Source organism: Ruegeria sp. CL7 (genome assembly GCF_056536445.1).
In genome coordinates, this window is sequence record NZ_JBQFPQ010000005.1 from 1 (window position 1) to 57,671 (window position 57,671).

The window sequence follows — 57,671 nt, forward strand, 5'->3', positions numbered from 1 at the left end:
TGTAGTGGATACATGCGCCTGCCGAGTGACCGGTCGCTTTGCCGCTAGAGCAGACATTGAACCCAATACACCGAATGACCGCACCGAGCCCAGAGCAGACCCAACGCGCCATCCTTTCTTTGCAAGTGCAGCATCTCAGTTTGCCCAACGAACAGCGCATTCCGTCATCAGACCTAGATCTTGCTACCCGGCCCCGAGCTTGTCGGCGAAACGTTTCAATTCTACGGTGTCCTTGACCACGATCTTGCCGTAGTAGGTTTCCAGAATTCCCCGGCGTTTCATGTCGCGAAAAGCGCGCTGGACAGTTGGAACCGAAACACCGACAGCCAATGCAAAGTCCATTTGTGAGATCGCAACCGAATTACCCGCATCCAGCCGGTCGTTTGCTGCCATCCATGACAATCGCCTCGCAACCAGGTCGACACCTTCACCCGTGACAATTTCTGCAACAACCTCTTGCATTTGACGCCTTAGCGCGTTGTCGTGAGCGATGATGTCGACGTAACGCCGTGGGTTTGAGTCCAAAAAGTGCATCAGTTCCCGTCTGGAAATGCGCAGCAGTACTGACGGTTGGCGCGCGATGGCCAACCCCACTGCGGGCTCGTTGGTGATCACATCCGAGAAACTGTACCACTTGCTTTGCCGACCGGATGGGTATGCCAGTTCTTCATTGTTCGGAGCAAGAAGTTGAACGTCAATCTGCCCTCGGATCAGACCATGAACATGGGTTGGAACCCGGCCACGAGGATAGAGAATCTGTCCGATTTCCAGCGTCTTTACTGCGCCTAGTTTCAGGAAATCGTCCTGAAACGCCGGGCGTCTAGTGGAAAGCCATCCGGACCCTCGAAGAATGTCACTCTGCTCTGCCGTCAGTTGTCCAGAATTCCCCATGCCGGCCCTTCAAGCACATTCTTCGCTTCATTCCCGTGCTCATGATGAAGCAATAAACATCGTAAGTTGCTCTGGTGATCAAGTCTAGTGAATCAACGCCCCCTATCATTGTTTACGGAGAGTTGTTCGATGCAAGCATCGCCTCAGATCGGCCTGTCAGACCCAAATGCGCCGAGGTGGAAACAACCGCTCGTCACGTCAACAAGAACGGAGAAAGATGATGACCACCCGCAGAGATGTTTTGAAAGCCATACCCACTGTCGGAACAGCATTTGCTGTTTCTGCAAACGTTCTCTTGGATGATGCCGTCGCTCATGCGCAGGAGGTCGCGCCGCCGTTGGATGGCCATTTCCACCCCAAAGGCAAAGCGCCATCTTCACACACCAAGGCAATTCTGGACAAAGCGCGATCCGACCTGCCGTTTTCTGACACGCAGGATTTTGACGAACAAAAGCGCGGATTGATCGCAGAAATGCCCGAGAAGCAGATCATGGCGGATGCTGGTCATGTCGCCTGGGACAAAGAGCGGTTCGACTTTCTGAACTCGGACGAAAATTTTGACAGCATCCATCCTTCGATGCAGAGAATCTCGCGCCTGAACCAGAACTATGGGCTCTACGAGGTCATCCCCGGCATCTACCAGGTGCGCGGTTTCGACCTTTCGGACATCTCATTCGTGCGCGGCAAGACCGGCTGGATCGTGATCGACCCTCTGGTTTCGGCAGAAGTGGCGCGGGCGGCATGGGAGTTGTTCCAAGAACATGTGGGTGAAGGGCTGCCTGTGACGACGGTGATCTACTCGCACAGCCACGGCGACCACTGGGGCGGTGTTCGTGGTGTCGTCGACGAAGCCGATGTTCGGTCTGGCAAGGTCGAGATCATCGCTCCGCGCGACTTCATGGAACACACGATTTCAGAGAACGTGTATGCCGGTAACGCTATGAACCGGCGACTGTTTTACCAATATGGCCTGCTGCTGCCTGCGAGCCCACACGGATACGCTGGCCAAGGGCTTGGTCAAGGCGTCTCCGCCGGTCAGGTTGGCCTGATCGCACCGACACGCATCGTCGAAGACGATATCGAGGAGTTCGAGGTCGACGGGGTGCGGATGATCTTTCAGAACACCCCGGGCACCGAAGCGCCATCTAACATGAACACCTATTTGCCGGACATGAAAGCGCTCTGGATGGCAGAGAACGTCACCGCGACGGTTCACAACATCTACACGTTGCGCGGTGCGCCGGTGCGGGACCCGTTACGTTGGTCGAAATACATTTCACGGGCGCTGCACCTTTATGGGGAAGAGGCCGAGGTGATGTTCTATTCGCACCATTGGCCGCGCTGGGGAAATGATCGCATTCAGACCATTCTGCGCGACCAACGTGATGTTTACGCCAACATGAACAATCAAGTCCTGCATTTCGTAAACAAGGGCGTGACGATCAATCAAATCCACAACGTTTATGAGTTTCCGAAAGGACTACAGGATAAATGGCATTGCCGCGGCTATCATGGGTCAGCAGCCCACAACAGCCGGGGCGTGGTGCAGCGCTATATTGGGTTCTGGGATTGCAACCCGGCCACGCTGATCCCGCCGTCGCCGGAGGACAGTGCCCCGCTCTATGTCGAGATGATGGGCGGTTCGGACGCGATCATCGCGCGTGGGGCCGACTTGCATGACAAGGGCGACTACATGCTGGCGACCGAAATCCTGAACAAGCTGGTTCAGGCCGAACCGCGCAACATGGCGGCGCGGAACCTGCTGGCGGATGTCTACGAACAGCTTGGCTACCAGCAGGAAAACCCGGGGCTGCGCAATTCGTTCCTGTCCGGCGCGTTCGAATTGCGCTCGGGCATTCCCGGCGGGGACATTCCGGATACCTCCAGCCCAGACGTGATCCGCGCCATGTCGACCGAGTTGTTCCTAAACTTCCTCGCCATTAAGATGGACGGTCGCAAAGTTGAAGGGCATGAATTCACCATGAACCTCGTCACTCCGGACAATGGCGAGAAGTTCCTTGTCGAACTGCGCAACAGCACGCTGACCAATGTCGAAGGGTTCATCTCTGATGCTCCGGATGTGACACTCACGATCAATCGATCAGATTTGGAGCCGGTCATGGCCGGGGAAAAATCGCTGGATGCCCAGATCGCTGATGGTACCGCAACGCTCGACGGCGATCCGACCATTTTGGGTGTTCTGGCGCAGGCGATGGTCGATTTCGATCCCTTCTTCGAAGTTCTTCCAGGCACACGTGATCCACATCATGTCGAAGCTCATTCTGACGCATTCGAAGCCGTAACGGGGCTACCCGTTATCGAGTGAGTGTCTGAAGGATCAGGTGGGAACAAGGCATGGGCGGCAAAATCGCCCGTGCAAGGCATAGATAACAAGGCCATGTTCATCCGGCAGGGTCGACTGGGTTGAACAGAACTGACGGGGGTCCGATCATGATCAAACGTTACGAATACGCTTTTTCGAGACGCCAGTATATTGCACTTCTGTCCGCGGCCTCGCTTGTCTGTGTCGCGGGTTGCGCGTCCTTGACGGCTTCGTCCGAAATCAATGAGCTCAACTCCGATCTCAGGGCCAGACTTGCGACCATCCCGGCAAGTGACAATTCGGAACTGGTGAACATCGCGCGTCAGATCGAGGCATTGTCGTCATCAATGATTGAGGCACATCTGACCTTCGTCGATGAGTTCAATCGTCTTTCGATTGATCAGAGCACAAGCAGCAGGCAACTGACCGAAGCTTCGTCCAGTTATGACGCTGATCGGCTGTCGCGACGTTCCCAGCTGCTTGGATTGCAGCAACAACTGCAAGGTTCAGTTCCAGATGAGTATTGGCCCGAGGTCGCCGAGATCCTGTACAAGAAATCGGACGTCCTGAGTGGTGGAACACGTCTGGAGATCTGAAATGCCCGTACTCATAACAATCACAGCAGTCAATTTCTTGTTTGGAGGGCCATCCGACGGCCCAGCGTCATTTCTGAACCCGGAATCCCTCAGGTCCAAGTTGAATGATGCCATCGAGCCAGAGGACAGCACCACACGCGTCGCGGCAATGCAGATTGTGGACGAGCTGGTCGCAGCTGTTGAAAGCTACCAGCTGGCCGTGGATGCCGCTGCGGACAAGGCGATCCTCCAATCAAAAACCAGACAGACGTCGGCCAGATCTACTGCTGTCATTTTTTCCAAGATTGACCGTAACCGAAGCCAAGCGATGCAAGACATCATACGCTTGCGGGGTCGGCTCGCTGAACTTCTGGGCCAAGGAGTCTGGTCGCGGGTATTCGAAAGCTGAATCGTCTGCGAGAAACGGGCGCGCAATCTGCTGGTATTGGCGCCGCCAATCTTTCCAAATGAGAAAACTGGAAAGGCGCAACACCCCTCTTCCGCCTTGAGGCGACGGTGGTAAGTGTCGGTGACGCAGTTCTTTAAAGCCGCTGTGCGAACCGCCAATGTCTGCTTTGTCGAGCCGTTTTTCGGTAACCAGGCCGACCGACGATTGTCGATCTTGAACCGTTCTCGCCGACTTTGCAATATCCGCTTCCTGCGCATAGCTGTCACGCCAAGATAATCAGGCTGCAACTGCGGCGAACGGCAGCAAGGTCCCGCAACTCTGCCGTTCAGAAGATTTCAGCGAACGTCCGCTGCCGTTCAATGCAGACCTTAAGGCGAAATTTCTCGGAATGACCACCAACAATGACCGCTATCCGTTCCTAAGCCGTCATCTGACTGAAAGACTCAGATGACTGCCTCGAGCCCAAAGCGGACGTAACCGACGGATAAGTTAGTCCGCGCTTTTGTCACAGTTATTGTCGACTAAGAGAACGCTCTGTGTATTCGCATTTCTACAAACGTAAGAAGCTTGAAACCGACCAAGTTCAGAGCTGACTATAAGAATCAGTCTTTTTAAATCGTGTTTGTTCTCTGGAAAACGGTACCGATATGATTGTTTGCAATCATTTGTTCAAATGCACGGACCTCGCTTCGGCGACAAGATTCTCTGGACAGCATGGTTTTCTGGACAGTACGTTCGAACATACTCAAAAAAATGAATACATGGGGGGGGACCCGAATGTGCTTTTGTTCAACGACTTTGGAAGGCCTTCAAAGACCTGCCAAGCTGATAGGCTTTACGATAGCTGCACTCGCAACGGGAGCGACTACTGTAGCCGCCGGTGAATGCAGTTTAAGCGGAGTTCCCAGCGTCCCCGATATGACTGTCTTAACTGTAGAAGCGCTGTCTGAACCTGCACCGCATTGTCGTGTTATCGGTGAAATTGGGACCGAGACCGGATTTGAACTGCTGCTTCCGGACGACTGGAACGGTAAGTTCGTCATGGGCGGTGGCGGAGGGTTCTCCGGCGATTTCAACAATGCCGCTATGGCTTTGGGTAATGTGCTTGCCGACGGATGGGCGACCGTCACGACGGACACAGGACACAAGGGCAACGCTATCGTCGCAAGCTGGGCCCTAAACAATCTTGAACGCCAGGTCAGTTTTGGGTTCCAGGCAGTGCACAGAACGGCTGTGTCGTCCCAAGCGATCATAGCTGAGTATTATGGGTCGGAAATACAGCGCAACCTTTTCTATGGATGCTCCCGTGGCGGTGGTCAGGCTTTGATGGTCGCGCAGAGATCACCGGGCGTTTTCGATGGCATCTATGCCGGGGCACCAGCCTACTCCTGGACAAAGGAGATGGCTGGCCGGTGGACTTACGACGCCATGAACATGTTCCCTGATCCAAACCAGATTTCGACACCAGTCATCGATACCGAGGCGCAAGCCCTTCTCGGGAATGCCATCATGGCACAATGCGACGCGATTGACGGGCTTGAGGACGGCATTCTGAATGATCCGCGCCAGTGCGACTTTGTGGTGTCGAGCCTGCTGTGTGGAGAAGGTGAAACCAATCAGTGCCTGAGCGCAGAACAGGTCCGGGTCGCAGAAGATCTCTATCGCGAGGTGGAATTCGGGGGCATGTCGTGGCCCGGCATGCCGATGGGCGTGGAGTTGCCGGACAATCCGCTGGGTTGGTCGATGTGGAATACTGGAGGCTATGTCGAGGGCGCCGAAATCGACTTCCACCCCGGTGACGGCGATGAGGATGCGGTGGTGTATGAAGCGCCTCCGATTCCTAATGCAACCTGGGGTTTCTCTACACAATTGATGAAGAACTTCTTCTACGGCGATCCTGACTGGACTTATGAAGACTATGACTTTTCTGACTTCGCCCATCACGCTGCGCGCTTGAGCCCGACGCTTGATGCGGAAAATCCCGACCTATCGGAATTCCGGGCCAATGGCGGCAAGCTTATAATTGACAACGGCTGGATGGATGGGTCGCTGTCTGCACACGGAACTATTGCCTATTACGAACGGGTGCTTGAACACGACCCTTCTGCTCGCGAAGATGTACGCTTGTTTATTCGCCCCGGCATCACCCACTGCCGGTTTGGGCCTGGACCGGACGGCACAAACTATATCGAGGCGCTGGAAGAATGGTTGGACACAGGGGTGGCACCTGACCAACTCGACGCGCCTTATGTCCATCCGCTGACCCGCGAGCCCACCGGACAAGGCGGGCGGATTATCTGCGCGCATCCGGCCATTGTAACTTACGATGGGAGTGGCGATCCGAGTAAACCAGAGAGTTTCAGTTGCGTCGTTCCAAACTAGCGAGCCAGAAGAGTGTTGGGCGTGCTCGTTGAACGTTTCGACATGTTCCGCTTCGAATGTCACGATCTTTGTATGTGATACGCTTTTGTAATAAGGATCAAAAAGAAAATGGAATTCTTTCGCAGCAAGTGCTCCATAAATCGCTGTGAATTCTTCGGCACATTCGTCGTAGCCGTCTCCATGGCATTGCTTAGCTTTTCTCAGGTGATGGCGAGCGAACTTGATGAGGTTGTCGAATTCTTGGAACGACAGGTCTTCGAAGGTGTCGTTGAAGCTGGGGAACGCACACAGGTCTCGAACAGCATTAACGGAACGTTGGTTAGTGTGAACTTCATCAACGGGCAACGCGTCGAGAAAGGCGAGGTGCTTTTTGAACTTGCAAAGCAGACCTTTGAACTGGACGTCGAACTGGCTGAGAATGAGGTGCGGCGACGAGAAGTGGAACTGGAAATCGCACGCGAAGCGGCAGAGCGTGCGTCCTCCCTAGCGGGCACAGGTGCTGCCACAGCGTTGAGGAAGCTGGAAACCAAACAGGCGCTTGCGCTTGCTGAAGTTGCGTTGAGGGAAGCGCAGGCAAAGTTAAAGAAGGCGCAGGTTGTTCTGTCCGCAACTAAAATCAAAGCGCAGGCTTCCGGCTGGATTGTCGCCCCGAAGCATGATCTCGGAGCTTATTTGAAAACGCAGACACGCCGTCCAATTGCAGAGATTTTGGACCTGAACACGGTTCTGGTTTCGTATCTTCAGCCTTATGACACACTCATTGCACTTCAGAACGTCTCACCAGTGCCTATACCTCAGCTACTTAAGAAGCTGGATGTTTACGTGATCCTGCCCAATGGCACAGTATTCGAGGAGTCCGGAGAAATAATCTCAACCGACAATGAGTTGGATGGGCAAGGCAATCTGCGCGTCTGGGCAAGGTTCAATAATCCGCAGACACTTCTGATCCCAGGCCTGAAAGTCCAGGCAAAGGTCGAACTCAAGAACTAATACCTCTTTATCTGGATGCCGGTTTTACGCAAAGTGCAATTCACCTCCGCTTTGTCCTGTAGAGAACGCCTTAATCCAAGCAGAAAGAGTGACAGCGTTTATCTTTTTGCTTCGGGTGTTAATCCGCGAACGACCGGTTTGTCCGCAAGTCGGACATAGCCGAATTTTTAACCAGCGTCTGCTATTCGCAGAAAGCGGTCATTAAGAGCAGAAAGTTCGGTTTTTCGTAACCGAACGGCCGTTTAGCGGCGCGTAGTCGTCTTCTGAGAAAAACAGTCGGATGACCGTGTCGAGCCCATAGTGCCTGATACTGCATGGTGCACGAACGTCGGCTTTGTTTCCAGCCACGACTAAGAAACCAATCAACATTGTACCGTGTTGTCCGAGAGGTTGGCACCACAGGCTCACTGGTGGCGGTGTTTCTTGCACACTACGCTTCACCATGAATTTAATGAACATGGCACGTGATGACAAGTTCCCCGCTTTGTCGCTCCCGTTTTCAAGCGTAAACAAACGGCACTCACGATATTTGGTTGGCCTTAACTGCCCGGGCCAAGAGAACAGGTCAGGTTGCCACCATACCACCCGGCAAACACGCCGCGCGAACGTTGGCCTTTGAGTTTTCTTTTCAAAAGCAATCCAGCTTGGGTGTTGGGATAGTTGCGAAGATAGGCCTCCGCCCAAGCAAGGTTGTGGTACCTATCGCTTCGCGTAGTCCAGAAAAATGTATCTTGGGGACCGCTTAAGCCAACTGGGTTATTCGGCGCAGCTGATGACTGAACAAGCCATACCAATGCTCCATGGATATCTGTCTGACGGCTCTTATGTCGAAAGCCTTTTCCACCGCCACGCCGCGATGCATCCATCGCAAGCACGAGGTACCCGTATGTGATAAACGTGTAGTGTAGTTGCCGCTTGGCCGGACGTTTGTTGCGAGCTTGGTCAAATGTACCGGCCAAAGGGGCATTCGGGCGCATTTGCCGCGCTAGATATGCTAGATCTCTTTCACCTTTTTTGAACGCTTTTCGATTACCTGTTTCTGCACCCCATGCCAAAAGCCCAGCCGCACGGGCGGCATGGCCTTCTTTGCCGTACATCTGCTCGAAACCGCCTACTGAGCCTGCCCTTGCTGCAAGCCGATCTCCCCACTCCGCAATTGCGACAACTCTTGGGTCATTTTTTCCCAGAATTGCGCTTAGTGAACTGTGCACCATCGACAAGTTAAGTAGGATGTTCGCTTGCCACCAGGCTGCGTCTACCTTAACGCCATCGTACAAACCTTGTTTTTCGAATGATCTGGCCTGAGCGGCGGCTGCAAGTTGATCGGCGATCCGGCTGGCGTCCGCCTTGGATCCGGTACGAAGTAGATGGGAATTTGCTGCGCCGAGCTCATTCATGAAAACAGCGGGAGGTCGGTCTTTGCCTGATGCTGTTTTGAAGGGTTGAGTGATTGGTGCGGTTGTGAATTTGGAAGGCTTACGTTCCGGGCACCAGGCATTTCGGTAGGAACTATTCGCAGAGAAGAATTCCAGTCTTTTTTGGGCGTTTGCGAAATCGGCCGCCACGGGTTTTGCCCCTAAAACCCCAACACAACATATTAAAATTAAAACGAAAAATGACCGCATATCACCAAAATCCCACTAGAATACTTATCACTGATGCTAGTGAGGTGTTCGGGAATCAGTCAAGCACCACTCTTGAATTACGAACCTTCCGCAAAACTGTAACTGGTACATTTCGGAATTAGGGTTTGGGAACCTCAACTATGAACGAACGCTTCCATATTGTTGTGTCGTTCCAAAGAGGGCTGGATTTGGGAACATTAGGGCCTTGAAAGTTTCCGAAATCCTGATTGCCGCTGCTGTTGTCGGGACTACCCCGCTTCCAATTGGAGAAATTCATCAGCTCATTATTTGCCCATCCCCAGCCACCATCAGGCTCCGCGCCTTCGGGGTCCTGCACCAAGCCAATTAATGGTCCCAGAGCGAGGTTTCCCTCAAACGCCCAGTGCCCATCATCTTCCAGCGTCAGTTGATACACAAAGTCGTTTTCTTCTCGGTCAGTGATGGTAACGAGGTGTCCACCCAAGGCTTCGGAAACCTTTTCAAGAATCTCAAATTCTGCGCCCCACGTTCTAATTACGTAGTAAGTCGAATCCTTGTATTCGCCGACGGTTACTAAATCAAAAATTTCGAGCAATTCTTCGGGAGATGGATCTAAGGTCAGAAAGTCCTCGAGGTATTCAGGGTCAAAACTTTTGGCTTCGTCGGATTTGTTTGACAGAAGGACAAAGGCTGAGAAGCCAATAGATATTAATACAACTGCGAACAAGAGGGGCAAAAAGTACTGCCCACGAACCCAAGCCTGAAGTCGTCGCGCGGCTTTCTCGTAGGTTGGCAGGGTGGCCTCACCTACTTTGTACACCTTCAATGGTTGATCAAGGTTTTTGACAAAATGCTCGCCGATTTTTGTGAAGCGGTAATCCAAGCTTCCTTTGACTTGCTCAATAACGTTTTCGGCTAAACAGATTCCACCGGGTTCCGAAATCATCTCAAGCCTTGATGCTACATTCACTCCGTGACCCAACAAATCACCATTGGGTTGCTGAACGACCTCACCAATATTGATACCGATCCGGTACCTCATGCGGTCACTTGTTCTAAGCTGAGCATTGTTAGCATTGTGTTGTTCTTGAATGGAAATAGCGGCTTCCACCGCGCCGGTGGGATTGTCAAAACACGCCAGCACGCTATCGCCTGCCGTGTTTGCGATCCTGCCTCCGTAAGACTTGATAATCGGATCCATAATCGAACGAAGCTCTGCGAGACGATATAGGGTAGCCTCTTCATCCTCAGAAACGAACTTCGTAAACCCAGCAACATCTGCCGCCAATATCGTCAATAGTCGCTTTGAGTTTTTGTACACATCAAACTCGCAAAAATACTTACATGATGTTCGAAGTAGGACATTTCAAAGTATGCTGGCAGATTTTGGATGCTGTATCAACAAGTGGTGATGGCGCTGCCCGCTTAGCTTATTTTCAAGCGAAATGATTTCATTTGTCAGAGAATGTAGCCAAGCCTACTGGAAAACGTCTCTAAAACTCAGAGAATGCTATTTCTTGACTAATACAACACCATCCAAAGTTATTGTTTGTTGATTGTCCGGAACAATAGCAGACTTTGGTAGCCATACCGCGAACGTCAGCTTTGTCCGCAACTGAGACATTCGTGCAAAGTGCAGCGAACGTCTGGCGTTGGCGAAAGCGGTCATTGACTGCCAAAACTTTGAATTTCCAATCGCTAACGCGATTTGAGATGACGGACGGCTTATGCCGTCCGTCAAGCTGTCAAATGTCGATCTTCTCGGCGATGCTCAACGCGTCGTCGAGTTCGACGCCAAGGTACCTAACCGTGCTATCAACCTTGGTGTGTCCAAGCAGGAGTTGGACGGCCCGAAGATTGCCAGTCTTCCGATAGATCAACGCAGCTTTTGTCCGCCGAAGGGAACGCGTTCCGTACCCACAAGGATCCAGTCCGATGACTGACACCCAACTGCGCACGAGACGTGCGTATTGCCGAGTCGAAATGTGCGACGAACTGTAGAACCTGCTTGGAAAGAGGAACTGGCGCCCAAGCATGGCGGGCGAACTGACCCACTGAAGAACTGATCTTCGCGTGTTCTCGGACACTTCGAACTGAACTGGCCTGCCTGTCTTGCTCTGGACGATCGATACGCGGTCTCGAACTGCTCCGGCAACGACGAGATCTGCCACTTTCAGACGAACAAGATCACAACCGCGAAGTTTGCTGTCGATAGCGAGATTGAACAGCACGAGGTTGCGCGGGTTCCCGGCGAGTTCGAGTCGCGCACGAATTGCCCAAACTTGTCTTGGAAGGAGTGGACGTTTCTGGCCAATTAGTCGGTTCTTATTCCACGGCGGCCGAGACGGTCTGACTATTGGAAGCTGAATACTGGACATGGTGAAGTCTCCATCCAGCCCTCCCACACCAGGCATCGGCACCCTGCCAACGTGGGCACTTTACTGTCTTTGCCATCATAGAAACCGATCGCACCCATCAAAAACTGCAGTTCAACAAACTCGATGGCCGCTTCTGATCAAGTCGGACGTCCGATGAAAATGAGCATATGACCGAGATGCGGACAAATCTGCCGTTCGTATTGGTCGGCATGTATACCAAAACCAATACCAGCCGGTGTTTGGCGGTTCTGTCGTTAAAGCGCCTATACCTTCGTAAATTCCATCCGATAGACGACTTCTTCGCCCGTCATGGGATCGATTCCGGGAGCACCACTAATCACCAATCTATCACCTTCGAGTACAAATGGACGCGAAAGGTCGCCGTGCCAATTTGGATTCCAAGACCCATCAACATGATGAACGACGCGGTTTTCTTCCAGTGAATAAGACGCGACGTAGGCAAGCATGTCGTCGAAAAGCTGTGCTTTTTCGCTTTCGGTCCAACCATTTCGGCCTGAGTTCGGGCGATCGCGTCTGAAAACAGTGGCCATCATCCGACCGTCTGCGTGGTATGCAATATAGCCGATTGGGTCGGGCCCCAGTGCATCGGTAATTTCTCCCGTTGCCACCGACTGCCGCGTCCACGCATGCATTTTCCATGACCCAATCAAAGCGCTTTTATCCAAAATAGGCCCCCCGATATCCATCTGTGTTTAGACAGTTTCGAACTATCTAGCTGAACTACCGTTGGTGTTAAGAAGGAAGTTCCCGGGGCAGCCAACCTTGGTAGGTTTGGGCTCGACCCGGTCATCTGAGTGTTTTTATCAGATGACTCGTTAGGTTCGAGTAGCCGACATTTACGGCAAAATTTTCGCAATTCACCAGTGAGCGGCGGCTTCCGTCAAGAGCAGACGCTCGTGGAAAATGGCGCTATGACCGAGTTGCGTATTAAAGCGGACTTTGCGAAGACTGAGCAAACGTCCGTTATCTCACTTTCTGATATCGAACTCGACTCCGCGCTGGTGATTTGAGTGTCGACCTGAGTACCGGCGCCAGCAGAGACTATTTTGACTTTGGCATCACTACCAGCTGTTGTGCATCATCCTATTGTGCAGGGTTTACCCATCCTTGTTTTCGCAACTCGCGTAGCACGGCTTCTGCGTTCTCGACATCTTGGTGGATGCTTTTGAGCATTGCACCTAATGGCGCATCCGGCCACGCACGCTCAAGTTCAGCCAGTTTGGCTTTAGCCGCATAATCTTGCCCCATGGCTGATAGCGCTGCCGTAACGTAGGCAAGCGAAAGAGCGCTGAGTGGATCGCCAAGTTGCTTAGCCTCCTCAAAGCGCTCTACGGTCTTTTCATATTCGCCAAGATGAAAGTAAGTCGCGCCCGAGATATTTCTGTTAGCAAATCGTTGGTTACTGGAACCTAGCAGAGAAAGTCTGTCAGCCGTTGCAATTGCTTCCTCTAATTCGCCCGAGAACATCGCCACAGCACCAAGAAAGTCGAGTACAGCACCATCATTCGGGTCAAGTTTTGATGCGCGTCTACTGAGTTGTAGCGCGGCGTCATAGTCGCGATTGGCGAAAAAGGCCCAGCTTTTAGCAGACTGGCTCCAGGCTTGGTCTGGGGCTAGGCTAACCGCTTGGTTCGCCAGCTTCATGGCGGCATCAGCATATTCGGTCTTGGCGTCAGACGGCGGAGTTATCACCGCAAGGGACGCGAGTGCCTGCGCAGCACCAGCATAACCACCGAAATATTCTGGATCGATCTCAATCACGCCTTCGAATACGGACAGAACCAGTAGCTGGCGTTGTCGGTCGAAGATCGGAAATATCATTGTCCGCGCTTGTTCCGCCAAATTGAATGCTTGTAATGTAGCTGGGGATTTTTCGTAAATTGCCACGCGCTGCATGTACGCGTTCGAGTCATTTACAGCTATGCCACCCACTTCGGCAGAAGCAGTTTCCTGTCCATCTTGGGCAAGGCCAACTGCGACCAACGCACCAACGATGGCCCCAATGGTAAACGCCCCTATGGGCAGCCCAAAGCGTTTGGCTTTTGTTGAGATTGATACCGCATTGGTTTCTGAGACAGTTTCGAACCGCGGCCTATATCCACCGCTATCGATACACAGTCGTACCGGATCATCTTTTCCGATACCCTCGTAATGCAGTTCCAAGAACTGACGAAGCCGCCGTGCATCGACGCGAACGATGTTTTCCGGATCGGTCCCCTCTGAAGTATCGCGGTCATATACATCCTGAGCGATAGTCTTGCTTCGAATTTGATCTCCCCGACCAGCGAGCTCTTCCTCGACGATGTACGTCAGGAACGCCTGAAGCCTATCGGATCCATCCAGATGAGCGTCGGCAAGCAACCTGCCGAGGGCAGCGCGCTTCTGACCGCCCGAGATGTTTTCAAATTGTCGTACCACATTCGTATTTTTGCATTTAATGGCCCGTGAGTCACCCTGTATTCACCGTGAGTCACTTACGTGAATGTCTCTTAAACCATAACCTTGTGACCAAAACAGCGAGCCGGAGCGCGAAACTCCGCAGTGCCAGCTTGCCAATCTGTTAAGCGACTGGAGGATTACACATGGCCCAACCTATGAACTACAGAAGACTTAGCAAGCACTTCGTAATTGGTGCGATATTTGGCGCTTGGGCTGTTTCTCCTCAAGCGATTACTGATGCGTTAATAGATGTAGTCGCTCCTTCGGCAGCATACGCGCAGGAAACGGAGGAAGTTTCTCCGACAATGGTGCGTGATCGTCCACGCGATGTGTACTACCCCAATACTGAAGATCTCGCCGAAGACGAGATGCGGGTCATCGCGTGTGGAACTGGAATGCCTACAACGCGAGCTGCTCAGGCTGCTGCGTGTTTCCTTGTGGAACTGGGCAATGGAGACAAGTTCTTGTTCGACATTGGTTCGGGATCGGCCGAGCGAATTTCCTCCCTTCAAATCCCGTACAATTATTTGGACAAGGTCTTCATCGGCCATCTTCATACCGACCATTTCGGCGCATTGCATGACTTGTTTATCGGTGGCGCATTGATGGGGCGGAATATTCCGTTGCGGGTTTGGGGCCCAAGTGGACCATCAGAAGAACTTGGTACTGCATATGCACTAGATCATATGCAAAAAATGCTCACATGGGATCTGGCAGGTCGTGCAGGCGTCACTGATTTCCGCGGTTATTCAATGGAGGTTAATGAGTTCGATTACAGGTTAGAGAACGAGGTAATTTACGAAGAAAATGGCGTCCAAATTCGTACGTTTCCAGCCATCCATTCAATTGATGGTGCAATCAGCTACGCACTGGAATGGAATGGGTTAAAATTTGTTTTTAGCTCAGACACTTATCCGAACAAGTGGTTCAAGGAATACGCTAAGAACGCTGACCTCGCCATCCATGAATGCTTTGTAGCGGTTCCAGATCTTGTGGCAAAAATGGGATTTACGCCCGAATCCGCGCTACTGGTTGGAACTCAGGTACATACAGCGCCCGAAGCGTTCGGAAAAGTCATGAGCGATATTGAGCCAAGAATGGCGGTCGCCTATCATTTCTTTAATGACTTCGACACAACTAACAATGTTTTCGAACGCATACGCAGCACTTATGATGGTCCGCTAAGCCTGGCAGATGACTTCATGGTTTGGAATGTCACGAAAGACGCGATTACGGTTCGGATGGCGGCAACAGAAGAGCACACTTGGGCGCCGCCGCTCGCTGCACCAGCTGAGCCGCCGAACCCTGCTGACAAGACCTCATATGCTGAGAAGGTAGGACTTTCTCCGGAGGTGATGGAGTTTTCCGATTTCACAAAGGGTGGCTTTGACGATGTCGATGACGTCTTGAGACCCATCTACGAAGAAGCTTCGGAAGCTTTGGGGCAGGAGTTCCCGTATCCGGGTGACAACTAATATCAAATTTGACCGGCGCGACTTCAACATGCGCCGGTTCTTTCAATTCTGATCGGAACTCTCTATGCGATATACCTCATTGATTTCTCGCTATTTGGTCTGTGTTGGTTGGTTGCTTGTCGCGATATCTCATGCCGCCAACGCCCAGTCTCTTGCACGTTCTGAAGATGATGAAGGTGGTTGGCGGCACTCGATCACCCCTTATCTGTTCCTTCCGCTCAGCACTACGGGCACATCAACTATAGATGGAACAAGCGTCGATCTGGACCTGAGTCTGAGCGAAGTACTGGACGTGCTACAGGGCGCAGCTTCGGTACGTTACGAAGGCTGGAACGGCGACTTCGGGATCATCTCGGAAGTGTACTATGTAAGGCTTGGCGAAGACGGAACCCTGCCAGGCGGACGAGTAGACGTCGATGTTGATGTCCGGCAGACCTTTGTAAATGTTCAGGGAGCCTACCGATTTGCGAACGGGGTCAATGCTTCGGGTCGACGCTATGCAGCAGACGCTGCAATTGGCGTACAGTGGAACCGCCTTAAACAAGAGATCGACCTTTCGGGCCCCGGCCCAGGTATGACGCTGGGCGGAACAGAGGATTGGTTCGAGCCGATGATCGCGCTCCGCTATGCGATGGAAATCAACGACAAATGGAGCTTCGCCAGCCGTGCCGAACTGAGTGGGTTCGGCGTGAATGGCGATGACCTGCAATACCTGCTTCTGGCTGGCCTTGACTGGAAAGGCTGGGAGAACACGTCCCTGCGGTTTGGCTATCAGTTCTATGGAATTGATTACTCCACTGACCGCTCGAGCGGGGAGTTTGCCTATGATGTTGACCAGAATGGTATCTATGCTGCCGTCGCGTTTCATTTCTAAGGTCGGCGATTGCAGCAAGACATGGGTTTGGGTGGGCGCGGCGCTCGCAAGTTGGGCGATTGGCGCTAACCAATCGATTGCTGACCTCGTGTCCCCCTACGGAGGAGAAACCGCCCCAAACTTTGTTGAGCTTTCGGTACAGCCTGATCATGTGCGGGTTCTCCTTGAGGTCGATTTGAACGACTATCCCATTTTCGTCATTCCAGATGATGGTTCAGGTACGTCGCTGGCTGAGCGTACGGGTCAAAACCTTCAACTCTGGGCAGATGAAGAGGAACTGACCAGCACAACGAATACGATTGATGTGCGCCCTAGAATTACCCGGCAAACAGCAGCGAGCGCTCAGTATCGACCGCGACCACGCAGCGAAAATGTCGTTTACGTGGATATGGAGTTTCCGTTCAATGGCAAGCCTGAACGGATCACGTTCATTCCCCCGCTAAATTCAGACGGGATTCCCTTGGCTTCACTTGGCGTTGTGGCCGAGCACATGGGTGTTCCGGTGACAGACTATCGTTACCTTTCTCAGGCTGAGACCATGCGTCCAGATTGGAACGATCCGTGGTTTACAAAATTTGAAAACCCAAATCTCACCCGCCACCACAAGTCCCCTATGATGTCGTTCCTGGCCATGGAGCCGCGTGTCGTCCGGCACGAGATCATATTGCGTTTGAAAGATTTCGAAACTTGGGCCGATCTGGGCTTGGGAGGCGCAGAGCGATTAACTCCAGATGATGTCGCCAGGATCAAGTCTGGCGTATCGGACTTTCTTGCGACTAGAAACCCGCTCGCCGTAGACGGCAAGCCGATGAAACCGGAAACGATACAGGTCTCACGTATCGAAGTTGGGGCCGAAGGCTTGCGTGTTCTTCCGGATGAGGCGGAGGCAAACCGAAAGACGCTGTTACTGGGCGTTGTCCTTTCTTATCCGGTTGAGACCTTGCCGAACCGAGTTGATCTGGCATGGGAACTTTTTCCAGATGGTCTGGATATTATTCCGATCACCATCTCCGATCCGGCAGGGGCAGTCCCCTCGCAGATTTATGAATCCGATCCAGTTGTAAGTTGGAACAATCACTTGAAAACTTGGACAAACCCAAAGACGAGCCCGGTTGTCGTCAAAGTCGCGGGTGTAACACAGGTGCCCTCGTTTGCGTTCGGCTTAGGTTTCCTGTGTTTGATATGCGCCTATTACTCGTTGCAGCGTGCAAATAGTCAGCGTCTGATCTTGCTTGGCCTGACCGGGGCATTCGGTGCCGCTGCGATTGTCACGTATTGGCTGAACAACCCGTCGACAGCGCCCGAGCCGGATGACATCGCGACGCGTCAAATCATAGAAGGGCTAGTGACCAACATCGGAACTACGATGCTTGAGACGCTAGATGATAATGCCTTAGGTGCGATGGAGCCATATGTCGAAGCAATTAATCGCGACAAGGTTCAAGCAGAAATGCGTCGTGGCTTGTCAGTTACCTTGCCCTCTGGTGCTATGGCTCGCGTCGAAGCTATTTCAGACCTGAATGTCGAGAGTTTCACGCCTGGCGAAGACAGAAATCAGCATCAGGCCCTCGCCAATTGGACTGCCCGTGTAAGCGGAGGTCATTGGGGGCATCTACATAGGCAAGCGGTTTCTTATCGTGGCTTGCTAGAAGTTTCGCGGCATGGCGACCATTGGATGCTCGATGACCTGACGATTATTAGCGCCAAAACAGGAGGGTAATTCAGTGGCTATTGCGAGGTTGTTTTATACAACGTTCCTGTTTGCCATGATCTTTTTGTGTTCAGGCAGAGCAGAGGCGCATTTCAATCTAAACCAGAATGTCCGTATCCATCATGTTGCCCATTCGGAAGATGGCCTAGATGTCTATTTGCGCCTCCCGATGCCTTACTTGGTTGCAGAACTCGTCGGTCCCGAAGGTACGGACGGTTTGCCTGCACCGGCTCCGTACACATACAATGTGATCGAAGATGGCGTGCTCATGCACTACTTAGATCAGGCCGCATTTCACAAAGACCCAACCGGCTTGGCTCGTATTGCTGAAAACAGCTTTGAGCTATCTATCGACGGTGACCGGCAAACATCAGAAATCGTCTCGATAAGACTACATCCGTTGGGGCAAGAGCCAGGGTTTGCTACGCTCAATGAGGCACGCTCGGCACTTGCGCCAAGAGATGTTTTTCCAACAACCGAGGAGATTTATGTTGGCGAGGTGATGGTTGACGTACATCTGCGCTTTCTGACGGGAGAGGTTGGAGCATACAGTTTATCCTACACTTCTGATCCGGGACTTCCTGAACAAGAAGAAACGGCGAACCTGATCCTCGACTATAACGGGCAGGATGTTCGGACATTTCGTGCACGGGGCTTGATGCATACCCCGGTCGAAGTTTCCGGATCAGCAACCGCAGCCGCTTCGACCTTCTTTGTCGAAGGTATTCGGCATATTTTGGAAGGTCCCGATCACGTTCTGTTTGTGCTTTGCATGATCATCGGCGCATTGAACTTACACAGCCTATTAGCCCGCGTCACAGGGTTTACATTGGGCCACACGATAACACTGATTTTAGGTTTTTTTGGCTTCGCGCCGAGCGGAGCGTGGTTCATCCCAACTGTCGAACTGGCAATAGCACTTTCAATTATCTACGCTGCTGCGATAGCGGTTTGGCCACCAGAGAAAGGACATGGCGACCTGAAGGCTTTTGCCATCACGTCCGGGATTGGGTTGCTGCACGGGTTTGGTTTCTCCTTCATGTTGCATCAAATTCTACGAGTTGATGCACCAAACGTTTGGCACAGCTTGCTGGCCTTCAATGTTGGAGTAGAGGCTGGACAAGTCATAATCGTTCTATTGGTCTGGCCCCTGGTGTTGTTGCTGCGTAAACAACCAGGCTGTATCTGGGTTAGCTCTCGCGCTGCCGTTGCCGCGTGCGCAAGTCTGGTCGCGATGGTTTGGGTAGTTGAACGGGCAGAGTTTTTTCTCTGACACTTGCGTTGTTGACATAGAGCACGCAGCCGTTGGCAATCTGACACGCGGCTTTTGCCGATGTGCGGTCAGTTCTTTGCGTGTCACTCAAATTGCAAAATCTTGGATTAAATGTCCGGTTTCGGCTGACTGCGGCCCTCCGGCGCAAGCGGGCCAATGGCGGAAAAATCCGCTAGGCATCTTTAGCGCACTTCAATGCTGGGTCTGCCCTCCGACCCAATGCGGTCATTAATTCAAACAGCCAGGGCATGCGTAAAGTTGGCCTGTTAGATTAATAGTTCCGCTGACGTTCGGCAAAGGCCAAATCCTGCTCCCGCAACCAATATTACCTACATAAAACAGTATGTTACGCACCGCCTCAAGGCGGTGTTGCAATTTGTGCCAACCCCGCTGGAAGCACTGTGGAAGCAAGCGGGCGTACTTAAGGTTGTGCTTTCGGGGTACGCTGTAACCGTCGCGTCATAGGGACCATCGGAGCTGTGCCAGAGCTCCTTCACCGGACGGTCACGTTCTTATTGATGGATTGCGCCAAACATAATCGAGACCCCGATCACATAACGAGGCGTTCTGAGGAGCCCGCTCCGACCGGTTTTGAGATCAAAAAGCAGCTCATAGCAGAGGCGGAAGAGGTCAGGTCAGCCGGTCTAGTATGCCAGCTGACTTTGAGAACAAATCAATCAACTTCCGGCAGCCAGAACCCACCACGTTCCCAACGGTAGACGCGGTCAACCAATTTCGACGGGCAACAATTTGGATCACCGTCAGCGAAGTCTTTTCCGACGATATGCATTCGGTTAGACGCGAGCGCTTCTATTGATATCAATCCGCGCGCAGGTATACCTACAAATTCAATTTCCGCCGTTGCCCACATGTCGACATGGGCCGCCGAAGGCCGGTATTCCGGAACACGTACTACGACCGGCGTGAATGCGCTTGTTCCAGCCCCACCTGCGCATCCGACATCTTCAACCGGAAACGCAATATATGTAGTGACGTCAAAATCGTCAGTGCCAAGTTCCGCAAGCAAAGATTGTGCGGCTTCTGGATCCGCGCAGCCTACAGCGTCAACAAAACTACCTACTTTCTCGTTAATAATAGCCTCTCTGTCAGCATCCATTGCCATCGCATTCGACATGACAAATGCCATCGCTCCAGCGGATGCGAGAAATTTCTTCATTCTGTGCCCTTCTTGGATTTATTAACCACACCGCTCTTAATAAAGGCGAGGGTGGTCGTAAAGTGAGCCATTATTCGTTTGCATTGCCCTGCGCTGCCGCCGCTGCCCGGAGGAAATGTAATCTAATCGAAACAAGAGAGCTTCTTCGCTTTGAGAATGCGATCTCTCAATCGACGCAGCAATGCAGAATGGGGATTCGATGTGCCCTGTCGTTTCGAACCAGGCGGTTCGGTGGTTTCACGTTGGAGAACGCCCCGGAAAAATTCTCCAATTCTGGCCGATGATTCATTTAAGTTGGCGCCTTTTACCGTGATTTCAACGGGTTCAGCAATTTTGTCAGAGAGAGGCACAAATCATATTTTTCGCCTTGTATTCCCGTCGCTTGCAAGGATATACCCGTCGGCGGAGACGTGGCCGAGTGGTCGAAGGCGCTCCCCTGCTAAGGGAGTAGGCGGGAAACCGTCTCGAGGGTTCGAATCCCTTCGTCTCCGCCATCAACCTATTTTAGACAATTGACGTGGTGCGTATAACGTTCCATTTAGTTTTTATTAATAGGCGTTTACCGACTCACAGCGTCATCGTGAATTTTACTGGTTACCCCTAGTGTTATTCAATAAGTGGCATTTAAATGTCTGCGCTAAGCGCAAAGCTGACAAAGAAGCTGGTAGAGAATCTGGGTCCGGGTCGGCATAGCGACGGCTCTGGTTTGCACCTTGTTGTTGATCCATCGCGTGCGCGGCGTTGGATAGTACGCGTACCAGTCACCCGACCGAACTGATGGTTCGGGTGCGGGAAAGCGTCAAACCAGAAGTGGCATCATTGCGGTTGCAAGGCTCAGGACGAGGAAGAACCCCGCCATGTCAGTTATAGTCGTCAGTAAAGGGCCGCTGGCGACAGCTGGGTCCTGACCGATGCGCTTCAACAGCAATGGCAGAACACCGCCAATGGACACGGCGACGACGGTGTTGAGCGCAAGCGCTCCACCAATCACCAGCCCCAAAAACGGGTTGCCTTTCCACACCCAGGCAACGAGGCCGATCAGAAGCCCCAGAACGAACCCGTTGATCACCCCGACCGACACTTCTTTGAACCAGACACGCATGGCGTCGATGGGCCGGACAAGGCCGAGGGACAACTCGCGCATGCTGACGGCGACGGCCTGATTGCCCGAGCAGCCGCTCATGTCGGACACCATCGGCAAGAACACTGCAAGCGCGATCACCGCGGCAAGGGTTTGTTCATACGCGGCGATTACGCTGGCCGCGATCACATTGAGAACAATGTTGGCCGAAAGCCATTGAAGCCGTCGCCTCGCACGAAGCGGCAGTGGCATCGACCGAAGCTCATCGCCGAAGACACCCTGGCGTTTCAGGCTGGCCGATTCCGCACGTTCCAAAAGGGCTTCATCAACGGCAGACCGCGAGACAACGCCCACCAGGTGCCCGTCTGCTTCCACGACCGGTAATCCAAGAAACGGGTGTTCATCGAACAAGTCTTCCAGTTTCTCCAGCGGCATGTTGGCTGGGACGGTAATTGGGGGCACCATGATATCGGTCAAACGCGCGCTTCGGCGTGTGGACACGAGGCTGCGCAATGAGACCACGCCAATTGGGGCACCATTCGAATCCAGCACATAGGGATGCTGACCCCGATAGCGTTCAAGGTCGTATTCTTCGTTGGCGAACCGCCGTAGAACTTTCCCAACTGTATCGGTTTCGGAGAACGTGAAGGCTTCGGCAACCATGAGGCCGCCCGCGACATCGTCCTCGTATTCCACCAGCCGACGAACATCTGCGGCGTCCTCAGGATCCATCCGGGTAAGGATTGCTTCCGCATCTGCGTCTTCAAGCTCTCCGATGACATCGGCCTGAACATCAGAATCCAGCTCTTCGATGACTTCGGCGGCCTGCTCCGACTCCATGCGCTCGACAAGATCGACCGCCATCGCGTTCGGCGCCTCTTCGACAAGTTCGGCAGCCAGTTCCGGTGGCAGCAAAGACAGCACGGCACTCCGCTGCTCTACTGGCAGATTGAGCAGTTCACGCAGGGCATCGCTCAACGGAAGCGGATCAAGCAGCCGTGCGAGTTCAGCGCCGTCACGCTCTGCCAGGGCTTGCTGCAACTGCGTTTCCAGTTCCCTCGGGATAGTATCTGTGTCGCTCATATTCGATTCTTTGATGTGAATTCTGGAGAATGTAGGACTTTTAGCAGATTTTTTTTACCTATAGACAAATTTTAGTTGCCAATATAGAAAAAGTCATGCTTGAAAATGACTGGATATCCATGACCGCCGTACGCCTCGCCGAGCTTTACGATCAGGACTTTGGCGGCAAGCCGAATGGACGTTATCGAATACCGGACAAGCTCGTGCGCCGGATTGCAGGGCGCAGGCGATTGTACGAAACAGACATCCGTGCACTTTCGGTTGCACTTTTTGAACTTGGGTACGTGTTAATCGACATGGATACGTTCTATGTCGTGATGGGCGCCAATTCGTTTGTGAACTACAGACGTGCCAACGATGACTGCATAGAGTAGATGCTATGGTGAAGCGTGTCTCATACCCAGAAATCATAGGTTGGCGTGAACGCATCAGCCTGCCCGACTTCGGAATAGAGAATATCCCGGCCAAGATAGACACCGGCGCAAGAACCGCTGCGCTCCATGCAGTGGACCAGACCGTATTTGAGATTGACGGCGAGCGATGGGTCGAGTTCATGATACCAGTCCAAAACCGCCGTTCACCAAACCGGGTTCGAACCAGGGTTGTCGACGAACGCGAGATCAAGAACACAGGTGGTGTCCCCGAACGTCGACTGATCGTGAGAACGCAGCTTTTGCTTGGGCGGCATCGCTGGCAGATCGACGTTTCGCTGGCCAACCGTGCGAAGATGGAATTTGATCTGATCCTTGGCCGCACCGCCATTCGCAGGCGGGGAATTCTTGTCGATCCGGGTCACTCCTATCTGCTGGGTTCCGGAAAAGCTCCAACTGGGATCAAAAGAAAAGCCACACGCAACGACCCGGAAGGACAACGCCAATGAAATTTGTCATGCTGGCCCGCAATCCAGAACTTTACTCCCATCGTCGTCTGAAAGAAGCCGCCGAGCAGCGCGGCCACGAGCTTGATATCGTGAACACGCTGCGCTGCTACATGAACATCGCTTCACGCCGACCCGAGGTCTACTATGACGGTAAGAAGCTTGGGCGTTATGACGCGGTAATCCCCCGGATCGGAGCATCGGTCACATTCTATGGGCTGGCCGTGCTGCGACAGTTCGAGATCATGGGGGTCTTTCCGCTCAACGAGTCAGTGGCGATTGGCAGATCTCGCGACAAGTTGCGTTCCATGCAACTCATGGCGCGGGACGGCATTGGCCTGCCTGTCACCACGTTCGCTCATGATCCTAAGCAAACCGACGAAGTTCTCAAACTCGCGGGGGACGCTCCTCTGGTGGTCAAGCTTCTGGAGGGTACGCAGGGCATCGGGGTGGTTCTTGCCGACTCGAACCGCTCGGCAAAATCCGTGGTCGAGGCATTTCGCGGCGCGAAAGTTAACATCATGGTACAGGAGTTCATCAAGGAAGCGGGCGGTACAGATATTCGTGCGCTTGTGGTTGGTGGCCGCGTTATCGCGGCGATGCAGCGGAAGGGAGCCGAAGGAGAATTTCGGTCCAACCTGCACCGGGGCGGAAGCGCCCAGCCCATCAAGATCTCACCCGAGGAACGCTCTACCGCTGTGCGTGCAGCCAAGACGATGGGGCTGAATGTCTGCGGCGTAGATATGCTGCGCGCCAATCATGGGGCGGTTGTCATGGAGGTGAATTCCTCACCCGGACTTGAAGGGGTGGAAAAGGCAACTGGCATTGATGTTGCAGGCAAGATCATCGAGTTTCTTGAAAAGAACGCCACCAAGGGAAATACCAAGACCAGAGGGCGCGGATAACAGCCATGCGCGAGCCATTTGAAATCGGCGGTTTCACCGTCCCGGCCGGCACGCGGACTACGCTGGACCTGCCGGTGAGCGTGATGTCCGATCATACGCCGGTCAGCATGTCAGTGCATGTGGTTCATGGCCGCCGCCCAGGGCCGGTCCTGTTTGTCAGCGCGGCGATTCATGGCGATGAAGTGATTGGCGTCGAAATCGCACGGCGATTGCTACGGGCCCCTCAACTCGACAAGATCGCGGGCACGTTGCTGGTTGTGCCAATCGTGAACGCGTTCGGCTTCATGACACAATCGAGATACCTTCCGGACAGGCGCGACCTGAACCGGTCGTTTCCTGGCAGCGAGGGCGGATCATTGGCGGGCCGCCTCGCACATATCTTTATGACCGAAATTGTTGAGCGTTCCGACCTCGGTATCGATCTTCATTCTGCCGCGATCCACCGCACCAACCTGCCTCAAATTCGAGTTTCTCCGGCCTCTGATGCGACGATTAGATACGCCGATGCGTTCGGTGCACCGGTCGTCATGATTTCCAAGCTGCGCGACGGGTCCCTGCGAAAAGCGGCACAAGAGCGAGGTGTCGATGTGCTGCTGTTCGAAGGGGGAGAAGGGCTGCGTTTCGACGAACTTTCGGCCCGGGCGGGTCTTGCAGGTATTCTTCGGGTTATAAACGCGATGGGCATGGTCGCCAGGCGTGGCATCGCTACCGTGCGTGAGGCGCCGGTTCACGCACGGACGAGTTCCTGGGTGCGCGCTCCGGTCGGCGGTTTGCTTAGAACGTTCAAGGCAGCGGGCGAATATGTGGAGGTCGGCGACTTGCTTGGCCGGATCTCGGACCCGTTTGGCGAAGTAAGAAAGGACGTTCTTGGAGAAACGGACGGCATCATTGTGGGCCGTACCAATTTGCCATTTGTGCACGAGGGCGACGCGTTGTTTCATATCGCCAAAACGACGAGCGCAGATGTTGAAATGCGGATCGACATGATCGCCAATCAGCTCGACGGTGATCCAATGTTCGATGAGGACGAGATCATTTAGGTGGCCTGAATGTGGGGGCGCGGGGCAGTTTCCCACCCCGCGCCGGTTTACGAGATTGTACGCAATCCGCGGCTTGCCATTACCTCCCATGCGGCGAGCGCGATCAGCGCCGATCCCGTTAGCCATGCATTGGCCGTTGCCACAATATGGCCGGTGAAATTCAGCGCTGTTGGTGCGACGATCAGCGAAATCCCCAGTGCCGATACCGGAGTCACCCGTGCGAGAAGGTGGCTCCGACCGTCAGCGCCGGACATGACCAGAACACCAATGCCAATTGCCATGAAGGCGAGAGCTTCAAGTTCAGCCATGCCCTGCAAAAGAGTTTCCTCACGAAACAGGACAAAGGGGGACAAAACCAACCAGATACCCATCGCGGCAAGCAGCCATTTTTGAGGCAGGATTGGCTTCCTCATAACCGTGACAACCTTTGCTTACTGATCCCCTGTGGGACCAGGGAGAAGCTCTGCATCAACGGCGGCAACCAATTCGTCGTCATTGATGAAACCATCGGCATTTGCGTCGATCTCCAGGAAGAGATCATCCGAGACTTCAGGATACTTGGTCTGAAGCTCTGCCAGCGACGCCAGGCCATCCCCGTCCATGTCAAGATCAGCGGGCATGGCGAATGCCGGAACAGCAAACAGTGAAGAGAGCAGAGCAACAACAGAAACTCGACTCATTTTGTTATCTCCATGAGAAAATGGGCTTCTTGCCCATTGTGGGGTTGGCGCAGCGCTCCGGTGTCGGTGGCGTTTCTACAGGTTTCAGATTGCGACGGTTCCTCAGATCGAGATCTCCACTACAAACGAGAATTTTGATTGGCGTTCCGATCTGGCGGGGCACCTTCGCGCTACTTAGAGAATATGGCACACACGTATCTTATTGAATAACGAATTTTTTGCGCAGATAATATCGGATATTCGAATAGGTGACCGATGGATATTGAACTTGCTCGAACTTTCCTCGCCGTGGTGGAAACTGGAACCTTTCTCGACGCAGCCAACAAGGTTCACGTCACACAATCGACAGTGAGCATGAGAATCAGAACTCTCGAGCAACAGCTTGGTCAGCCGGTGTTCCAACGTGGTAAGTCGGGTGCAACCTTGACCATTGCCGGGCGACATTTCCTCAAACACGCTCAGGTTCTGGTGCGCACCTGGACACAGGCAAAGCTGGACGCTGGTCTTCCCGCTTCCATGGCCGCAGCGCTGGAAATCGGCGCGGCGCCGAGCCTTTGGGACGGGTATCTCATAAACGCCTTACCAGAGTTGATGGCAGCGTTGCCGAACGTTGCCGTCAGAGCCTCGGCGGCCTCCTCCGAAGCGATGGCTCGAGAGATCGAGGAGGGCAGCCTCGACCTCGCCGTCATGTACCGTCCGCGGAACGCCTCGGGCTTGTCCGCACTTCAACTTTTTGAGGATGAGTTTGTACTTGTCAGCAGCGGCCCTGACGCCGAACCCGCCGCACTGGGCAGCTCTTACATCCTGATAGATTGGGGCCCGGAGTTCCGCGCCGACCATTTGCTGAACTTTCCAGAGCTTGACGCACCGCGCCTTCAGCTGGGCATCGGAACCTTGGGCCTGCAGTATCTGAAATCTGTTCCCGCAGCTGGCTACTTCCCCAGGCGCGTGATCGAAACGGAACTTCAGGACGGGTGGCTCACGCTGATCGAGGCAGCACCAAGGTTTGCTTACGCGGCCTATGCGGTGTTTGATGAGAGCGAGGTGGATGGGTTCCCGGGTCAGGCCGCGCGACGGCTTCGCAGCTTCGCGGACTCCATGGGTTGAATTGCCAACTGGTCAGAAACGACGTTTCACGAACTCGATTCCGGGAGAGATTTACTCAACAAACCAGTCCAGACTGAGATCACACATTGCAGGAGAGTTAGCAAGGAAGGGGCGGCAACTCGTCTCTAATGGAAACCCTGTGGAGGAAATCGTCGGCTTCAGCCGGGCGGTTCGGGTTGGATCGTTCATCGCTGTCGGGGGCACCGCGCCAGTAGATGTGAACGGCAAGACGCTAGGCATCGGTGACGTCTATGCCCAGCCCAAGCAGTGTTTCGAGATCATCAAGGCCGCTCTCGAACATGTCGGGTCCGGCCTGCAGGACATCGAGCTAACCCGTGTTATCCTGACGGACATCAACAACTGGAAGGACGCGATCGAGGCCCGCAAACTGTACTGCCGCGACGCTCGACGCGATCTCGCTGCCAGCGCCCGCGCCCCGGGCATGCACTGCTAGGAGTGGATCGAAGCGTCGGCGCAATCCATGCCCCTCGACGACGGCGAGTTCGATCTGGCTTTCTGCCATCACGGCCTGCAGTTCTTTCCGGACAAGACAGCGGCCCTCAGCGAAATCCGCAGAGCGCTGAAGCCCGGTGCATTGTTGGTTGTGACGTGCTGGAAAGCCATCCCACCCCTTTTCGCGCCAAACCAGTTAGATCATGCTCATGCTGCGAAGGGAAAAGCAGATGAGAAACACCATTACAGGGTCGGTCGAAGAGAAAGATCCAGATTTGCGACCGAATGTCCGCTTCTGTAACGCTTGAGTGGTGACCCTGCGGTCGCATCGAACTTCCGCTTCCCGCCAAAAACGACAATTGTTGCGCTCGTTACCTAAGTCGTCTTTGGGGCTTGGAGCGGTCGTTTGCTGAACTCTGCTTGAGTGTCTGCTTTAGTGTTTTACCGACATCCTGTGATATGACACTGTGCGCGATGCTTGGCTAGAAATCGAACTTAGTGTGGTATGTATGGCGGTATTATTTCTTTTTACCTAAATTTAACAGTATCTTGCAGGCTTAGTTATACTGACTTCGTCCCCGCCATCCAACTTTCTTTATCTTTCTGTCCGGTGGAATGCGGCTCGAAGCTGGCTGGGCCCGAGATATCCTGTCTTGCATTGGATTCCGAAATTTCTCGAAAGATCGGAATGCAGCGGCGGGGCCTGGTGTCCAGCGCGATCGAAGCCTTTTCTACCCTGGACATTCTCAAAGTGTTGCAGAACAGGGCAAAAAGCCTGTCGGAATGACCGGTCACGATCCGGTAACGGCGCTGTGCGAATCGTTGTCCCCGTCGATCGGGAGAGCAACATGCCGCAACATATCATTCCGTCTGAACCCTGGCAGGACCTGGAAAAGCCCAATCGTGGATTGAACCGGGATCAGTGTCTTTCGAACGCGCCGATTGGTGCCAGAGACGGGGCAGCCGCCGAACATAACGGCGAAGCAGACCTGTTTGCCGGGACTTGGCCCACGAGCTTTTCGAAGGGCTTGCGGCATGACGAAAATGGTATTGTCGACGCGCAGGTTTATACCGAGTTTCTGGAAGAAGTGGCTGACCCAACCGGCACCGACAATCATGGAAACAGGCTGACGCTGTTTGACACGCCAGCCTATTCCGGGCCCTTCCGCACCGCGCCATCAGAGGGTGGTGAATTTAGATGGCGTGCGTGGGAAGGGCCGATCCTGGGTCATCGGTTGGGGTTCAATGGATTGGATGCCGGCGGTTTGGGTATCGCTCCGGCGCCCAGGCTTGGGTCAGATGAACTGGCGGCAGAGATGGCCGAACTCTATGCGATGGCCTGTCTGCGGGATGTGTCCTTCGAAACCATTCGGGATGGTGCCGAGGGAACCGACAAGGTGCTTGGCGCCCTGGGCCGGTTGGAGTGGTTCCGCAAAGACGGTTGCCCAAAGGATGCCAGCGGTGCCGAGATCGGGAAAGTACCGGCGGCGCGCCAGGTTCGAGATGGCGAAGGTCTGTCTTCGCGAACTTTGTTCCGCGGCTCGAGCCGAGGCTGTTCGGAAGGGCCTTACATGTCGCAGTTCCTTTTGCAGGGGTACGGCCCGCTGACGTCAGACGCGGCGCATGTGCAAGGGCGGTGGTTGGAAAAAACAACAACACCAGGGACAATGCCGTTTGGTTCATTTCGGCTTGACCAAAGGGTTGTACCTCAGGCTGTTGGCGTGGACTATTTGCGGGACTGGGCCGAGTGGCTGGACGTTCAGAACGGGGCGGACGCGACCGGCGAACAAGCCTTTGAGGCCTGTGGCCCGAAGTTTATTGAAACACCTCGCGACCTTGCTACCTATGTGCATTTCGACTCGATCTATCAGGCTTTTTTCAATGCCTGCCTGTTGATGTTGGGCAGAGGGTTTCAAGCAGATGACGGTCTGCCCGATGTCTGGAATTCCCGTGCGGAGGATAGTGGGGCCCATTGGGGCGGATCACACGCGCTGTCAATGCTGGCAGAAACCGCGACCAGGGCAATGCGGGCCGTGCGACGCCAGACCTTTCAGGTGCACAACCGCGCCCGCCCTGAAAAGCTGGGCAGCGTTGCAACCTTGGTGGCGAATGGTCATGGCGCGGTGCTTGGGGCAGCGGAACCGTTTGCCGCAGCCCATCTTGAGAAATTGGAAAGCGCCGCCTGCGAAGATTTCAGTCTTGTGGAAGCCATTGCCGCCGCGCCGGCCACCAAGCGGTTCGCCCACAACGCGGTTTCTCATAAAGGGCTGCCGCGAATCGATCGCAACCTGCTGTTGCCTGTTGCTTATCCCGAGGGCTCGCCAATGCAGCCGTCCTACGGGGCGGCGCATGGCGCAGTTGCCGGGGCGTGCGCGACGCTGCTCAAGGCGTTCTTCAGAACACATGCGCTGGACGGGTCCAGGGTAACTTTGGCAGAGGCGGGTATGCCGCGCGTCTTTGTTCCGGCTCCGGGTGGCAGGACACTGGTTGAGTCCGTGCAGCCAGAGGACAACGCAGCGAAGCTTACGCTGAATGGCGAGCTGAACAAGTTGGCTGCGAATATCGCGATCGGGCGCAATTTTGCAGGGGTACATTTCTACAGCGACTATTTCGACAGTATCCGAATGGGTGAACGCGTTGCGGTGGGCATTCTGGCCGAACAGATGGCGAATTTCCGGGGGGCCGCGAAAATGTCGCTTGAAACATTTGATGGAGATCGCCTCAACATCGTTGGCGGTCGTTCTTGCGGTAGCGAAATCCACATTGTGAACAGTACGCCCGAATTGTGGTGGACCCGTCATTTGCCTGAACAGGCGGGGTGGGCATGATGAAGCTATCAGGCCCCATGACAGGTCGATTTCCATGATGCTTCCTTGTTCGTCACCGGTGGCGATCGCCCTGTCGGAATTGAAACCCCGCGGGCATCGACCTCTGACTTTCCATTCTAGTGTCTCTGAAGCCCAACGGTGTTCTTTGATGTCTGTATTCCAATCGCCGGGACTTGCTGATCAAGGCGTGAACGAAGCCACCCGGTCAGCGTGGAATTCAAGCATTCAGAACATATTCGACGTGCAAGGTGTCAGCCCGTTTCTGGTCATGGATCCGCGTGACATAGAGGCGGGCCAGCCTTCGAATGGGTTCAGATGGCGCGCCGATCCCCGGGAACCGCGGGACTGTCTGGGCGATGAGCTGGCGGCGCGCGTGTGTGACCAAGGCTGGCCCGGCAGGGTTGAGCTGCACAATGAATATCTTGAATACACGTTGGTAATGCGACCCGATGCCGGTGGCAGACTGCGCCCGAAGCGTTTTGTGGCCACTACCGAGTTTGTGGAGTGGTGGCAGTTCATGGCGGTGTTCGATCTAGATCACTTCCTGTCGGTGGTCGCATCGGTGACCGGGCGCTTCTACTCCTGCACGGACCTGCTTGAAGTCTCACGGTCGGTATGGACATCGATGGATGTGTCCGAGCGTGCGGCCCGCTTTCACAAAAGGCTGGTGGGCAATGATGACGCGCATCCGCCGGAACATCCGTTGAATATCCAGCATGCCCTGTTTCTGGCCAAGGGCACGAACCGTTTGACCGATCTGATCCAGACCATGCATTTTTCTTCCTTCCCGTATCTCGTGAAGGACGGCGAGAGCAGGCGGCGCGCCCGGCTTGAAGAAGTTCTTGATTTCGCGAACCGGCAGGATCTGTACTGCGGGCATGCAGGGATCCGCCTGGTGAGCGATACGCTTGAACTGGCCGCGGGGAACTGTGGCAAGTCACCTGCGGGCCGGGCGATGGCATTCTCAGATCCGCTTGGGCTGTATATTCAGGCATTCCATACATCAGAACTGTTTGTGGGTGCGGGCGGGGTGCCTCGGGGCTGGGTCCGGTTCAGGCGCGGTGCGCCGGGAATGCACATGCGGCTTGAATTCGGACCTGCCGATGACGATCCCCGGTTTCTGGATGATATCACGCTGGGAACAGGCCCTTCGGCGCGCCCTGTCTCGGGCTATGCGCTGGCCAGCCTGATCGAGGTCGGACCGATGATCACAGTTGCCGCCAGGCCGCGCGTGATCACCCGTGTCGAATTTGTTGAAATTCCGCATGTTGATCCGGGGCGGGTTGTCCGCAGCCTGCCCGAGACCGAACGTTGCAGGCAGCTTTTGGAATTCGCGGACCGTTGCAAGGCAAAGACCAACGGCGACACGACACGCTTTCGCAGAGACGGATCCTGACAGGTGCTCAAACTGCTACGGCTTTGACCACCGGAAGGGGAATTTCAGGTGCCGTCATGTCAAAAACCGCAACCGGACGACCGAGGGCGCGGCTTGCCGCTGTCAATACCGTCGTCAGCGACGGGTTCGGGCTGTCCCACGCCTGCACGTCGTACAACCGCGTCGGAGCAACAGGCCGGTCATTCTGCGCGCCACGATAAAGCCGGAGCAGACGGGCCTGTTCGGCATCCATGCCGTGATCCGTTACACCGTTGTGTTCAAGCATCACCATGTTGCGCCAGGACACCACCGCCTCGGATGCTGCGTCCCAGACGCCCTGCGCCAGATTTGCGGAAAGCGCCGATCCGTAGGTCGGCCTGCCGCCATCCGTATCTGCGCAGACCGCGCGCAGCAGAAGGCCGATGCCCGGAACTTCGAGGATGTGAAGGCTCAGTTGCCGCAGCTGGACGTGCAGCCACTGCGTCAAATCACGGGGCAGGACCGTGTCCGGCGCCAGGTGGTCAAACCCCTGCGATCCAAGAGCGTGTTCCAAACACTCCAGCGCCGCCCACAGCGCAGCGGCTTCATGTGTCGGGCCAGCCGCGGCACCTTTCGAAGTGACCTTTCCGTCACTGCCCGGAACACCCAGTGCAAGCGCGTCGTTTGGCATCACATGGGATGCGCCATCCGACGCAATCAGGCTTTTGCGGGTTTGTGGTGCTTCGGCACTGTATTGCAAGGCATAGCGCTCAATCGCTTCGAACCCGGCCAGCCGCGCCGCCTCTTCCGGTGTGCGGCCGGTGCCGAAAGACACGCGATGGCCCATCCCGCCCTTGGGCGGCAGAGCTCCGTCGCGCAGCTCGATCAAGCGAAAAGCCGCGTGGATCGGCGCAGCTTTGGGGAATTCGGCAAACGAGGGTTTGGAAATTAGCCGAGCAGTTTCAGCGCGTTCAATCAACGTGTCGGTCATTTTCATTTCCGGATAAGCATATAACGGGGTATACAAGCGGGCATTGTTGTTTGAGAAGGAGATTTTACATGGCTCGTTTGGCAATCAACCCGAATTACTCGTTGAAAGACTTGGGGTGCGAAGTTCTGAATGCCGCGCGCGGCCGTGCGCTGGGGTCGCAAGATGATCAGGACGCGGCGGAACGCAAAATTCAAGAAATCCTCGCGGACAGTGGTAACCCTGAGGTCAGGTTTGTCTATGATACCAAGGATCTGGTTCATATCGTTGTTCCGGACCTGAGTGACAAAAAGCCGGATCCGAACCCCGATCACGAGTCATGGTGCTGCAAACTGGCCTATGAAGCGATGGGTGGTATCGTCATATTTGGATGCAGCGGTTAACGACAACCCCCGAACGTTTCTTGAGGGCTGTAAGTGACTGAGGCAATAACCAAGGTTTTTTTGACCGGACCGTTTCAGATTATCCGTGACGACGGTCAGGATGTGACGCCTCGGGGCACCAAAGCGAAAGCTCTTCTTGCTTTGGTGCTTCTGTCAAAAAACGCGATACGCAGCAGGGCTTGGTTGCAGGACAAGCTCTGGAGCGAGAGTTCGCCCGCACAAGGCGCGGCGTCGCTGCGCAAAGAGCTGAGTGTTCTCAGCAAGCACTTTTCCAAGCACAAACTTGATTTTCTTGAAGTCACACGTGAAACGGTGTCGATCAATCTGACAGCTGTCGAGGTTGATCTGTTTGACGAGCAGCTTAGTTCCGATCGGGCTGAATTGCTTGAAGGGTTGGACGTTGCCGACCCCGAGTTCGAGGCGTGGCTGACGGTTGAACGGCAGGCCTATTGGGACATCGATACAGACTCAGACGGACCGGTTCTGGTTGGCCGCGGTTTGCCGGTGCATTGGGGGCGCTTGCGTCCAGCGGTTGTGGTTGAGCCTTTTGAGGTTGTCGGGGAAACGCCGGATATCAGCATTGCTGCCTCCTCCATACGAGACGAACTCATGTTTCTTCTGGGCACAATGTCCGACGTGATCGAACTGCGTGACGCGCGCAGGCAGGAAGGCGCGGTTGAAGGTTATGTTCTCAGCGGCAGCGTGGTTGGCGCGGAAGGTCTGCGGGTGGCCGCTCAATTGACGTCAACCGCGGATCAGGTGTGCCTTTGGACACAGCGGTTCCGCTTTCGTGCGAAGGAAACATTCGACGCGGTCGAAGAAATCGCCATGAAGGTTGTCGAGGCGCTCCAACTGCGATTGCGTGACGGGTATTGGTCAGAAATCTGGTCTGGTCGTGCCACTTCGACCGAGGCCTGGTCTGCGTTCCAGAAAGCGCGCATATTGGAAAGTCAGGCAACGGAAGACGGGTTGCAGGATGCCATCCGTCAATACCGCGCCTGTCTCGAGTTTGACCCCGGATACCTGCCGGCCCGTGTGGCGATCGGTTTCTGTCATTTGGACATGATCCGCCTGGGCATGGATGCAAACCCGGCCGAGACGCTGGCAATGGTCGAGGCCGAATGCAAACAGTTGCGCACTCTGAACCCGACTGACCCGTATTGCTCGGCCCTCCATGCTTTTACCCACAGTGTTGCCGGCAACACGTCAGAGTCTTGCAGCTTGATGCTTGCCGTCGTGGAACGTTTCAGCGGAAGCCCGGAACTGTTGGGATATTACGGCATCCTGTTGGTGTATGATGACCGGGCCGAAGAAGGCGTTTTGGTCTGCAAGAAAGCGTTGGCGTTGACGCCGCATCCGCCCATTTGGATCGAAGCAAATCTGGCAATCGCAATGATGATAACCGGGGACAAGGCCGCGTGGCAGCATGCCCATAACGTGTTGCGGGTTGACCCCGGACGCGTTCGCCCCAGGGTCGTACTGTGCATGCTGTCCGCCGCCGCCGGGAACCATTCCCTGGCGCGTCGACATGCCCGGCAGATTCTGGAATTGCAGCCGGGCTTTACGGCCGAACGCTGGGCCTGGCCCGGCTGTTTCAAGAACCGGCAACACTACGAGAAAGGCGTGCGGCTGTTGTCGGCGGCTGGTCTGTGACGGGTCGTCAGGTTTCTTCCAGCACCTTGCGGGCCACGCGAAAACACTCCAGCGCCTGAGGAACACCGCAATATATCCCGACCACGTGGATGATGGCGCGGATTTCTTCCTTTGAAACCCCGTTGTTGATAGCGCCCCGGCAGTGGATTTCCCATTCATGCATCTTGCCCAGCGCACCGATCATCGACAGGTTCATCATCGACCGGGTCTTGGCGTCGATCACGTCGTCGCCCCAGCCAAACCCCCAGCACCAGGCCGTCATGGCTTCTTGAAACGGGCGGGTGAAGTCGTCGGCGGCAGCAAGGTTTTTTTCCACATACTCTGCGCCCAGCGTGTTCTTCCTTTGCTCCAGTCCTTTCAGAAACAGGTCTTCGTCGAAAATGTCGGCCATTGCGGGTCTCCGGTGTGTCAGTGTGTCAGGCGGTGTTTGTAAAGGTGATCGTAATGCGGTTTCATCCTGCGGTGCACCTGTTTCACACGGTCTGGCGCGTCCGCGATGTCGATATGCGTGCGTGTCTGTGGCGCAAGCCCGGTCGATTTCGCCAGGTTGCCATGGAACGACCCGCCGTCCCACCAGCTGAGGGCGGACGGATCACCGCCCGGTTCCCATGTCAGCGCCTCCTGAATGAATGGGATTCCCACCGCGTCACAGAAGGCCCGGGTCATGCCATGTGGGTCTTCCAGCAGGTCATCGCTGTCAATGACTGGCGGCGGAGTTCCGTTCAACGCCGTCAACAGATCGAACAGCGCGCGCTGTTCGGGAAAGCCAACCTCGCCTTCGGCAAAGTCCGGCCATTGTTTGTACATCGAAGTAATGGTCTTGGCCGGGTCCCGGATCAGGAAGGCGTGGGTGAAATGCGACAGAAACTCGGCATCCCACATGTGGTTGATGTAATGCGGAAAATCCTTGAGAAAGACCGGCCCCCGTTTCGCCCGCTGCTGAATGTCCAGCCACACGCTGTCCAGTGTCAGGCCCGGCGTTGTCACATCACCCGGTTGGAACCGATGCCAAAGCGGGTCTTCACCCTGATACCACGCCTCGCCAAAGGGCTCGTGCAGGCAGTCGAGATCACCGCGTTGCCGCATCATCCACTCGAATGCGGTTGACGTGGATCTGGGCACGGCCCAGAGCGCGAGGATTTTGCGCATGGTCATGGCCTCTCGAACAACTCAAGACGTTTCAGCAATTGCCCGTGCGGTTTGTCGGGTGCGATGCCGAGGGATTTGAAGATGCGCCAGTAAAGCGCGATGTCGTGGCCGATCACCGGTTTGCCCAGCGCGTCTTCTAGCGTATTGGCCAGATGCAGCGGGCGCTGGGGCAAGCCTCCGGGACCTGTGCGGAAATTGCACATGCCATTGATCAGGATCGCTTCGGCCCGAGGTGCCTTGTCGGCCACATATTCAAAGCTTTTCAGTGCCAGATCGCCGTCAAAGACCCAGCGACAGGAATTGACGTCTTCCTGACTGTCGAACCAGCCCTGATCGTGGAAATTCCCGGCCCAGACCACATCAAACCCGGCTTCTTTCAAGAAGCCGACCGTGCCCTGCCACCATTCCGGCCAATGATAGGCGGCGTTCAGGGCAACCTTTTCGACATTCAGGTCACGCAATGCCTCGACCATGGCATATCCCGCCATGTGAAAGCGGGTGCCATATTTGTCTGACAGGCCTTCGCAGTGTTGCCGAACGCCTTCCACGCCCAGCCCGCAGGCATGGACCCAATTCGAACCGACCTGACCGCAGACATCCACACCGTTGCGAGACATACAGTGCACGAAGTCTTCGAGCATGCCAAAGTTCTGTCTCCGCTGATCCAACCCGTGCACGTAGTCTGGCACATGCAGCATCCACCCGTGAACGCCCACCGTTTCGGGGCACATGCGCAGGAAATCCGAGGGCGCGGCGTCAAAATCGAACGGCGGGCAGGTGAACCCGACCTGATGGGGGAACAGTTTGTGTTCCGGGCGCCAGACTTCAGGCATCAGCATCAGCGTGCTACCTCGGCCACTAATCCACAGCCTCGCGCATCCATTGCTGAAGCCGCGCGATGGAATGTTCCGACATCACCCCGCAGCCCGGATCCAGAACAAGCGGTCCGGGACGATAGCCCCGCGACTTGAGCCCGCGATGAACGGATTCCACAAGGCGGATGTCTTCCTCGACCGTCGTTTCGCGGTCTTGGACCGCCAGTTGCCGGATAACCGCAATGTCCGAGCCTCCCTCGGTGTACCAGCCGCGCCAGACGGTGCAGTGATCGGCATCAACCGCGCGCCAGTGATAGGTGTTCAGCACGTTGCCGGGATAACACTGAAACGAGAACATCGGCCACAGGAACCACGATTGGTAATCGCCCGCGTGCGGTACCGACAGGTCGATGGGATAGGTCATCTTGTCGAGGCTCTGGCATTCCGTTGTGTGACGCAGGACGTAGCCGCCGCCCGCGTCCGGCTGAATGTCATAGGTTTCGGGCTTGACCACACCTTCGGCAAAGGTCGGGTGGTTGGTCGGGCAATGGTAGCATTCCGAGTAGTTCTCGACACTGACCTTCCAGTTGCAGTTTTCGGGGATCTCGACCCATTCCAGCGGTTCCAGATCGTCGATATGCGGGACGAATGCGCGGATTTCCTCGCGCACACCGGGGTACCATTCATCCATTGGCGCGGCGTTGTCGTCGAGGTTGACGAAAATGAAACCGTTGAACACTTCGGTGCGCACCGAGGTCAGGCAAATAGCGCTGCGGTCGAACCCGGGGACGGATTTGATATTGGGTCCGGCACGCAGTTGGCCGGTCAGCTCGTAAGTCCATGCGTGGTAGGGGCAGACGACGACACGCGTGTTGCCCGCGCCGGTGACCATTTCATGCGCGCGATGCTGGCAGACGTTATAGAAGGTGCGGATTTCGCCGTCGCGGCCGCGAATGCAGAACAGGTTCTGGCCGGCGATCTCAAACGCAAAGTAATCCCCCGTTTCCCGGACCTGCGCGACATGGCCCGCAAACTGCCACGTTCGGGCCAGAAGCCCCTGCATTTCCTGCTCGAAAATCGCAGGGTCGGTATAGTATCGCGCGTCCAGTGAGTGGGTCAGGGGTGCGTTCATTCGGGCTCCTCCGCATAGAGGCCAAGTTGGTGTCTGCGTTGGTGAAACCGTTCCACCCGCTCGACGATCTCATCGCTGGACACTGCGATCACGAAGGACAGCAGCGTTTCCAGCAAGGCAATCGTCGAAACGGATGACGGAAAGAACTGCGGCGTGTCGGCGGCGACGACAAAGCCGTGGTGGGCGTTCAGGATCACCGGGCTGGCCGGGCTGTCGGAAATACCGATGACGGTCAGACCCTGTTGCCGAGCCAGCTTGATCGCCTCGATGACTTCGGTGCGATAGGGGTGGCAGGTGATCGCGATCAGTACGTCCTGCTCATCGGCCCAGGCCAGATCATCGACCGGGTTCGAGCCGGGGCGGGGAATGGCGTGAAACTGCTTCATCCCGGTCGACGCAAGATAGGTGAAATTGCGCGCGTTCGCGTTGTTGACGCCAACGCCCAGCGTGAAGATCTGGCGGCAGTTCCAGATAACCTCGGCGGCGGCCTTCAGGGTCGCAGCGTCGATTCCGGCAAAGGTTTCTTCGATATTGCGGATCGCCGCGCCCACCATATCGGCATAAAGCCCACCCAGTTCCCCTGACTTGCCAATGTCCTGCAACCAACGCGCGCGGTCTGGAAACGACACGTTGCCCCGTCGAATCGATTCGCGGAAGGGGGCCCGGAAATCTTCGTACCCTTCGAAGCCCACCTGTCGGGCCATGCGCACGAAAGTATTGGGTTTCACCTTGGCCGCCTCGGCAATCTCGCGCACGGTTGAAACCCCAACATCCGTTGGGTTTTCCAGAACGTAACGCGCGGCTTTCTGCGCCTCGGGGGTAAGGGCGTCCCACTCCTGGCTCAGGCGGTCCAGAACGGTTGATGATACATTTGTGTCATTCATGATTGACGATGGTACATTTGTGGAATTAGCCTGTCGAGCAGAAACGCGACTCGGGAAGAGGAAAAATCATGTCCGGGAACGAACTGCCGTCACACGCCCGTGTGGTCATTGTCGGAGGCGGCGTGATGGGGGTCGGTCTGGCCTATCATCTGGCGCATGAAGGCTGGGGCGCTGATACCGTCCTGCTGGAGAAGGCCGAGCTGACCAGCGGCAGCACTTGGCATGCAGCGGGGCAGATCACGCATTCGACGTCCAGCTTTGGACTGGGCAAATGCGTGGATTACAATATTGGCCTGTACTCTGGTCAGTTGGAGGCCGAAACCGGCCAGCCCGTCACATGGCATGGCTGCGGTTCGTTCCGTCTGGCCTATACCGAGGATGAGATGGACTGGCTGCGCCACACCCTGTCGGTTGGTCGGTCGCTGGGTTTCAATATCGAGCTTGTTGGTCCCGAAAAGGTGGCCGAACTGCACCCGTTCTACAACCTCGAAGGTGTTTTAGGCGCGTTGCACACACCGGATGACGGACATGTCGATCCAACCAACGTGACCATGGCGATGGCGACCGGTGCGCGTCAGAAAGGCCTACGTATCTTCCGCAACTGCCGCGCGACCAACATCACGCAGGCCGAGAATGGCGAGTGGGCGGTTGAGACCGAGCAGGGCACCATCACCTGCGAGCATGTGGTGAACGCAGGCGGCACTTATGCCCGTCAGATGGGCGAATGGTCGGGGCTGCAATTGCCGATGACCTCGATGACGCACCATTACTTCGTGACCGAGCCGGTGCCTGAATTCCAGAACCTGGACACCGAACTGCCGGTGATCCGTGATGACCGCAAGGTCTCGGGCTATATCCGGATGGAGCAGCAGCGCGGTCTGATCGGGATTTACGAAAAAGAGAACCCGAACTCGGTCTGGCATGATCACTGCCCGTGGGAATACGAAAACTGGTTGTTCGACGCGGATTACGACCGGGTGATGCCGTGGCTTGAGGAAAGCCTGAACCGGATGCCGATCTTTGCCGAACTCGGTGTTCAGCGCGACGTGCACGGGGCGATCTCGCACCCGCCGGATGGCAATCCGCTGATCGGACCAGCGCCGGGGGTTCGGAACTATTGGTGCTGTTGCGGGACCCAGATCGGCATCGGCTGGGGGCCGGGTCTGACCCGCGAACTGGCGCGGTGGATGGTGCATGGTGCCGCCGATATCTCGATGCGCGAATTCGATCCGCGCCGGTTCGGCAGCTATGCGACCAAGGATTGGCAGGTGATCAAGGCCGAAGAAGACTACTGCCTGCGCCATGAAATCCCCTTTCCACATTTCAACCGTCTGGCCGGGCGACCGATCAAGCCGTCGCCGCTGCATGAGCTGCTGAAATCCAAGGGCGCGGTGCATGAAGAAGTGTATGGTTTCGAACGCCCCCGCTGGTTTGCCCGCGATGGGGTGGAACAGCGCGACCATTATTCCTTCCGCCGCACACCTGCCGACGACATGGTCGCGGCCGAGGTCAAAGCCGTTCGTGAAAGCGTCGGCATCATGGACGTCACCGCTTTCACCAAGGTCGAGGTTTCGGGGCCGGGGGCTTATACCTTGCTTGACCGGCTGACCGCAAACCGGATGCCGCAGAAGGTCGGCTCGATCACGCTGACCCATATGCTGAACCGTCGCGGCCGTATCGAATTGGAGACCACGATTGTCCGCATGGCCGACGACCGCTTCTATCTGGTTTGTGCGGCCTTCTTCGAACAGCGCCTGCTGGATCATCTGGCGCAGCAGCGCGCGGATGAGGATGTGCAGGTAACTGCCCTGTCTGCCGACTGGTCGGCCCTGTCGCTGAACGGTCCTCGATCGCGGGATGTGCTGGCGCGCTGTACCGATGCCGATCTGACCAATGCCGGGTTCCGCTGGCTTTCCGCGCAGGAAATCACCATCGCCGGTCACAAGGTCTGGGCCTTCCGCATGTCCTATGCCGGGGAACTGGGCTGGGAACTGCACATGCCCAACGCTGCCTGCCTCGACGTCTACAACGCGCTTTGGGCGGCAGGTGAGGCGTATGGCATCACCGACTACGGCAGCTTTGCCATGAACGTGATGCGAATGGAGAAGGGCTTCAAAGGCGCGGGCGAGTTGACCAACGAGGTCACTCTGGCCGAGGCCGACGTGCTGCGTTTTGCGCGCACCGACAAGGATTATCTGGGCAAGGACAAGACGCTCAACACCGATCTGCCCTGGATCTGTGCCTATCTTTCAATTGAACCGGATGGAGAGATTGATGGGCATGGCGGAGAGGCGGTGCTGCTGGACGGGCGCGTCGTCGGGTCCACGGCGTCGGTCGCGTATGGCCACACCGTCGGTAAGATTCTGGCCTTTGCATACCTCAAGCCCGAAGCGGCCAAGGCCGGGACACAGCTGGAGGTCGTGATCCATGGCCAACCCCGTACCGCCCGTGTTCTGGACAAACCTGCCTACGACCTCGACAGTTTGCTGCCCCGCAGTGACGCCATACTGGAGACCGCTTGATGAGCCTGCCCGATACGATGAGAGCCATGGTCACAATGGGCCATGGTGGTCTGGAACAGATGGTGATGCAGGAAGACTGGCCGCGTCCAGAACCCGCGGCTGGTGAAGTTCTGATCAGGGTCGCAGCCTGCGGCCTGAACAATACCGACGTCAATACGCGGTCCGGCTGGTATTCCAAGACCGTAACGGATGCGACCACCGGTGGCGCATTCGAGGAAGTCGGTGAAGAAGACCCGACATGGGGCGGCAACCCGATCACCTTCCCGCGCATTCAGGGCGCAGATGTCTGCGGCCGTATCGTGGCCGTTGGCGAGGGCGTGGACAGCGCTCGTATAGGCGAGCGTGTCATCACGGATGGCTGGCTGCGAGATCCGGCTGATCCCGGCAACATGAACAAGACAGGGTACTTCGGTTCGGAACGCGATGGCGGGTTCGCCGAATATACCACGACTCTGGCGGTCAATGCGGTGCCGATCACTTCGGATCTGTCGGATGCCGAACTGGCCACATTCTCCTGTTCCTATTCTACCGCCGAAGGAATGCTGTCCCGTGCCAACGTGACGGAAAAAGACACCGTTCTTGTACCCGGTGCCTCTGGCGGGGTGGGTGGTGCTTTGGTTCAATTGGCCAAACGCCGTGGCGCGCGTGTGATTGCGATGGCATCCGAATCCAAACACGCCGACGTGGCCGATCTTGGCCCAGATGTGATATTGCCCCGCACACCTGAAGATCTGCGGTCGGCGCTGGGCGACGAGAAGATCACCGTGGTCGCCGATGTGGTAGGTGGCCCTTACTGGCCGAACCTGATCGACGTACTGGAGCGCGGCGGGCGCTACACCTGTTCGGGGGCCATTGCAGGTCCGATGGTCGAACTTGACCTGCGGACGTTCTATCTGCGCGATCTGACCTTCACCGGTTCGACCGTGATCGGACCCGAGGTCATGAAGAACCTCGTGACATATATTGAAGCCGGTGAAATCAAGCCGGCTCTGGCCGCAACCTATCCTTTGGAGGAGTTGCGGGACGCGCAAGCGGCGTTCATCGCCAAACAGCATACCGGCAACATCGTGGTGGTACCATGACGTTGGATGATGTTCTCGAGGCGGCCCGCCAATTGCATCAGGCGCATCCTGACCTTGCCGCGTTTGCATCATGGCCGGACGATCTGACACCGACGGGTTTGCAGCCTGCTCACATTCCGGCGACCGATCTGGTGGGCGATTTTGGCCTTGATGGCGTGGCGCCAACCCGTGATCTGGTCGCGGCGATCAAGGCCAGCGCGCATCTGGCGCAATGGAAACACACATACACCGAAGAGGAAGTCGGTGCGGATTTCCTGAATCGGTACGGGTATTACGAACTGTTCGGACCGACCGGGCATTTCCACTCGACCCAATTGCGCGGCTACGTTGGATATTGGGGCGCTGGTCTGGACTATGACTGGCACAGCCATCAGGCGGAAGAACTGTATCTGACCCTTGCGGGCGGAGCAGTTTTTCGCAGCTACGAGGATGAAACCTTCGTCGGCCCGCACCAGACACGACAGCACAAAAGCTGGCAAAGCCACGCCATGACAACGACGGACCAACCGATCCTGACCTTTGTCCTGTGGCGAGGCGAAGGGATGGGCGACCTGCCCAGAATGGACGCCGCATGAAAATCACCCGCATCCGAATTTACCAGACCGGGCTTCCCTATGTCGGCGGCACCTATGCCTGGGGTGCGGGAAACGCGATTGAAACGGCCATCGCATCGGTTGTCGCCCATTTTGCGGCGTCGACCCCGCCTGAATACCTGCAGAACACCACGGACATGATGAACTACAACACGCGATCTACGGGCGTCGGAGGTCCTGTCGATAAAGACGGAAAGCTTTATACAACCAATACGCCGGGATTGGGTGTAACCCCCGATTTTGAAAGCCTCGGCGCACCCGTGGCGGAGTATGCTCTATGAAGATTGAAACCATTACCGTTTTTCAGGTCGATTTGCCGCTCGAGCATCCCTATTGGCTTTCCGGGGGGCGCCTGAAGTTTGAAACGCTTGATGCGACGCTGGTCAGGCTCGAAACCGATACCGGTCTGGTTGGCTGGGGCGAGGGCACGCCCTGGGGGCACACCTATGTACCTGCGCACGGGCCGGGCATCCGGGCCGGGATCGAAACGATGGCCCCCTTCATCCTGGGCCTTGATCCGCGGCGCGTGCTGGACGTGGAACGGGCCATGGATCTAGCCTTGCCCGGACATCTCTATGCTAAAAGCCCCATAGACATGGCCTGCTGGGATATTACCGGTCAGGCGGCGGGCTTGCCGATTGCCGATCTGATGGGCGGCGGATCGCGTACACCGCGCCCGATTGCGTCCTCGGTCGGGGCAAAAACCGTCGAGGAAACACGCGAGGTTATGGAGCGGTATCGCAAGCGCGGCTATGTCGCGCATTCGGTGAAGATCGGCGGTGATGTCGAGCGGGACATTGCCCGTGTGCGGGATGTGGAAAGCATCCGGCAGCCCGGAGAGATTGTTCTGTATGATGTCAACCGTGGCTGGACGCGCCAGCAGGCCTTGCGGGTGATGAGCACCTGCGAGGACCTGAACGTGATGTTCGAGCAACCCTGCGAAACACTGGATGATATCGCGGCGATCTCAAGGCTTCATGCATCCCCAGTATCTGTGGACGAGTCCCTTGTGACCTTGCAGGATGCCGTCCGGATTGCCCACGATGGTCTGGCCCAGATATTCGGGATCAAGCTGAATCGCGTGGGTGGCCTGACAAAGGCCGCGCGGATGCGCGATATCGCGCTGGCCCATGGGATAGACATGTTCGTGATGGCTACCGGTGGAACGGTTCTGGCCGATACCGAAGCGCTGCATCTGGCCGCCACGATCCCGGATGACCATTGCCACGCGGTTTGGGCCTGTCAGGACATGATCACGGTTGATGTTGCAGGTGGTCGAGGGCCCCGTAACGTCGATGGCCATCTGCATCTGCCCGAAGCGCCGGGGCTGGGCGTGCATCCGGACGAAGCTGCATTGGGTGATCCAGTAGGAGAATATGCTTGAGAATTGACAAGATAACACTCTGGTCCGTCGATCTGACCAGCCATGAAACCTATCACATGGCTGGCGGCAAGACCTGCGCGACCGTGACGTCTCATATCCTGCGCCTTGAGACGGATACAGGTCTGACAGGTTGGGGCGAGGTCTGCCCGATCCCGCATTATCTGCCCGCCTATGCGGATGGCGTGCCGGGGGCCATCGCTGAAATGGGTCCCGAGATTCTCGGGGTTTCGCCAATTGGGGTCGATGCGCCGATGCGAAAGCTGGACGGGTTTCTGCAAGGCCACAGCTATGCGAAATCGATCGTCGACATCGCACTGTGGGATCTGTTCGGCCGCGCGGCGGAGGTGCCGGTTTACGCGTTGCTGGGCGGGCGGACACGGGCGGATATGGCGCTTTACCATTCGATCACATGTATCGCGCCGGACGAAATGGCGCGCATCGCCAAGGCAGCCTTCCAGACGGGCATTCGGCAATTCCAGGTCAAGCTGGGCGTCGAGGGCGATTGGCAGGCGGATGCCGAGCGGCTGATCAAAGTGCGCGAAGCCGTGGGAACCGGGCCGCTTGTGTATGGGGACTGGAACTGCGGCGCATCGCGCCTTCAGGCAACGCGAACCGGGCGCGCGGTGGCGCATCTGGATGTGATGCTGGAACAGCCCTGTAAAACACTGGAAGATTGCGCCGCTGTTCGTCAGTCGACGGGTCTGCCCATGAAGATCGACGAAAATGCTTTTGATCTTGCATCGCTGATGCGGGCGCATGAGTTGGGATGCATGGACGCGGTGGCGCTGAAACTGTCGAAATTCGGCGGTCTTTCGGCAATGCGTCGTGCACGCGATCTGACCGCGCAGCTGGGCGCCGAGATTTGTGCGGAATGCACCTGGGGATCGGATATCGTCACGGCGGCCTCGCTGCATTTTGCGGCTTCAACCCCGCATGGATCGCTGATGAACACTTGCGACTTGTCCTCTTACGTTGCCCCGCGCCTGTGCCCTGACGCACCAAACCGTGAAAACGGCCGGATTGCACCGCCCGAAGGCCCGGGTTTAGGTGTGACACCTGACCTCGAAATCCTTGGCGCCCCGATTTTGGAGATTGATTGAGATGCTGAAGATCCAGACACAGTCCGAGTGGATTGCACGCGCAAAAGACGTTCTGCCAGCTGGCGGTTTCGGCAACTTCGATCCGGGCATCATCATTGCCCGAGGCGAGGGCAGCCATGTCTGGGACGAGGACGGGAACGAATATATCGACTATCTGATCGGGTCCGGCCCGATGCTACTGGGCCATGGCCACCCCGAGGTGATGGAAGCGGTGCTGGAGCAACTGCCCAAAGGCATGACCTTCTTCGCCAACAACAGCAAGGGCATCGAACTGGCCGAGGCCATCATCGAAGCCGTCCCCTGTTGCGAGCAGGTGCGTTTTGTTGCCTCTGGGGGCGAAGCAGACATGTACGCCATGCGGCTGGCGCGCGCCTATACCGGGCGCGACAAGATCCTCAAGTTCGAAGGGGGGTATCACGGCATGAGCGCCGAGGCGCAGATGAGCCTGGCCCCCAGCCGCCGGGTCAATTTCCCGCAGGCCGTTCCCGACAGTGCCGGTATCCCCCAAAGCGTGGCCGAGCAGATGCTGATCGCGCCATTCAATGATCTTGACGCGGTGGCGGCGCTGCTGGACGAACATGATGATGTCGCTGCGATCATGGTCGAACCCTTGCAGCGGATCATCCCGCCCGAGCCGGGGTTTTTGCAGGGCTTGCGGACCTTGTGCGACAAATCTGGTGTGCTGCTGATATTTGATGAGATCGTCACCGGGTTCCGTCTGGCTTATGGCGGCGCACAAGAGCGATATGGCGTGACCCCGGATATCTGTACGCTTGGCAAGATCACCGGTGGTGGTTTCCCTCTGGCGGCATTGGGTGCCAGCACCGAGATCATGAAGCATTTCGACAAATCGAAAGTCGGAGAACAGGGCTGGCTGATGCAGTTGGGCACTTTGTCCGGCAATCCCGTCGCCTCAGCGGCGGGGCTGAAGACGATGGAGGTTTTGCGGCGCGACGGCACCTATGAACACCTGCGAGCGATTGGGAAGCAGCTGCAACAGATGCAATCGGACGCTTTGAATGAGGCCGGCATCGTCCATCGCATCTGCGGTGACGAGACTTTGTTCGACGTTTATTTCACCAAGGCCGAATGTCGGGACTATCGCAGCGCAAACCATGATGATCCGCAGCGCAATGCCACGTACAATGCAACCTTGCGGGCGCATGGAGTCTTCAAGGCTCCGGGCAAACTGTACCCGTCTCTGGCGGTTACCGAAGCGGATCTGGAACAGACCAGAGAGGCCGTACGTCACGCCGTTGAAGCGATTTCCTGAAGGCGGGTCTGGCATAACGTAAACGGGTCGCCGTTGAACTCAACAGCGACCCGCTACCTTTGGAAGCCGGGGGTCAGCCTCGCCCCCTCGAATACTGATTAAAACACCGGCAATCTAAAAACTTTTCGATACTTTCGAGACTGACCCGACTTCCTCTTCGGTATGTCACATTAATGCCTGATCGCGCCGCCTTCTACAGTGATCAAGTTCACACTAGGAAAACTTATTGTGAATTTTTCCAATCGAATAGATCAGGTCCCGCCTGTTCAAGCAGTTCAGCCGCCATCGCGCGGGCCATCTCGGGCCCATCCTCGACGGGGCCGGTCATATCCCTGCTGGCGGTTTCCGTTCCGTCTGGGTGCAGCACTTCGCCTCGCAGCCTGAGTTTGTCGCCGTCCAGTTCGGCAAGACCGGCGATCGGGGTTTCGCAGGACCCGTCCAGCGCGGCCAGCAATGTGCGTTCTGCCGCCAGGCGCCATCCCGTTTCGGTGTGATGAATCGCGTCCAGCATTTCGGCTGCGCGCATGTCGTCGCAGCGCCGTTCGATGCCGATGGTGCCCTGCGCGATCGCTGGCAGCATGTCGTCAGGGGAAATGGCGCTGGCCGGAACCTCTTCCATTCCCAAACGGCGAATGCCTGCCATTGCCAGAAACGTGCAATCGGCAACCCCGTCTTCAAGCTTTTTCAGCCGTGTCTGCACGTTTCCGCGAAACTCGACCACTTTCAGATCCGGCCTCCGATTCAGCAGCTGCGCCCGCCGCCGCAAAGACGAGGTGCCCACAACGGCGCCTTCGGGCAGATCGTGGATCGAGCCCAATCGCGGAGATATGAAGGCGTCGCGCACATCCTCGCGCGGCAGGAACGTATCCAGGACCAGCCCTTCGGGTTGTTCAACGGGCATGTCCTTTGTTGAATGCACGGCGATGTCGATCTCGGCGCGCAGCATCGCCTCTTCGATTTCCTTGGTGAACAGGCCCTTGTTGCCGATTTCCTTCAGCGGTCGATCCGCGTCGATCATGGCGCGATTGTCACCGGTCGTCTTGATCACTACGATTTCGAACGCATCCTGTGGCAGATCAAAGGCATCGCTCAGGCGTTGGCGCGTTTCATAGGCCTGAGCCAGAGCCAGCGGCGAGCCACGAGTGCCGATTCTGAGGGGCGATGCGGGGGTGGGCAGGGTCAAAGTCATGTGCACAGCTTTAGTCGCGTCACATTGCCCTGACAATGGGGGCTGAGCTTGACAAATTGCCGCCGAAGGACGACCCGTTGCCAAAACCTGAATGCTGGGGACAAACATGGCCGAGACAAAGAAGCTGCTGCGGGCGCTGGCGGGCGAAGTACAGGATGTGCCGCCGATCTGGATGATGCGTCAGGCGGGTCGGTATTTGCCGGAATACCGGGCCACACGTGCTCAGGCCGGGGATTTCCTGTCACTGTGCTACAATCCTGAATTGGCAGCAGAAGTTACCTTGCAGCCAATTCGGCGATATGGGTTCGATGCGGCGATCCTGTTTGCCGACATCCTTCTTGTGCCACAGGCGCTGGGGGCTGACCTTTGGTTCGTGACAGGTGAAGGGCCGCGTTTGTCCACCATCACGCAGCAGGCCGAGTTTGATGCGTTGAAGCCTGTTGATGCGATTCACGAGACACTGTCACCGGTTTACGAGACGGTGCGCATTCTTTCGCGGGAATTGCCGTCGGAAACCACCTTGATCGGATTTGCAGGTGCGCCGTGGACTGTGGCCACCTACATGATTGCAGGGCGCGGCACGCCGGATCAGGGTCCCGCGCATGCGTTGCGCGAAGGTGATACCGCTTTGTTCGAGGCGCTGTTGGACCGCATCACCGCGGCAACGATTGAATATCTGTCCGCTCAGATCGACGCCGGAGCCGAGGTGGTCAAGATATTTGACAGTTGGGCGGGGTCTTTGACGGGCGAAGCTTTCCGCAAATACGCGGTGGAGCCGTGCCGGGTGATTACGCAGGCCATCAAGGAACGTCATCCTGGCATCCCCGTGATTGGATTTCCGCGGGAAGCAGGCGACGGGTATGTCAGGTTTGCAAGGTCGACCGGCGTGGATTGCGTGGCGCTGGACAATTCCGTGTCGCCCGAATGGGCGGCTAAGAACGTGCAGATTGATGGCTGTGTGCAAGGCAATCTGGCATCGTCGCACATGGTTACTGGCGGTCAGGCGCTGGTGGATGAGACTCGGCGCATCGTGCGCGCCTTTTCCAAGGGGCCGCATATTTTCAACCTCGGCCATGGGATCACTCCGGATGCCGACCCGGACAATGTTCAGCTGATGATCGACACGGTGCGCGGCGGGTAGAACGCATGGGAGGGGGCCAGCCCCCTCTTGGCCGCTGGCCAATTCACCCCCGGGATATTTCTGGCCAGATGAAGAGTGTGTCAGGTGCTTTCTGGGGCTTGGAGTTCATTCAGGATCTCGGTTGTGTGCTGGCCGCGGGCAGGGCTGGGCTTTGGTTGCCACTGGTGTGTGGAGAACCGTGGGGCGGCGGCGGCCTGTAGGGTGCCGTCTGTCTGGCGCCAGGATTGACGGGCTGCATTCATCGGATGGGCTGTGGCCTCGTCGGGGCTGAGTACCGGGGCGACGCAGGCATCTGATCCGTCGAACAGTTTGGCCCAGTGGTCGCGCGGCCTGGATGAGAAGATCTCGGCCAGGCGCCAGGTCAGGTCGGGCCAGAGCTTGCGGGTGTACTGTTGTTGGAACGCCGGGTCCCGGGACAGGCCCAGGATTTCAAGAAATCGGGCGTAGAATTTTGGTTCGAGGCATTGGACCGAAACAAATCCGCCGTCCGCGCAGGTGTAGGTTCGGCTCCAATGCGGGCCGTCCAACAGGCTTTGGCCGCGGGTTTCAGACAGGTTTCCGGTTTGGCGCATGGTCATCAGAAGGTTCATCATATGGGCCGAGCCGTCGTAGATGGCGGCGTCGACCACGGTGCCTTTCCCGGTTCTTTGCGCGTTGATCAAACCTGCCAGGATGCCCGCGACAAGGTACATGGCGCCTCCGCCGATATCGCCGACCAAGGTTGCAGGGGTTTGAGGCGGCTGATCCGGGAGAGAGGCGTACCAGAGCGCACCGGACAAGGCGATGTAATTCAGGTCATGTCCTGCCGTGTCGGCCAGCGGACCATCCTGCCCCCAGCCGGTCATGCGGCCATATATCAGTTTTGGGTTGCGGGTCAGGCAAAGATCCGGGCCAAGACCCAGCTTCTCCATCACGCCGGGGCGAAAGCCTTCGATCAGCGCATCTGCCGTGTCAATCAGGCGACGGGCGGTCGCCAGATCTTCGGGATCCTTCAGATCAAGCGCAATCGATCGTTTGCCGCGGTCCAGAAGCGAGCGGTCGGGCATGCCCGGTGTTACTGCCTGGCCTTTGCGGTGGATCGTGATGACGTCGGCGCCCAGATCAGCTAGCTGCATGGCGGCAAACGGGCCGGGGCCCAGCCCTTCGATTTCGACTATGCGTATTCCATTCAGCATCGGCGCCCTCCGTTGTGGCAGAGTTTGCGGGTGGGTTGACGGATTGCAAGTTGGAATTGAGCATGGTTCTGACAACCATTACAGAATGCGCGGCACGTTGTGCGAAATTGACCTGTTACAGGCTGGTTCGGCGCGATAGGGTCTCGGTCGGAACGGGGAACGGATATGACGACCATTTTGTCCATCAAAGAACTTCGCAAGTCTTACGCGGATGGGTTCGAGGCGCTGAAAGGTGTGTCTCTGGATATTGAAGAGGGTGAGATACTTGCGCTTCTGGGGCCAAATGGGGCCGGAAAGACGACCCTGATTTCGACGATTTGTGGAATAACGACTCCGACCTCGGGGGTGGTCACGGTTGGCGGACATGACACCCAGTCCGATTATCGCGCAGCGCGCAGGATGATAGGGCTTGTACCGCAAGAGATCGCGTTGGAACCGTTTGAAAAGGTCTGGAACACGGTTCGACTGTCACGCGGGCTGTTCGGACTTGGCAAGGACAACGCGCGGATCGAAGAGATTCTGCGCAAGCTGTCCCTGTGGGACAAGCGCAACAACGCGATCAAGGAATTGTCCGGCGGCATGAAGCGGAGGGTGCTGATCGCCAAGGCCCTGGCCCATGAACCCCGTGTGCTTTTTCTGGACGAGCCGACTGCCGGAGTGGATGTCGAGTTGCGCAAGGACATGTGGGAGCTTGTGGCGGAACTGAAACGGGACGGTGTCACCATCATTCTGACCACCCATTACATTGAAGAAGCAGAAGCGATTGCGGATCGTGTCGGCGTCATCGACAAGGGTGAGCTTTTGCTGGTGCAGGACAAAGACACACTCATGTCGCAGATGGGAAAAAAGCAGATCGAAGTCATGCTGACCGAGCCCATAGATCGGATTCCCGATAATCTGGTCAGCCACAATCTGGCCCTCAACGGCGCGGGTGATTGTCTGATCTATACCTACGATACCCATGCGGATCGTACCGGCATAACGACCTTGCTGAATGACGTGTCCGAGGCCGGGTTGGTGTTGCGCGACGTGCAGACCAGACAATCAAGCCTGGAAGAGATTTTTGTCAATCTGGTATCGGGAGAGGCCGCATGAACTGGACCGCGATCGCTGCCATCTACCGGTTCGAGATGGCCCGTTTCTTTCGCACTCTGGCACAGAGCTTTCTGTCGCCGGTTCTGTCCACGTCGCTTTACTTCGTGGTGTTTGGCACCGCCATCGGCAGCCGTATCCAAGAGGTCGAGGGCGTTTCATACGGTGCGTTCATCGTGCCGGGGCTGATCATGTTGTCGGTGGTGATGCTGTCGATTTCGAACGCGTCGTTCGGAATTTACTTCCCCAAGTTTCTGGGCACCATCTACGAGCTGTTATCCGCTCCGGTCAATTTCATCGAGATCGTGATCGGATATGTCGGTGCCGCCGCAACCAAGGCGTTGTTCGTGGGGTTGGTGATATTGTTCACCGCGACGTTTTTCGTCGATATTCGGATCGAGCATCCATTCGCCATGGCCGCGTTTCTGATCCTGTCCTGTCTCAGCTTTTCGTTGCTCGGATTCATCATCGGCATCTGGGCCAGTAACTTCGAGCAGATGTCGCTGGTGCCGCAGTTGGTGGTGACGCCACTGATCTTTCTGGGGGGCACGTTTTATTCAATCTCGATGCTGCCGCCATTGTGGCAGACCATCACGCTGTTCAATCCCGTGGTCTATCTGATTTCGGGTTTCCGCTGGTCCTTTTACGGGCTGGCAGATGTGCCGATTGTTTTCAGTCTTCTTGCCATTGTCGCTTTTACAGGGCTGTGCCTGGCCGTCATAGGCTGGATATTCAAAACCGGCTGGCGCATTCGCAGTTGACCCTCGCCAAGGCGTTGCATTTTTGCCCATCGGGTGTGTGAATTTGGTTCACGTCGCGTTTTACGCCGGCAGAGTCCCTTGTTTACGGGTTGGGGGCACTCTACATCGGCACCCATGAAGCTCAGCCTGCCGTTTGTAAAAAAGCACCCTTGCGTGGCCGTTGTCCGTTTGTCCGGTTCCATTGGAATGGCCGGTCGCGGGTCCTTGAACGATACCACCCTGGCCCCGGTTCTCGACAAGGCGTTTCGAAAGGGGAAACCTGCGGCTGTCGCGCTCGAGATCAACTCTCCGGGCGGGTCGCCGGTACAAAGCTCTTTGATTGGCGCCCGAATTCGGCGTTTGTCGCAAGAGCTGGACGTGCCCGTGATCGGGTTTGTCGAAGATGTTGCGGCATCCGGAGGGTATTGGCTGGCGGCCGCTGCGGATGAGATCTGGGCCGACGACAGTTCGGTTCTTGGCTCAATCGGAGTCATTTCGGCAGGTTTTGGCGCGCATGTCTTCCTGGCGCGGCAGGGGTTCGAGCGGCGCGTTCATACAGCGGGCAAATCGAAATCGATGCTGGATCCCTTTTCGCCGGAAAAGAAAGAGGATGTGGCACGCTTGCAAGGGCTGCTGGGCGACATCCACGAAAACTTCATCGCGCATGTCAAAGCCCGCCGGGGTGACAAGCTGGATCACAGTGCCGACCTGTTCACGGGTGAAGTCTGGCTGGCGCGTCGGGCGCATGAACTGGGTTTGATCGACGGTATCGCCCATCTGAAACCCAAGATGCAGGAACGGTTTGGCGACAAGGTCAAGTTCCGCCGTTATGGCGTGCGCAAACCGATCTGGTCTCGGTTCGGGGCCAGCCTGGCACAGGATGCCATTGCCGGATTAGAGGAGCGTGCGGCCTACGCGCGTTTTGGTTTGTGACGTGATCATCAAGGCTGTCACACTTTTTCTGATCTGCATGGGTGTCCTGGCGATGTTCGGTAAACTGCGCTTTCCGGGGCAGAAGAAACTGAGTTCGGCCAAGTGTCCGCGCTGCGGACGGTTTCGCATAGGCAAAGGCCCTTGTGCCTGCGAAAAAGGAGGTCGGACTTGATCACCACTTGGCTGCTGTCTGGTCTTGGGCTGTTGATCCTACTGCTTGCAGGCGATGCGCTTGTGCGCGGTGCTGTGAACCTGAGCTTGCGTCTGGGTGTTCCGGCGTTGATTGTCAGCCTGACGATAGTGGCCTTCGGAACGTCTGCACCCGAGTTGCTGATCGCCATCAGCGCATTGAAAGAGAACGCTCCCGGTATTGCGCTGGGCAACGTTGTCGGATCGAACACGGCCAACATCCTGTTGGTTCTTGGACTGCCCGCATTGCTGGCTACGATTCACACCAGTGAATGTGACAGCCGCAGGAATTACGTCTTCATGCTGCTGGCGACGGTTCTGTTCATCGGGCTGGCTTTTAGCGGAACATTCACATTCTTCAGCGGTCTGATCCTGCTGGCGGCGTTGAGTCTTGTCCTGATGACTGCCTTTCGTGAGGCGAAAGCACATCGCAAGGCCTGTGGTGAGGCTTGCGCGGATGATGACGAGCTTGAAGGCTTGGAGGAAGCCGACCCTGACATGCCCTACTGGAAGGTATCGATTTACCTGATCCTGGGGTTGGTGGGGCTTCCGATGGGTGCGCACTTGCTTGTCGACAACGCGACCGTCATCGCAAGAACCTATGGGGTCAGTGAAACGGTCATCGGCCTGACCCTGGTCGCGGTTGGAACCTCTTTGCCCGAACTGGCGACGACGCTTATGGCCGCATTGCGCAGACAGGCCGATGTCGCGCTGGGCAACGTGATCGGTTCGAACATGTTCAACCTTCTGGCCATCATCGGGATCGCAACCTGGTTCGGGCGCATTCCGGTCGATCCGGAATTCCTTCGGTTCGATCTGTGGGTCATGCTGGGCGCATCGCTGCTGCTGGTTCCGTTTGTATTCCTAAAACGCGACATCTCGCGCGTCTGGGGGATGGTGTTGACTTTCCTTTATGTGCTTTACGTCATCGTATTGCTGGTGTGATCTGACCAAACGAGGTGAAGAATGACCCGAGCCCTAGTCACCGGTGCCGGTATTCGTCTGGGCCGGGCCATGGCACTGTATCTGGCAGATCGAGGTTTCGATGTGGCCGTGCATTACGCCTCATCCGAAGGTCCGGCGCAGGAGACGGCGGCAGAGGTACAGGCCCTGGGCCGAAAATCCGTGACCCTGAAGGCCGATCTGCTGGATGAAGCTCAGGTTCAGGCGCTGCTGCCCAAAGCGGCCGAGGCGCTGGGCGGGCCGATCACGTGTCTGGTGAACAACGCTTCGATCTTCGAATATGACAACATCCGCACGGCAACCCGGCAAAGCTGGGATCGACATCTCGACAGCAACCTGCGCGCGCCCTTTGTGCTGACGCAGGCCATGGCCGGTCAGGGGCTGAGCGCCGGAACAGATGAAAATGGCGAACCGCTTGCAACCGGCCTCATCGTCAACATGGTGGACATGCGTGTGCGTAAACTGACGCCCGAGTTCATGTCATACACCATCGCAAAAATGGGTTTGTGGACGCTGACCCGAACGGCGGCGCAGGCGTTGTCTCCGACGATCCGTGTCAATGCGATCGGGCCGGGCCCAACGATGCAGGGCCACCGCCAAAGCGAAGAACATTTCCAGGCACAGCGTTCAAATACCGTTTTGGAGCGGGGATCCAACCCGTCTGACATAACCGCTGCGCTTGGGTACTTTCTGGATGCACACGCGGTCACCGGACAGCTTTTATGTGTGGACGGCGGTCAGCATCTGGGTTGGAAAACTCCGGATGTTCTGGGTGTAGAATAAGTAATTCTGCTGCAAGTTTTGCACCGCTCTCAATCGTGTTACATGTGCGTTACAAAAATGTCTTTTTTTTCATACACTTGCTAAGTATGCAAAAAAATAATGTTTAAAAACAAACAGTTGATAAGTTGCCTATTTTTTGTGCAAGTAAAGGAAAAGGCAAGGAAACAAGGGGATTTCTGATCTTCCGGAATTTTATCTTCACACTTATCCACAGAAACCGTGGATTTGTTTTCTCTTGATCTGACAAGCGTGAGATTGCAGCCATTGCCAGAGAATCATATCTCAGGATCATGACCACCGACAGCGAATCATCCCCCACCGGCTATGCCTGCATTCAGCGCTATGTAAAAACGCTGGACAGTTCTCCGGGCGTTTACCGCATGCTCGATACAGACAGCCGGGTTCTGTATGTCGGCAAAGCCCGAAATCTCAGGGCACGGGTGTCGAATTACACACGACCGGGTCATTCGGGGCGGATCGAAAAGATGATCGCCGCGACGGCCTCGATGATGTTCCTGACCACGCGAACCGAGACCGAGGCCCTGCTGCTTGAGCAGAACCTGATCAAGCAGCTCAAGCCGAAATACAATGTATTGTTGCGGGATGACAAAAGCTTTCCGAACATACTGGTCGCCAAGGATCATGATTTTCCGCAGATCAAGAAACACCGAGGGGCGAAGAAGGAAAAAGGTGCTTATTTCGGCCCTTTCGCCAGTGCCGGTGCGGTGAACCGGACGTTGAACCAGTTGCAAAAAGCGTTCCTGCTGCGCAACTGCTCGGATTCGATGTTCGACAGCCGAACGCGGCCATGCCTTCTGTATCAGATCAAACGGTGTTCCGGGCCGTGTGTCGGCCTGATCTCAGAGCAGGATTACCGTGAAAGCGTGAAGGACGCCGAACGCTTCCTGTCGGGCCGCTCGACCAAGGTGCAAGAGGAACTGGCCGAGCAGATGATGGCCGCATCCGAGGCGATGGAGTTCGAACGCGCCGCAGGTCTGCGTGACCGCATCCGGGCTCTGACGCAGGTGCAGACCTCTCAGGGCATCAACCCGCGCGGTGTGGCCGAGGCGGACGTGATCGGCCTGTATATGGACAGCGGTCAGGCCTGCGTGCAGGTGTTTTTCATCCGTGCGAACCAGAACTGGGGCAACAAGGATTTCTATCCCCGCGTCGGCCCGGATGTTTCACCTGCCGAGGTGATGGAGGCCTTTCTGGGCCAGTTCTATGACAACAAGGAGCCGCCGCGTCAGCTGATCCTGTCGGACGGAATCGAAAATGTGGATCTGATGCAGGACGCGCTGACTGAGAAAGCCGGGCGCAAGGTCGAAATCCTTGTGCCGCAGCGTGGCGAAAAACAGGAACTTGTTGCCGGTGCCTTGCGCAACGCGCGCGAGGCTTTGGCCCGCCGCATGTCGGAAAGTGCCACGCAGGCCAAGTTGCTGCGCGGGCTGGCCGAGGCGTTCGATCTGGATGGTCCGCCTGGACGGATCGAGGTCTATGACAACTCTCATATTCAGGGCACCAATGCTGTCGGCGGCATGATCGTGGCCGGCCCCGAGGGGTTCATGAAGAACGCTTACCGCAAGTTCAACATTCGCGGTGATGACCTGACACCGGGTGACGACTTCGGCATGATGAAAGAGGTGCTGAACCGCCGCTTCACCAGACTGCAAAAGGAAGACCCGGACCGCGACAAAGGGCTGTGGCCCGATCTGTTGCTGATCGATGGCGGTGCCGGGCAGGTAAGCGCGGTGCATCAGATCATGGTCGAACATGGGGTCGAAGACATTCCCATGGTCGGCGTCGCCAAAGGGGTCGACCGCGACCACGGCAAGGAAGAGTTTCACCGGATCGGCCAGCGCCCCTTTGCGCTGAAACGCAACGACCCTGTGTTGTATTTCATTCAACGCCTCAGGGACGAAGCGCACCGGTTCGCCATCGGCACCCATCGTGCGAAACGCGCCAAGGCCGTGGGTGCAACGCCGTTGGATGAAATCTCAGGGGTAGGGGCTGCGCGCAAGCGTGCTCTGTTGGCCCATTTCGGCAGCGCCAAAGCCGTCAGCCGGGCCAATCTGGCCGATCTGAAAGCGGTCGAAGGAATCTCGGCCGGGTTGGCGCAAAAGGTTTACGATTTCTTCCACGACAAGGGCTAGGCCTGCCGACCCCGCCACAGGATATAAAGACCCGACGCGACGATCAGCGCGCTGCCGATCCACATGTTGGGATCCAGCCTCTCTCCAAACATGGCTACGCCAAGCCCGATGCCGAACAACAGCCGGGTGTATCTGAACGGGGTCACGGCGGACACTTCGCCGGTGCGCATCGCCTTCATCAGCGATGCATAGGCCATTACGCCCATCAGCACCGCACCGATCAGATGCAGGCTGGTGTGAAGGCCAACCGGTGCAATCGGCGCGCCCTCCCAGAACCGATAGGCCACGCCGGCCACGATGATGCTGAGGAAGCCGTAGAACCCCAGGACTTCGGTTCCAAGCGTGGCAGGTGCTGCGCGGCTGGCCAGATCACGTCCGGCAAATCCCAGCATTCCCAGCACCGCCAGTATCGACAGCAGCGAAAA

General features: G+C 56.3%; 53 protein-coding genes and 1 tRNA gene (1 of these 54 running past the window's edge). 35 read left to right on the top strand and 19 right to left on the bottom strand.

The window, feature by feature from the left end:
• Window positions 1–183 precede the first annotated feature (183 nt).
• Window positions 184–891 (bottom strand): Crp/Fnr family transcriptional regulator, encoded by a 708-nt coding sequence (locus tag ACR0LI_RS13330; protein WP_480605676.1) that lies wholly within the window; start codon window positions 889–891, stop codon window positions 184–186.
• 220 nt (window positions 892–1,111) lie between these two features.
• Here ACR0LI_RS13330 and ACR0LI_RS13335 point away from each other — a divergent pair, with 220 nt between their 5' ends.
• The 5 genes from ACR0LI_RS13335 to ACR0LI_RS13355 all read left to right on the top strand — a co-directional run bounded on the left by ACR0LI_RS13335 (window position 1,112) and on the right by ACR0LI_RS13355 (window position 7,570).
• Window positions 1,112–3,217 (top strand): alkyl/aryl-sulfatase, encoded by a 2,106-nt coding sequence (locus ACR0LI_RS13335; protein ID WP_480605679.1) that lies wholly within the window; start codon window positions 1,112–1,114, stop codon window positions 3,215–3,217.
• 125 nt (window positions 3,218–3,342) lie between these two features.
• Window positions 3,343–3,810, top strand: coding sequence for a hypothetical protein (locus tag ACR0LI_RS13340; protein WP_480605681.1), 468 nt, complete (start codon window positions 3,343–3,345; stop codon window positions 3,808–3,810).
• 1 nt (window position 3,811) lies between these two features.
• Window positions 3,812–4,198, top strand: a complete 387-nt coding sequence (locus ACR0LI_RS13345; RefSeq protein WP_480605684.1) for a hypothetical protein — start codon at window positions 3,812–3,814, stop codon at window positions 4,196–4,198.
• A gap of 777 nt (window positions 4,199–4,975) precedes the next feature.
• Window positions 4,976–6,580 carry a DUF6351 family protein gene (locus tag ACR0LI_RS13350; protein WP_480718663.1) on the top strand — a complete coding sequence of 535 codons (1,605 nt, stop codon included), beginning with the start codon at window positions 4,976–4,978 and terminating at the stop codon, window positions 6,578–6,580.
• Between the two features lie 108 nt (window positions 6,581–6,688).
• Complete coding sequence (locus tag ACR0LI_RS13355; protein ID WP_480621752.1) at window positions 6,689–7,570, top strand: efflux RND transporter periplasmic adaptor subunit; 882 nt, start codon at window positions 6,689–6,691, stop codon at window positions 7,568–7,570.
• Between the two features lie 539 nt (window positions 7,571–8,109).
• Here ACR0LI_RS13355 and ACR0LI_RS13360 read toward each other — a convergent pair.
• From ACR0LI_RS13360 to ACR0LI_RS13380, 5 genes are all read right to left on the bottom strand, one after another.
• Window positions 8,110–9,195, bottom strand: a complete 1,086-nt coding sequence (locus ACR0LI_RS13360; protein WP_480619617.1) for a hypothetical protein — start codon at window positions 9,193–9,195, stop codon at window positions 8,110–8,112.
• Window positions 9,196–9,313: 118 nt separating this feature from the next.
• Window positions 9,314–10,495 carry an adenylate/guanylate cyclase domain-containing protein gene (locus ACR0LI_RS13365; RefSeq protein WP_480718664.1) on the bottom strand — a complete coding sequence of 394 codons (1,182 nt, stop codon included), beginning with the start codon at window positions 10,493–10,495 and terminating at the stop codon, window positions 9,314–9,316.
• 424 nt (window positions 10,496–10,919) lie between these two features.
• Entirely contained in the window at window positions 10,920–11,552 is a 633-nt protein-coding gene (locus ACR0LI_RS13370) for a tyrosine-type recombinase/integrase (protein WP_480718665.1), read from the bottom strand.
• 263 nt (window positions 11,553–11,815) lie between these two features.
• Window positions 11,816–12,238, bottom strand: a complete 423-nt coding sequence (locus tag ACR0LI_RS13375; RefSeq protein WP_480718666.1) for a lipocalin-like domain-containing protein — start codon at window positions 12,236–12,238, stop codon at window positions 11,816–11,818.
• 418 nt (window positions 12,239–12,656) lie between these two features.
• On the bottom strand, window positions 12,657–13,991 hold the full coding sequence (locus ACR0LI_RS13380) for a tetratricopeptide repeat protein (protein ID WP_480718667.1): 1,335 nt from the start codon (window positions 13,989–13,991) through the stop codon (window positions 12,657–12,659).
• A 164-nt stretch (window positions 13,992–14,155) separates the two neighbouring features.
• Here ACR0LI_RS13380 and gntH point away from each other — a divergent pair, with 164 nt between their 5' ends.
• From gntH to ACR0LI_RS13400, 4 genes are all read left to right on the top strand, one after another.
• Window positions 14,156–15,487, top strand: coding sequence for a guanitoxin biosynthesis MBL fold metallo-hydrolase GntH (gene gntH / locus ACR0LI_RS13385; RefSeq protein ID WP_170771292.1), 1,332 nt, complete (start codon window positions 14,156–14,158; stop codon window positions 15,485–15,487).
• Window positions 15,488–15,551: 64 nt separating this feature from the next.
• Entirely contained in the window at window positions 15,552–16,361 is an 810-nt protein-coding gene (locus ACR0LI_RS13390; protein WP_480621680.1) for a hypothetical protein, read from the top strand.
• Window positions 16,312–18,081, top strand: coding sequence for a hypothetical protein (locus ACR0LI_RS13395; RefSeq protein ID WP_480718668.1), 1,770 nt, complete (start codon window positions 16,312–16,314; stop codon window positions 18,079–18,081). Before ACR0LI_RS13390 ends, ACR0LI_RS13395 begins: the two co-directional genes overlap by 50 nt.
• A 4-nt stretch (window positions 18,082–18,085) precedes the next feature.
• Entirely contained in the window at window positions 18,086–19,345 is a 1,260-nt protein-coding gene (locus ACR0LI_RS13400) for a HupE/UreJ family protein (protein ID WP_480718669.1), read from the top strand.
• Window positions 19,346–20,018: 673 nt separating this feature from the next.
• Here ACR0LI_RS13400 and ACR0LI_RS13405 read toward each other — a convergent pair.
• Window positions 20,019–20,522, bottom strand: coding sequence for a hypothetical protein (locus ACR0LI_RS13405; protein WP_480718670.1), 504 nt, complete (start codon window positions 20,520–20,522; stop codon window positions 20,019–20,021).
• A 404-nt stretch (window positions 20,523–20,926) separates the two neighbouring features.
• Here ACR0LI_RS13405 and ACR0LI_RS13410 point away from each other — a divergent pair.
• A tRNA-Ser gene (locus ACR0LI_RS13410) sits at window positions 20,927–21,016 on the top strand.
• Window positions 21,017–21,321: 305 nt separating this feature from the next.
• Here the strand turns inward: ACR0LI_RS13410 and mgtE are convergent.
• Window positions 21,322–22,686, bottom strand: a complete 1,365-nt coding sequence (gene mgtE, locus ACR0LI_RS13415) for a magnesium transporter (protein WP_480718671.1) — start codon at window positions 22,684–22,686, stop codon at window positions 21,322–21,324.
• Between the two features lie 95 nt (window positions 22,687–22,781).
• On the opposite strand from mgtE, the gene ACR0LI_RS13420 reads away from it, so the two are divergent.
• Genes ACR0LI_RS13420 through ACR0LI_RS13435 form a run of 4 tightly spaced genes read left to right on the top strand, consistent with a single transcriptional unit; the run spans window position 22,782 to window position 25,508 of the window.
• Window positions 22,782–23,060: a hypothetical protein gene (locus ACR0LI_RS13420; protein WP_171724339.1), complete on the top strand. Its 279-nt coding sequence runs from the start codon at window positions 22,782–22,784 to the stop codon at window positions 23,058–23,060.
• Between the two features lie 5 nt (window positions 23,061–23,065).
• Window positions 23,066–23,566, top strand: coding sequence for an ATP-dependent zinc protease family protein (locus ACR0LI_RS13425; RefSeq protein WP_171724338.1), 501 nt, complete (start codon window positions 23,066–23,068; stop codon window positions 23,564–23,566).
• Entirely contained in the window at window positions 23,563–24,468 is a 906-nt protein-coding gene (gene rimK / locus ACR0LI_RS13430) for a 30S ribosomal protein S6--L-glutamate ligase (RefSeq protein ID WP_171638640.1), read from the top strand. Before ACR0LI_RS13425 ends, rimK begins: the two co-directional genes overlap by 4 nt.
• A 5-nt stretch (window positions 24,469–24,473) precedes the next feature.
• Complete coding sequence (locus ACR0LI_RS13435; protein ID WP_480718672.1) at window positions 24,474–25,508, top strand: succinylglutamate desuccinylase/aspartoacylase family protein; 1,035 nt, start codon at window positions 24,474–24,476, stop codon at window positions 25,506–25,508.
• A 47-nt stretch (window positions 25,509–25,555) separates the two neighbouring features.
• Here the strand turns inward: ACR0LI_RS13435 and ACR0LI_RS13440 are convergent, their stop codons facing one another.
• Together ACR0LI_RS13440 and ACR0LI_RS13445 are read right to left on the bottom strand one after the other, a co-directional pair.
• The gene (locus tag ACR0LI_RS13440; protein ID WP_480718673.1) at window positions 25,556–25,921 is read right to left on the bottom strand and encodes an SPW repeat domain-containing protein; all 366 of its coding nucleotides are present in this window, start codon (window positions 25,919–25,921) and stop codon (window positions 25,556–25,558) included.
• An 18-nt stretch (window positions 25,922–25,939) separates the two neighbouring features.
• The gene (locus tag ACR0LI_RS13445) at window positions 25,940–26,188 is read right to left on the bottom strand and encodes an EF-hand domain-containing protein (protein ID WP_171169366.1); all 249 of its coding nucleotides are present in this window, start codon (window positions 26,186–26,188) and stop codon (window positions 25,940–25,942) included.
• Between the two features lie 255 nt (window positions 26,189–26,443).
• On the opposite strand from ACR0LI_RS13445, the gene ACR0LI_RS13450 reads away from it, so the two are divergent.
• The 5 genes from ACR0LI_RS13450 to ACR0LI_RS13470 all read left to right on the top strand — a co-directional run bounded on the left by ACR0LI_RS13450 (window position 26,444) and on the right by ACR0LI_RS13470 (window position 31,972).
• Window positions 26,444–27,295, top strand: a complete 852-nt coding sequence (locus ACR0LI_RS13450; RefSeq protein WP_171638643.1) for a LysR family transcriptional regulator — start codon at window positions 26,444–26,446, stop codon at window positions 27,293–27,295.
• Window positions 27,296–27,434: 139 nt separating this feature from the next.
• The gene (locus ACR0LI_RS13455; protein ID WP_209834761.1) at window positions 27,435–27,749 is read left to right on the top strand and encodes a Rid family hydrolase; all 315 of its coding nucleotides are present in this window, start codon (window positions 27,435–27,437) and stop codon (window positions 27,747–27,749) included.
• 6 nt (window positions 27,750–27,755) lie between these two features.
• A complete protein-coding gene (locus tag ACR0LI_RS13460; RefSeq protein WP_480718743.1) occupies window positions 27,756–28,049 on the top strand; it encodes a class I SAM-dependent methyltransferase in 294 nt (97 codons plus the stop codon).
• 547 nt (window positions 28,050–28,596) lie between these two features.
• On the top strand, window positions 28,597–30,576 hold the full coding sequence (locus ACR0LI_RS13465) for a phosphatase PAP2 family protein (protein ID WP_480718674.1): 1,980 nt from the start codon (window positions 28,597–28,599) through the stop codon (window positions 30,574–30,576).
• Between the two features lie 148 nt (window positions 30,577–30,724).
• Window positions 30,725–31,972 (top strand): hypothetical protein, encoded by a 1,248-nt coding sequence (locus ACR0LI_RS13470; RefSeq protein WP_480485909.1) that lies wholly within the window; start codon window positions 30,725–30,727, stop codon window positions 31,970–31,972.
• Between the two features lie 7 nt (window positions 31,973–31,979).
• Here ACR0LI_RS13470 and ACR0LI_RS13475 read toward each other — a convergent pair whose 3' ends face one another.
• The gene (locus ACR0LI_RS13475; RefSeq protein WP_480718675.1) at window positions 31,980–32,921 is read right to left on the bottom strand and encodes a YcaO-like family protein; all 942 of its coding nucleotides are present in this window, start codon (window positions 32,919–32,921) and stop codon (window positions 31,980–31,982) included.
• 68 nt (window positions 32,922–32,989) lie between these two features.
• Between ACR0LI_RS13475 and ACR0LI_RS13480 the strand changes: the two genes are divergently transcribed.
• Together ACR0LI_RS13480 and ACR0LI_RS13485 are read left to right on the top strand one after the other, a co-directional pair.
• Window positions 32,990–33,301, top strand: a complete 312-nt coding sequence (locus tag ACR0LI_RS13480) for a hypothetical protein (RefSeq protein ID WP_152456717.1) — start codon at window positions 32,990–32,992, stop codon at window positions 33,299–33,301.
• A gap of 33 nt (window positions 33,302–33,334) precedes the next feature.
• Window positions 33,335–34,954 carry a hypothetical protein gene (locus tag ACR0LI_RS13485; protein ID WP_480718676.1) on the top strand — a complete coding sequence of 540 codons (1,620 nt, stop codon included), beginning with the start codon at window positions 33,335–33,337 and terminating at the stop codon, window positions 34,952–34,954.
• A 7-nt stretch (window positions 34,955–34,961) separates the two neighbouring features.
• On the opposite strand, the gene ACR0LI_RS13490 is transcribed toward ACR0LI_RS13485, so the two are convergent.
• From ACR0LI_RS13490 to ACR0LI_RS13510, 5 genes are read right to left on the bottom strand one after another with little or no spacing between them, the layout of a single operon-like run.
• A complete protein-coding gene (locus ACR0LI_RS13490) occupies window positions 34,962–35,345 on the bottom strand; it encodes a carboxymuconolactone decarboxylase family protein (RefSeq protein ID WP_152456719.1) in 384 nt (127 codons plus the stop codon).
• A 17-nt stretch (window positions 35,346–35,362) separates the two neighbouring features.
• Window positions 35,363–36,109 carry a sulfotransferase-like domain-containing protein gene (locus ACR0LI_RS13495; protein WP_480718677.1) on the bottom strand — a complete coding sequence of 249 codons (747 nt, stop codon included), beginning with the start codon at window positions 36,107–36,109 and terminating at the stop codon, window positions 35,363–35,365.
• Entirely contained in the window at window positions 36,106–36,942 is an 837-nt protein-coding gene (locus tag ACR0LI_RS13500) for an aspartate racemase/maleate isomerase family protein (RefSeq protein WP_480718678.1), read from the bottom strand. Before ACR0LI_RS13500 ends, ACR0LI_RS13495 begins: the two co-directional genes overlap by 4 nt.
• 19 nt (window positions 36,943–36,961) lie before the next feature.
• Window positions 36,962–38,050: an aromatic ring-hydroxylating oxygenase subunit alpha gene (locus ACR0LI_RS13505; RefSeq protein WP_480718679.1), complete on the bottom strand. Its 1,089-nt coding sequence runs from the start codon at window positions 38,048–38,050 to the stop codon at window positions 36,962–36,964.
• Complete coding sequence (locus tag ACR0LI_RS13510) at window positions 38,047–38,934, bottom strand: MurR/RpiR family transcriptional regulator (protein WP_209834748.1); 888 nt, start codon at window positions 38,932–38,934, stop codon at window positions 38,047–38,049. The genes ACR0LI_RS13505 and ACR0LI_RS13510 overlap by 4 nt, the downstream gene beginning before the upstream one ends.
• Window positions 38,935–39,002: 68 nt before the next feature.
• Between ACR0LI_RS13510 and ACR0LI_RS13515 the strand changes: the two genes are divergently transcribed.
• Genes ACR0LI_RS13515 through ACR0LI_RS13545 form a run of 7 tightly spaced genes read left to right on the top strand, consistent with a single transcriptional unit; the run spans window position 39,003 to window position 46,888 of the window.
• The gene (locus tag ACR0LI_RS13515) at window positions 39,003–41,456 is read left to right on the top strand and encodes an FAD-dependent oxidoreductase (RefSeq protein ID WP_480718680.1); all 2,454 of its coding nucleotides are present in this window, start codon (window positions 39,003–39,005) and stop codon (window positions 41,454–41,456) included.
• A complete protein-coding gene (locus ACR0LI_RS13520) occupies window positions 41,456–42,538 on the top strand; it encodes an alcohol dehydrogenase family protein (protein ID WP_245223569.1) in 1,083 nt (360 codons plus the stop codon). The genes ACR0LI_RS13515 and ACR0LI_RS13520 overlap by 1 nt, the downstream gene beginning before the upstream one ends.
• The gene (locus ACR0LI_RS13525) at window positions 42,535–43,113 is read left to right on the top strand and encodes a dimethylsulfonioproprionate lyase family protein (RefSeq protein WP_480491814.1); all 579 of its coding nucleotides are present in this window, start codon (window positions 42,535–42,537) and stop codon (window positions 43,111–43,113) included. The genes ACR0LI_RS13520 and ACR0LI_RS13525 overlap by 4 nt, the downstream gene beginning before the upstream one ends.
• Window positions 43,110–43,412 carry a hypothetical protein gene (locus tag ACR0LI_RS13530; RefSeq protein ID WP_480491816.1) on the top strand — a complete coding sequence of 101 codons (303 nt, stop codon included), beginning with the start codon at window positions 43,110–43,112 and terminating at the stop codon, window positions 43,410–43,412. The genes ACR0LI_RS13525 and ACR0LI_RS13530 overlap by 4 nt, the downstream gene beginning before the upstream one ends.
• Window positions 43,409–44,515, top strand: coding sequence for a mandelate racemase/muconate lactonizing enzyme family protein (locus tag ACR0LI_RS13535; RefSeq protein ID WP_480718681.1), 1,107 nt, complete (start codon window positions 43,409–43,411; stop codon window positions 44,513–44,515). Before ACR0LI_RS13530 ends, ACR0LI_RS13535 begins: the two co-directional genes overlap by 4 nt.
• On the top strand, window positions 44,512–45,615 hold the full coding sequence (locus tag ACR0LI_RS13540) for a mandelate racemase/muconate lactonizing enzyme family protein (RefSeq protein WP_480491818.1): 1,104 nt from the start codon (window positions 44,512–44,514) through the stop codon (window positions 45,613–45,615). Before ACR0LI_RS13535 ends, ACR0LI_RS13540 begins: the two co-directional genes overlap by 4 nt.
• 1 nt (window position 45,616) lies before the next feature.
• Window positions 45,617–46,888: an aspartate aminotransferase family protein gene (locus ACR0LI_RS13545; protein ID WP_480491819.1), complete on the top strand. Its 1,272-nt coding sequence runs from the start codon at window positions 45,617–45,619 to the stop codon at window positions 46,886–46,888.
• Window positions 46,889–47,111: 223 nt separating this feature from the next.
• On the opposite strand, the gene hemC is transcribed toward ACR0LI_RS13545, so the two are convergent.
• The gene (hemC, locus tag ACR0LI_RS13550; protein ID WP_480718682.1) at window positions 47,112–48,077 is read right to left on the bottom strand and encodes a hydroxymethylbilane synthase; all 966 of its coding nucleotides are present in this window, start codon (window positions 48,075–48,077) and stop codon (window positions 47,112–47,114) included.
• A gap of 106 nt (window positions 48,078–48,183) precedes the next feature.
• Here hemC and hemE point away from each other — a divergent pair, with 106 nt between their 5' ends.
• Window positions 48,184–49,218 (top strand): uroporphyrinogen decarboxylase, encoded by a 1,035-nt coding sequence (hemE, locus tag ACR0LI_RS13555; RefSeq protein ID WP_171635110.1) that lies wholly within the window; start codon window positions 48,184–48,186, stop codon window positions 49,216–49,218.
• Window positions 49,219–49,298: 80 nt separating this feature from the next.
• On the opposite strand, the gene ACR0LI_RS13560 is transcribed toward hemE, so the two are convergent.
• Complete coding sequence (locus ACR0LI_RS13560) at window positions 49,299–50,393, bottom strand: CaiB/BaiF CoA transferase family protein (protein ID WP_480718683.1); 1,095 nt, start codon at window positions 50,391–50,393, stop codon at window positions 49,299–49,301.
• A gap of 165 nt (window positions 50,394–50,558) precedes the next feature.
• On the opposite strand from ACR0LI_RS13560, the gene ACR0LI_RS13565 reads away from it, so the two are divergent.
• The 6 genes from ACR0LI_RS13565 to uvrC all read left to right on the top strand — a co-directional run bounded on the left by ACR0LI_RS13565 (window position 50,559) and on the right by uvrC (window position 57,246).
• Window positions 50,559–51,488 carry an ABC transporter ATP-binding protein gene (locus ACR0LI_RS13565; RefSeq protein ID WP_480485877.1) on the top strand — a complete coding sequence of 310 codons (930 nt, stop codon included), beginning with the start codon at window positions 50,559–50,561 and terminating at the stop codon, window positions 51,486–51,488.
• Window positions 51,485–52,246 (top strand): ABC transporter permease, encoded by a 762-nt coding sequence (locus ACR0LI_RS13570; RefSeq protein ID WP_171635104.1) that lies wholly within the window; start codon window positions 51,485–51,487, stop codon window positions 52,244–52,246. Before ACR0LI_RS13565 ends, ACR0LI_RS13570 begins: the two co-directional genes overlap by 4 nt.
• A gap of 114 nt (window positions 52,247–52,360) precedes the next feature.
• Window positions 52,361–53,158: a S49 family peptidase gene (locus tag ACR0LI_RS13575; RefSeq protein WP_171724319.1), complete on the top strand. Its 798-nt coding sequence runs from the start codon at window positions 52,361–52,363 to the stop codon at window positions 53,156–53,158.
• 171 nt (window positions 53,159–53,329) lie between these two features.
• The gene (locus tag ACR0LI_RS13580) at window positions 53,330–54,292 is read left to right on the top strand and encodes a calcium/sodium antiporter (protein WP_480718744.1); all 963 of its coding nucleotides are present in this window, start codon (window positions 53,330–53,332) and stop codon (window positions 54,290–54,292) included.
• A gap of 21 nt (window positions 54,293–54,313) precedes the next feature.
• A complete protein-coding gene (locus tag ACR0LI_RS13585; RefSeq protein WP_171724318.1) occupies window positions 54,314–55,093 on the top strand; it encodes an SDR family oxidoreductase in 780 nt (259 codons plus the stop codon).
• A 290-nt stretch (window positions 55,094–55,383) separates the two neighbouring features.
• Window positions 55,384–57,246 carry an excinuclease ABC subunit UvrC gene (gene uvrC / locus ACR0LI_RS13590; protein WP_480718684.1) on the top strand — a complete coding sequence of 621 codons (1,863 nt, stop codon included), beginning with the start codon at window positions 55,384–55,386 and terminating at the stop codon, window positions 57,244–57,246.
• Here the strand turns inward: uvrC and ACR0LI_RS13595 are convergent.
• Window positions 57,243–57,671, bottom strand: partial view of a DMT family transporter gene (locus ACR0LI_RS13595; protein ID WP_171724317.1) — the end only. 456 nt of this gene lie beyond the right edge of the window; the window shows 429 of its 885 coding nt (coding positions 457–885); its start codon lies beyond the right edge, outside the window; the stop codon is at window positions 57,243–57,245. The genes uvrC and ACR0LI_RS13595 overlap by 4 nt on opposite strands.

Coding starts and splice junctions, on each gene's coding strand:
- ACR0LI_RS13360 (WP_480619617.1), bottom strand. CDS start 9,195: ATGCGGTCATTTTTCGTTTTAATTTTAATATGTTGTGTTGGGGTTTTA.
- ACR0LI_RS13420 (WP_171724339.1), top strand. CDS start 22,782: ATGCTTGAAAATGACTGGATATCCATGACCGCCGTACGCCTCGCCGAG.
- ACR0LI_RS13345 (WP_480605684.1), top strand. CDS start 3,812: ATGCCCGTACTCATAACAATCACAGCAGTCAATTTCTTGTTTGGAGGG.
- ACR0LI_RS13525 (WP_480491814.1), top strand. CDS start 42,535: ATGACGTTGGATGATGTTCTCGAGGCGGCCCGCCAATTGCATCAGGCG.
- ACR0LI_RS13465 (WP_480718674.1), top strand. CDS start 28,597: ATGCCGCAACATATCATTCCGTCTGAACCCTGGCAGGACCTGGAAAAG.
- ACR0LI_RS13505 (WP_480718679.1), bottom strand. CDS start 38,050: ATGAACGCACCCCTGACCCACTCACTGGACGCGCGATACTATACCGAC.
- ACR0LI_RS13450 (WP_171638643.1), top strand. CDS start 26,444: ATGGATATTGAACTTGCTCGAACTTTCCTCGCCGTGGTGGAAACTGGA.
- ACR0LI_RS13470 (WP_480485909.1), top strand. CDS start 30,725: ATGTCTGTATTCCAATCGCCGGGACTTGCTGATCAAGGCGTGAACGAA.
- ACR0LI_RS13480 (WP_152456717.1), top strand. CDS start 32,990: ATGGCTCGTTTGGCAATCAACCCGAATTACTCGTTGAAAGACTTGGGG.
- rimK (WP_171638640.1), top strand. CDS start 23,563: ATGAAATTTGTCATGCTGGCCCGCAATCCAGAACTTTACTCCCATCGT.
- ACR0LI_RS13435 (WP_480718672.1), top strand. CDS start 24,474: ATGCGCGAGCCATTTGAAATCGGCGGTTTCACCGTCCCGGCCGGCACG.
- ACR0LI_RS13535 (WP_480718681.1), top strand. CDS start 43,409: ATGAAGATTGAAACCATTACCGTTTTTCAGGTCGATTTGCCGCTCGAG.
- ACR0LI_RS13565 (WP_480485877.1), top strand. CDS start 50,559: ATGACGACCATTTTGTCCATCAAAGAACTTCGCAAGTCTTACGCGGAT.
- ACR0LI_RS13575 (WP_171724319.1), top strand. CDS start 52,361: ATGAAGCTCAGCCTGCCGTTTGTAAAAAAGCACCCTTGCGTGGCCGTT.
- ACR0LI_RS13510 (WP_209834748.1), bottom strand. CDS start 38,934: ATGAATGACACAAATGTATCATCAACCGTTCTGGACCGCCTGAGCCAG.
- ACR0LI_RS13330 (WP_480605676.1), bottom strand. CDS start 891: ATGGGGAATTCTGGACAACTGACGGCAGAGCAGAGTGACATTCTTCGA.
- ACR0LI_RS13490 (WP_152456719.1), bottom strand. CDS start 35,345: ATGGCCGACATTTTCGACGAAGACCTGTTTCTGAAAGGACTGGAGCAA.
- uvrC (WP_480718684.1), top strand. CDS start 55,384: ATGACCACCGACAGCGAATCATCCCCCACCGGCTATGCCTGCATTCAG.
- ACR0LI_RS13355 (WP_480621752.1), top strand. CDS start 6,689: ATGGAATTCTTTCGCAGCAAGTGCTCCATAAATCGCTGTGAATTCTTC.
- ACR0LI_RS13515 (WP_480718680.1), top strand. CDS start 39,003: ATGTCCGGGAACGAACTGCCGTCACACGCCCGTGTGGTCATTGTCGGA.
- ACR0LI_RS13445 (WP_171169366.1), bottom strand. CDS start 26,188: ATGAGTCGAGTTTCTGTTGTTGCTCTGCTCTCTTCACTGTTTGCTGTT.
- ACR0LI_RS13545 (WP_480491819.1), top strand. CDS start 45,617: ATGCTGAAGATCCAGACACAGTCCGAGTGGATTGCACGCGCAAAAGAC.
- ACR0LI_RS13500 (WP_480718678.1), bottom strand. CDS start 36,942: ATGCTGATGCCTGAAGTCTGGCGCCCGGAACACAAACTGTTCCCCCAT.
- ACR0LI_RS13370 (WP_480718665.1), bottom strand. CDS start 11,552: ATGTCCAGTATTCAGCTTCCAATAGTCAGACCGTCTCGGCCGCCGTGG.
- mgtE (WP_480718671.1), bottom strand. CDS start 22,686: ATGAGCGACACAGATACTATCCCGAGGGAACTGGAAACGCAGTTGCAG.
- ACR0LI_RS13585 (WP_171724318.1), top strand. CDS start 54,314: ATGACCCGAGCCCTAGTCACCGGTGCCGGTATTCGTCTGGGCCGGGCC.
- ACR0LI_RS13530 (WP_480491816.1), top strand. CDS start 43,110: ATGAAAATCACCCGCATCCGAATTTACCAGACCGGGCTTCCCTATGTC.
- ACR0LI_RS13520 (WP_245223569.1), top strand. CDS start 41,456: ATGAGCCTGCCCGATACGATGAGAGCCATGGTCACAATGGGCCATGGT.
- ACR0LI_RS13570 (WP_171635104.1), top strand. CDS start 51,485: ATGAACTGGACCGCGATCGCTGCCATCTACCGGTTCGAGATGGCCCGT.
- ACR0LI_RS13350 (WP_480718663.1), top strand. CDS start 4,976: ATGTGCTTTTGTTCAACGACTTTGGAAGGCCTTCAAAGACCTGCCAAG.
- ACR0LI_RS13475 (WP_480718675.1), bottom strand. CDS start 32,921: ATGACCGACACGTTGATTGAACGCGCTGAAACTGCTCGGCTAATTTCC.
- hemE (WP_171635110.1), top strand. CDS start 48,184: ATGGCCGAGACAAAGAAGCTGCTGCGGGCGCTGGCGGGCGAAGTACAG.
- ACR0LI_RS13495 (WP_480718677.1), bottom strand. CDS start 36,109: ATGACCATGCGCAAAATCCTCGCGCTCTGGGCCGTGCCCAGATCCACG.
- gntH (WP_170771292.1), top strand. CDS start 14,156: ATGGCCCAACCTATGAACTACAGAAGACTTAGCAAGCACTTCGTAATT.
- ACR0LI_RS13390 (WP_480621680.1), top strand. CDS start 15,552: ATGCGATATACCTCATTGATTTCTCGCTATTTGGTCTGTGTTGGTTGG.
- ACR0LI_RS13335 (WP_480605679.1), top strand. CDS start 1,112: ATGACCACCCGCAGAGATGTTTTGAAAGCCATACCCACTGTCGGAACA.
- ACR0LI_RS13340 (WP_480605681.1), top strand. CDS start 3,343: ATGATCAAACGTTACGAATACGCTTTTTCGAGACGCCAGTATATTGCA.
- ACR0LI_RS13405 (WP_480718670.1), bottom strand. CDS start 20,522: ATGAAGAAATTTCTCGCATCCGCTGGAGCGATGGCATTTGTCATGTCG.
- ACR0LI_RS13425 (WP_171724338.1), top strand. CDS start 23,066: ATGGTGAAGCGTGTCTCATACCCAGAAATCATAGGTTGGCGTGAACGC.
- hemC (WP_480718682.1), bottom strand. CDS start 48,077: ATGACTTTGACCCTGCCCACCCCCGCATCGCCCCTCAGAATCGGCACT.
- ACR0LI_RS13440 (WP_480718673.1), bottom strand. CDS start 25,921: ATGAGGAAGCCAATCCTGCCTCAAAAATGGCTGCTTGCCGCGATGGGT.
- ACR0LI_RS13395 (WP_480718668.1), top strand. CDS start 16,312: ATGATGTTGACCAGAATGGTATCTATGCTGCCGTCGCGTTTCATTTCT.
- ACR0LI_RS13560 (WP_480718683.1), bottom strand. CDS start 50,393: ATGCTGAATGGAATACGCATAGTCGAAATCGAAGGGCTGGGCCCCGGC.